This window comes from Alteromonas sp. CH_MED4-4, assembly GCF_037029575.1.
GTDB lineage: Bacteria > Pseudomonadota > Gammaproteobacteria > Enterobacterales > Alteromonadaceae > Alteromonas > Alteromonas macleodii.
In genome coordinates, this window is sequence record NZ_JAYMEU010000038.1 from 1 (window position 1) to 43659 (window position 43659).

Annotated in this window: 42 protein-coding genes; 22 read left to right on the forward strand and 20 right to left on the reverse strand. The window is 45.7% G+C overall.

Annotated features, from left to right (window positions below; translation table 11 throughout):
- Positions 1-165: 165 nt before the first annotated feature.
- Together hslU and hslV are read right to left on the reverse strand one after the other, a co-directional pair.
- The gene (hslU, locus tag WA381_RS18960) at positions 166-1494 is read right to left on the reverse strand and encodes an HslU--HslV peptidase ATPase subunit (protein WP_014950968.1); all 1329 of its coding nucleotides are present in this window, start codon (positions 1492-1494) and stop codon (positions 166-168) included.
- A gap of 82 nt (positions 1495-1576) precedes the next feature.
- Positions 1577-2101: an ATP-dependent protease subunit HslV gene (gene hslV, locus WA381_RS18965; protein ID WP_014950969.1), complete on the reverse strand. Its 525-nt coding sequence runs from the start codon at positions 2099-2101 to the stop codon at positions 1577-1579.
- Between the two features lie 302 nt (positions 2102-2403).
- Here hslV and WA381_RS18970 point away from each other — a divergent pair, with 302 nt between their 5' ends.
- On the forward strand, positions 2404-3024 hold the full coding sequence (locus WA381_RS18970) for a cold shock and DUF1294 domain-containing protein (RefSeq protein WP_231506578.1): 621 nt from the start codon (positions 2404-2406) through the stop codon (positions 3022-3024).
- Here the strand turns inward: WA381_RS18970 and WA381_RS18975 are convergent.
- From WA381_RS18975 to priA, 3 genes are all read right to left on the reverse strand, one after another.
- A complete protein-coding gene (locus WA381_RS18975) occupies positions 3021-3761 on the reverse strand; it encodes a hypothetical protein (RefSeq protein ID WP_061486678.1) in 741 nt (246 codons plus the stop codon). The genes WA381_RS18970 and WA381_RS18975 overlap by 4 nt on opposite strands.
- Before the next feature lie 85 nt (positions 3762-3846).
- A complete protein-coding gene (locus tag WA381_RS18980; RefSeq protein WP_061486679.1) occupies positions 3847-4437 on the reverse strand; it encodes a cbb3-type cytochrome oxidase assembly protein in 591 nt (196 codons plus the stop codon).
- A 131-nt stretch (positions 4438-4568) separates the two neighbouring features.
- Positions 4569-6758 carry a primosomal protein N' gene (gene priA, locus WA381_RS18985; RefSeq protein ID WP_061486680.1) on the reverse strand — a complete coding sequence of 730 codons (2190 nt, stop codon included), beginning with the start codon at positions 6756-6758 and terminating at the stop codon, positions 4569-4571.
- A 448-nt stretch (positions 6759-7206) separates the two neighbouring features.
- Here priA and rpmE point away from each other — a divergent pair, with 448 nt between their 5' ends.
- Complete coding sequence (rpmE, locus tag WA381_RS18990; RefSeq protein WP_014977577.1) at positions 7207-7419, forward strand: 50S ribosomal protein L31; 213 nt, start codon at positions 7207-7209, stop codon at positions 7417-7419.
- Positions 7420-7624: 205 nt separating this feature from the next.
- On the opposite strand, the gene WA381_RS18995 is transcribed toward rpmE, so the two are convergent.
- A complete protein-coding gene (locus WA381_RS18995) occupies positions 7625-7942 on the reverse strand; it encodes a hypothetical protein (RefSeq protein ID WP_039226843.1) in 318 nt (105 codons plus the stop codon).
- Positions 7943-8620: 678 nt separating this feature from the next.
- Between WA381_RS18995 and WA381_RS19000 the strand changes: the two genes are divergently transcribed.
- Positions 8621-9856, forward strand: coding sequence for a malic enzyme-like NAD(P)-binding protein (locus WA381_RS19000; protein ID WP_014950978.1), 1236 nt, complete (start codon positions 8621-8623; stop codon positions 9854-9856).
- 164 nt (positions 9857-10020) lie between these two features.
- On the opposite strand, the gene metJ is transcribed toward WA381_RS19000, so the two are convergent.
- Positions 10021-10353, reverse strand: a complete 333-nt coding sequence (gene metJ / locus WA381_RS19005) for a met regulon transcriptional regulator MetJ (protein ID WP_014950979.1) — start codon at positions 10351-10353, stop codon at positions 10021-10023.
- A 161-nt stretch (positions 10354-10514) separates the two neighbouring features.
- On the opposite strand from metJ, the gene metF reads away from it, so the two are divergent.
- Both metF and WA381_RS19015 read left to right on the forward strand, forming a co-directional pair.
- The gene (metF, locus tag WA381_RS19010) at positions 10515-11402 is read left to right on the forward strand and encodes a methylenetetrahydrofolate reductase (RefSeq protein WP_014950980.1); all 888 of its coding nucleotides are present in this window, start codon (positions 10515-10517) and stop codon (positions 11400-11402) included.
- Positions 11403-11626: 224 nt separating this feature from the next.
- On the forward strand, positions 11627-12511 hold the full coding sequence (locus WA381_RS19015) for a virulence factor BrkB family protein (RefSeq protein ID WP_014980485.1): 885 nt from the start codon (positions 11627-11629) through the stop codon (positions 12509-12511).
- A gap of 67 nt (positions 12512-12578) precedes the next feature.
- Here WA381_RS19015 and WA381_RS19020 read toward each other — a convergent pair whose 3' ends face one another.
- On the reverse strand, positions 12579-13217 hold the full coding sequence (locus WA381_RS19020) for a DUF2959 domain-containing protein (RefSeq protein WP_061486682.1): 639 nt from the start codon (positions 13215-13217) through the stop codon (positions 12579-12581).
- Entirely contained in the window at positions 13214-13456 is a 243-nt protein-coding gene (locus WA381_RS19025; RefSeq protein ID WP_014950983.1) for a hypothetical protein, read from the reverse strand. Before WA381_RS19025 ends, WA381_RS19020 begins: the two co-directional genes overlap by 4 nt.
- A gap of 188 nt (positions 13457-13644) precedes the next feature.
- On the opposite strand from WA381_RS19025, the gene pip reads away from it, so the two are divergent.
- From pip to WA381_RS19040, 3 genes are all read left to right on the forward strand, one after another.
- A complete protein-coding gene (gene pip, locus WA381_RS19030) occupies positions 13645-14622 on the forward strand; it encodes a prolyl aminopeptidase (RefSeq protein WP_014950984.1) in 978 nt (325 codons plus the stop codon).
- Positions 14619-15056, forward strand: coding sequence for a D-aminoacyl-tRNA deacylase (dtd, locus tag WA381_RS19035; RefSeq protein ID WP_156087014.1), 438 nt, complete (start codon positions 14619-14621; stop codon positions 15054-15056). The genes pip and dtd overlap by 4 nt, the downstream gene beginning before the upstream one ends.
- Positions 15057-15171: 115 nt before the next feature.
- Positions 15172-16086: a bifunctional GNAT family N-acetyltransferase/hotdog fold thioesterase gene (locus tag WA381_RS19040; RefSeq protein WP_014950986.1), complete on the forward strand. Its 915-nt coding sequence runs from the start codon at positions 15172-15174 to the stop codon at positions 16084-16086.
- 129 nt (positions 16087-16215) lie between these two features.
- Here the strand turns inward: WA381_RS19040 and rpoH are convergent, their stop codons facing one another.
- Positions 16216-17070 (reverse strand): RNA polymerase sigma factor RpoH, encoded by an 855-nt coding sequence (gene rpoH / locus WA381_RS19045; protein ID WP_014950987.1) that lies wholly within the window; start codon positions 17068-17070, stop codon positions 16216-16218.
- A gap of 604 nt (positions 17071-17674) precedes the next feature.
- On the opposite strand from rpoH, the gene WA381_RS19050 reads away from it, so the two are divergent.
- Both WA381_RS19050 and WA381_RS19055 read left to right on the forward strand, forming a co-directional pair.
- Positions 17675-18901 (forward strand): EAL and HDOD domain-containing protein, encoded by a 1227-nt coding sequence (locus WA381_RS19050; protein WP_061096012.1) that lies wholly within the window; start codon positions 17675-17677, stop codon positions 18899-18901.
- A gap of 196 nt (positions 18902-19097) precedes the next feature.
- Complete coding sequence (locus WA381_RS19055; protein ID WP_156087015.1) at positions 19098-20333, forward strand: EAL and HDOD domain-containing protein; 1236 nt, start codon at positions 19098-19100, stop codon at positions 20331-20333.
- Between the two features lie 97 nt (positions 20334-20430).
- Here WA381_RS19055 and ftsX read toward each other — a convergent pair whose 3' ends face one another.
- From ftsX to ftsY, 3 genes are read right to left on the reverse strand one after another with little or no spacing between them, the layout of a single operon-like run.
- Positions 20431-21411: a permease-like cell division protein FtsX gene (ftsX, locus tag WA381_RS19060; protein ID WP_156087017.1), complete on the reverse strand. Its 981-nt coding sequence runs from the start codon at positions 21409-21411 to the stop codon at positions 20431-20433.
- On the reverse strand, positions 21408-22121 hold the full coding sequence (gene ftsE, locus WA381_RS19065) for a cell division ATP-binding protein FtsE (RefSeq protein ID WP_014950991.1): 714 nt from the start codon (positions 22119-22121) through the stop codon (positions 21408-21410). Before ftsE ends, ftsX begins: the two co-directional genes overlap by 4 nt.
- A 26-nt stretch (positions 22122-22147) precedes the next feature.
- Positions 22148-23824, reverse strand: coding sequence for a signal recognition particle-docking protein FtsY (gene ftsY, locus WA381_RS19070; RefSeq protein ID WP_156087019.1), 1677 nt, complete (start codon positions 23822-23824; stop codon positions 22148-22150).
- Positions 23825-23890: 66 nt separating this feature from the next.
- Here ftsY and rsmD point away from each other — a divergent pair, with 66 nt between their 5' ends.
- Positions 23891-24574, forward strand: coding sequence for a 16S rRNA (guanine(966)-N(2))-methyltransferase RsmD (gene rsmD / locus WA381_RS19075; RefSeq protein WP_156087021.1), 684 nt, complete (start codon positions 23891-23893; stop codon positions 24572-24574).
- 133 nt (positions 24575-24707) lie between these two features.
- Here rsmD and WA381_RS19080 read toward each other — a convergent pair whose 3' ends face one another.
- Both WA381_RS19080 and WA381_RS19085 read right to left on the reverse strand, forming a co-directional pair.
- Positions 24708-25286 carry a YjaG family protein gene (locus tag WA381_RS19080; RefSeq protein WP_014977586.1) on the reverse strand — a complete coding sequence of 193 codons (579 nt, stop codon included), beginning with the start codon at positions 25284-25286 and terminating at the stop codon, positions 24708-24710.
- Entirely contained in the window at positions 25287-25889 is a 603-nt protein-coding gene (locus WA381_RS19085) for a YhgN family NAAT transporter (RefSeq protein WP_014977587.1), read from the reverse strand. It lies immediately after the preceding gene.
- A 437-nt stretch (positions 25890-26326) separates the two neighbouring features.
- Between WA381_RS19085 and WA381_RS19090 the strand changes: the two genes are divergently transcribed.
- Complete coding sequence (locus tag WA381_RS19090) at positions 26327-26509, forward strand: hypothetical protein (protein WP_014950994.1); 183 nt, start codon at positions 26327-26329, stop codon at positions 26507-26509.
- A 179-nt stretch (positions 26510-26688) separates the two neighbouring features.
- On the opposite strand, the gene pepB is transcribed toward WA381_RS19090, so the two are convergent.
- The gene (gene pepB, locus WA381_RS19095) at positions 26689-27972 is read right to left on the reverse strand and encodes an aminopeptidase PepB (protein ID WP_110289375.1); all 1284 of its coding nucleotides are present in this window, start codon (positions 27970-27972) and stop codon (positions 26689-26691) included.
- 224 nt (positions 27973-28196) lie between these two features.
- Here pepB and sfsA point away from each other — a divergent pair, with 224 nt between their 5' ends.
- The 7 genes from sfsA to panC all read left to right on the forward strand — a co-directional run bounded on the left by sfsA (position 28197) and on the right by panC (position 34224).
- Positions 28197-28913, forward strand: coding sequence for a DNA/RNA nuclease SfsA (sfsA, locus tag WA381_RS19100; RefSeq protein WP_156087023.1), 717 nt, complete (start codon positions 28197-28199; stop codon positions 28911-28913).
- A 241-nt stretch (positions 28914-29154) separates the two neighbouring features.
- A complete protein-coding gene (gene dksA / locus WA381_RS19105; protein ID WP_014950997.1) occupies positions 29155-29604 on the forward strand; it encodes an RNA polymerase-binding protein DksA in 450 nt (149 codons plus the stop codon).
- A gap of 73 nt (positions 29605-29677) precedes the next feature.
- Entirely contained in the window at positions 29678-30601 is a 924-nt protein-coding gene (gene gluQRS, locus WA381_RS19110) for a tRNA glutamyl-Q(34) synthetase GluQRS (protein WP_156087025.1), read from the forward strand.
- A 98-nt stretch (positions 30602-30699) separates the two neighbouring features.
- Positions 30700-32019 (forward strand): polynucleotide adenylyltransferase PcnB, encoded by a 1320-nt coding sequence (gene pcnB, locus WA381_RS19115; protein WP_156087027.1) that lies wholly within the window; start codon positions 30700-30702, stop codon positions 32017-32019.
- A complete protein-coding gene (folK, locus tag WA381_RS19120; protein ID WP_156087029.1) occupies positions 32012-32509 on the forward strand; it encodes a 2-amino-4-hydroxy-6-hydroxymethyldihydropteridine diphosphokinase in 498 nt (165 codons plus the stop codon). Before pcnB ends, folK begins: the two co-directional genes overlap by 8 nt.
- Before the next feature lie 57 nt (positions 32510-32566).
- Positions 32567-33361 carry a 3-methyl-2-oxobutanoate hydroxymethyltransferase gene (gene panB, locus WA381_RS19125; protein WP_014977593.1) on the forward strand — a complete coding sequence of 265 codons (795 nt, stop codon included), beginning with the start codon at positions 32567-32569 and terminating at the stop codon, positions 33359-33361.
- 11 nt (positions 33362-33372) lie between these two features.
- On the forward strand, positions 33373-34224 hold the full coding sequence (gene panC / locus WA381_RS19130; protein WP_110289378.1) for a pantoate--beta-alanine ligase: 852 nt from the start codon (positions 33373-33375) through the stop codon (positions 34222-34224).
- A gap of 112 nt (positions 34225-34336) precedes the next feature.
- Here the strand turns inward: panC and panP are convergent, their stop codons facing one another.
- On the reverse strand, positions 34337-35971 hold the full coding sequence (gene panP / locus WA381_RS19135) for a pyridoxal-dependent aspartate 1-decarboxylase PanP (RefSeq protein WP_156087030.1): 1635 nt from the start codon (positions 35969-35971) through the stop codon (positions 34337-34339).
- 563 nt (positions 35972-36534) lie between these two features.
- Here panP and WA381_RS19140 point away from each other — a divergent pair.
- Entirely contained in the window at positions 36535-37266 is a 732-nt protein-coding gene (locus WA381_RS19140; RefSeq protein WP_014951004.1) for an EAL domain-containing protein, read from the forward strand.
- Positions 37267-37362: 96 nt separating this feature from the next.
- On the opposite strand, the gene trmB is transcribed toward WA381_RS19140, so the two are convergent.
- Genes trmB through WA381_RS19155 form a run of 3 tightly spaced genes read right to left on the reverse strand, consistent with a single transcriptional unit; the run spans position 37363 to position 39805 of the window.
- Positions 37363-38031 carry a tRNA (guanine(46)-N(7))-methyltransferase TrmB gene (gene trmB / locus WA381_RS19145; RefSeq protein ID WP_156087032.1) on the reverse strand — a complete coding sequence of 223 codons (669 nt, stop codon included), beginning with the start codon at positions 38029-38031 and terminating at the stop codon, positions 37363-37365.
- Positions 38031-38846, reverse strand: a complete 816-nt coding sequence (locus WA381_RS19150; protein WP_014951006.1) for an ABC transporter permease — start codon at positions 38844-38846, stop codon at positions 38031-38033. Before WA381_RS19150 ends, trmB begins: the two co-directional genes overlap by 1 nt.
- Positions 38847-38872: 26 nt before the next feature.
- Complete coding sequence (locus tag WA381_RS19155) at positions 38873-39805, reverse strand: ABC transporter ATP-binding protein (protein ID WP_039226809.1); 933 nt, start codon at positions 39803-39805, stop codon at positions 38873-38875.
- A 742-nt stretch (positions 39806-40547) separates the two neighbouring features.
- Between WA381_RS19155 and pdsR the strand changes: the two genes are divergently transcribed.
- Positions 40548-41237 (forward strand): proteobacterial dedicated sortase system response regulator, encoded by a 690-nt coding sequence (gene pdsR, locus WA381_RS19160; RefSeq protein WP_014951008.1) that lies wholly within the window; start codon positions 40548-40550, stop codon positions 41235-41237.
- A 61-nt stretch (positions 41238-41298) separates the two neighbouring features.
- Complete coding sequence (gene pdsS / locus WA381_RS19165; RefSeq protein ID WP_156087034.1) at positions 41299-43467, forward strand: proteobacterial dedicated sortase system histidine kinase; 2169 nt, start codon at positions 41299-41301, stop codon at positions 43465-43467.
- Positions 43468-43659: the final 192 nt, after the last annotated feature.

The following is a 43659-nucleotide window of genomic DNA, read 5'->3' on the forward strand; positions in this document are numbered from 1 at the left end:
ATCCACGAGTTGTGAGGAAAAGACCGACTAAATACCCCACAAAGAAAAAAGCCAGTCAGCTTAACTGACTAGCATTAGACTTAACGTCGGCTTTTTAATTCTTGTTCATGTAGAAGGGTTAGTTGAACATATCAACTAACGGGGAAACTTCTACTTAGCGCTAAATTACAAGATAAAGCGCGACAGATCTTCGTTATCTACCAAGGTTTCTAAGTGGCTGTTAACGTAGTCTGCATCAATCACGAATGACTCACCGCTCTTTTCAGAGGCGTCAAACGAGATGTCTTCCATAAGGCGCTCTAGCACGGTGTGCAAACGGCGGGCACCAATGTTTTCAGTGCGCTCATTCACCTGCCATGCCGCTTCGGCGATACGCTGAATACCAGAATCGTCGAAACTAATATCCACGCCTTCTGTCTTCATTAGCGCAATGTACTGGTGCGTTAATGACGCATTCGGCTCGGTAAGAATGCGCTTGAAGTCACCGACTTTAAGGGCAGATAGCTCAACGCGAATTGGAAGACGACCCTGAAGCTCTGGAATAAGGTCAGACGGCTTGCTCATTTGGAATGCGCCCGAAGCGATAAACAAGATATGGTCAGTTTTAACCATGCCGTGTTTTGTCGATACCGTTGAACCTTCCACAAGTGGAAGCAAGTCACGCTGAACACCTTCGCGAGACACATCGGCCGACGAGTTGCCCTCACGCTTACAAATTTTGTCAATTTCGTCGATAAACACAATACCGTGCTGCTCTACCGACTCAATGGCTTTTTCTTTCAAATCTTCTTGATTCACAAGGCGTGCAGCCTCTTCTTCAATTAGTAGTTTGAACGCTTCCTTAATTTTCAGCTTCTTCTTTTTCTTTTGCGAACCCGACAAGTTCTGGAACATGCCTTGAAGCTGATTGGTCATTTCTTCCATACCTGGAGGCGCCATAATTTCTACGCCAACCTGCGGAAGTGCTACGTCAATTTCAATTTCTTTGTCGTCTAGGTCGCCTTGACGAAGCTTTTTGCGAAATGCTTGGCGCGTGCCGCGATCTTCAACGTTTTCCTTATTACCCCATGCATCTTCTGGTGGAGGCAGCAAAACGTCTAAAATGCGCTCTTCCGCAGCTTCTTCTGCGCGGAATTTCACCTTTTTCATTTCATTTTCTTTCGTCATCTTCACCGCAATATCAGCAAGATCACGAATGATGGTCTCAACTTCTTTACCTACGTAGCCCACTTCAGTGAACTTAGTAGCTTCAACTTTAATGAACGGCGCGTTAGCAAGTTTTGCTAAACGGCGGGCTATTTCAGTTTTACCCACACCCGTAGGGCCAATCATCAAAATATTTTTTGGCGTAACTTCTTGGCGCAGCTCAGGTTCAAGCTGCATACGACGCCAGCGATTTCGAAGTGCAATAGATACAGCGCGCTTGGCATCTTGTTGACCAATAATATGTCGGTCTAACTCGTGAACAATTTCTCTTGGTGTCATTTCAGACATGAATAAACCCTTTTCTAACAGCGCTTGCTGTACTCAAATTCATACGAGCGACAGCAAGCCGATAACAGCACTCAGCTATTACTTAGTAATCTAGTACATCAACCGTTTGGCTATGGTTAGTGAATACGCAAATATCACCCGCTATGGTCAACGCTTTTTCAGCAATTTCTTTTGCGCTTAGCTCTGTATTTTCAAGTAGTGCTGTAGCTGCGGCTTGAGCGTAGTTACCACCAGAGCCAATCGCGATAAGATCTTGTTCTGGCTGCACCACATCACCGTTACCGGTAATAATAAACGATGCGGTTTCGTCTGCTACGGCAAGCAGTGCCTCTAGTTTGCGAAGCGCCCTGTCAGTCCGCCAATCTTTGGCAAGCTCTACTGCCGCTTTGGTCAAATGGCCTTGGTGGGCTTCAAGCTTTGCTTCAAAGCGCTCAAACAGCGTAAATGCGTCGGCCGTGCCACCAGCAAAGCCCGCTAAAATCTTGTCGTGGTATAAACGGCGCACTTTGCGCGCATTACCTTTCATTACGGTATTGCCCAGTGATACCTGTCCGTCACCGGCCATTACCACTTGATTCCCACGTCGTACAGATACAATCGTTGTCACGTTAATTCCCCGTTTGGCTGGGCGCTGCTGCGTTTTTCGTCTAGCAAAGGCAGCAGCGTTCAAATTCAATAACAAATAAGTGGGGGAAGGCTTTTTAATTTCAAGGGTAAGACAAAAGAATGTGCGCTCAGAGCTGCCTACTATATGGGCTTAGCGCATACGGTGCTTATTGAATACACCATTTATTGAGTGCATACTCTCGCCAACACACTCTATGACCAAGTGAAATAATGCCTAGGTGATAGAGCACAGATAAAGTAGCAACAATGAAGACGCTACATAATGGTTTTAAAGGAGTGGTAGTGAAGTATCAGGGAAGAATTCAACAGTGGGACGATGCTAAAGGTTATGGTTTTGTAGAGCCTAACGGTGGAGGCACGCGCGCGTTTACTCATATCGAAGCGTTTAAACAACGCTCTAGGCACCCGGTTAATGGCGACATTATTGTTTATGAAGTTGAGCAGGATAGAAATGGTAATCACCGCGCCTGCAACATCAGCTTACTCAAGGATCACAAAGCAAAACGTTTACGCGCCAATAAGCCAACCTCGCGAAGAAAACGTAATGTTATCGTACTGAGTATTTTCTCCGGTGCACTTGCGTTATTTACATTGTCAGGTCGGCTACCGTTTATAGTACCTATCGTTTATGGCGCGGTAAGTTTGCTTACCATACTGTTTTACGGCATAGACAAATCGGCTGCAAAAAAGGAAAAACGGCGAGTTTCAGAAGCAAAACTGCATATATTAAGCCTATTGGGAGGTTGGCCTGGCGCATTGCTTGCCCAGCAGATGTTTAAGCACAAGCGTAGTAAATCGGCATTCATGAGGATTTATTGGGTAACGGTTTTGGTTAATCTCATTTTGCTTGGGCTAATTGCATTTGAAGTGATTAATACGCAGGCATTCATGGTTGAAATTTAGCGAAATCGATACCCTTCAATGTCAAAACCAAAACCACTTTCGTAGCCCTTAACATACACCCATCCTTTATTCGGTAGGCGTTTGTGCTCACTTTGATTTAAGCATAATCGCCCATCTGACAAGGTACCGCTCTCTTTTAACAACAGTGAGTGTCGACAGTGTTTAGAGCCGCTGCCTTTTTCATAAGCAAATTTCAGTTCCGTTTCTTGTTTTCCGGACGCCAAGTGAAGCGTGTAGGGCAATGCCCTATCAATAAAATTCCAAGTAAAAATAAGCCCCAAAAACGGCATGGTGAAAATTGTTACTTTTCCACGCCAATCTTTCATCACAAATTGCGCTTGTCGTTTATCGAGGGAAATAGACAGGTAATAAAAGGCACAATAGACAAAAGTAAATAAAACAATGGCCCATGTTGAATTATTTAGCCATGCGTTAATCACGATAAAGTTGGTGAATGCCGATACAATCAAAGCGCCAATAAGTACTAAAAAAGCGCCGTTACTGATACGTGTTATTGGATGAAGCTCAGACCACTTAGGTCGAGTAAAATGCTCATCTTGATGGGCGCTATCCGTATCATTCTCAGGTGGCAGCGTTGCCCGCTTAGCAGCGAGCTCATTTTTTGCTGCCTGATAGCGTTCTGGAAAGGCCTGCTTATCAATATTTTCCAGAACGTCCTCAAGCTCTTCTACGCTATAAGCGGCGTAATTTGGTTGTTCGGTGATGGCAATACTCATTGATACTTCCTTGTAAACGCATCCTTTCTCTACGCGCTATTTCAGCGCCATATGCACCGCATTAAGTGTTACCTACAATAAACTGCTACAAATTCCAGTACCAAATTTGGCATGTCGCAATGTTCACTTTACGCAGACTGTGCTTGGCTTTTTCTGCATCACGCTTAGACTCGTAAGGGCCCAGAATAACGCGGAACCAATCGCCGTTGCTGCCAGTGCTGTGTCTGATAAGCGCCTCTAAACCTTGGAATGCAATTTTGGCTTTCATCTCTTCAGCCTGCGCGCGGGTTCTAAACGAGGCGCACTGCATTAAATAGCGTTTGTCAGATTTTTCTTGCTCTTTGACCTCAACTTCTACTTCATATCCTGGAAGGGTCTTAATGTACTCCCATTCTTCTTCAGGAAGCTCAGGTAACGTCTCTTCTGTAGGAGCCACAGGTCGTGAAGCTTGTGTATCCACGTCGTCTTCTACATTGTCTTTTATTGACCACAAAAATGCACCAAAGCCAATCACCAATGCGAATACGCCAACAAGGCGCACAATAAGAAGTTTTCCAGAAACCGGGGCATTAGATTGCGCATTTGATTGCGCGCTTCTGGCTGGTTTTCTACCTTTACCAGCCGGCTTCTTTTTTTGAGGAGAGCGTCCACGAGAGACATAATCGCGTTGAGCCATAGTCGGCAATATTCCTACTTGTTATCGTTGTTTGTATGCGTAAGAAAACGTCATATACCAAATCTTTATGAAGCAGCAGCTTTCCTGCACTTCAATCCTGCAGAAATTTTAACGTATTGCTACCCAACAAGCTAACTGAAATCGGTAGGATCAATATCTATCGACCACCTTACCTTCATTGCCTGTGGCAACGCCTGTAAAAATGGCAGCGCCAAACGCAGCGCATTGTGAAGCGGCGCACGCTTTTCATGGCTGCATACCAGCATAAACCGAAACCTGCCTTGCCGCTTTTCAATCAAACAAGGAAACGGGCCATTTAGCTCAATGGCATGCTGCTGGAGAAATACTTGCTTACTGTCTTGTAAAAAGCGATAGGCCAAACTGCTGTCGGTCGCTTCTGCGCGAATGACAAACTGGCTAATAAATGGGGGAAGCCCTGCCGCTTTTCGCTCCATTAAAGCGTGTCTGGCGAAATGCCCATAGCCATTGTGCACTAAATCTTGTAGCAAAGGGTGATGGGGGTTGTGAGTTTGCAGCCACATCTCACCAGGTTTACTGGCGCGCCCTGCTCTTCCAGCAAGCTGAGTTACAAGCTGAGCGAGCTTTTCTGGTGCTCTAAAATCGGCACTAAAAAGTGCACCATCACAATCTAGCACCGCCACTAAGGTTACATGCGGAAAATGGTGACCTTTTGATAGTATTTGGGTACCTACCAGCAGCTGGTACTCTTGGCGGTTTATTGCTTCTAGCGTCTGATGCAGTTTGTCTTTGCCCCGCACGGTATCGCTGTCTATTCGTACCTGCTTAACACCGGGAAATAAGCTTGCAAGCCCTTGCTCGACTTGCTCGGTGCCCGTACCCGCCGTAACTAATTCATTGTGATGGCACGCTTCGCAGTTTGATGGCATTGAGCGCATGCCGCCGCAGTGATGACACTGCAAACGGTTCTGCGCTTTATGCACCGTATACGGGCGGTCACAACGCTTACACATGACGGTTTCGCCGCAGTGATGGCAAAGCAGCGCTGGCGCATAGCCTCTGCGATTCACAAACACCAATACCTGATTTCCCGCGTTGATATGCTGGCGCATTATCGTTAGCAAGCCTTGCGAAATACCGTAGTGAATGGGTTGGTCACGCGCGTCCAACACATGCTGATGCGTGCTTTTCGCCCCTCCCGCTCGCTTAGTTAACTGCAAATGGGCATAGCGACCGCTTAGCGCATTATTAAGTGTTTCGAGTGCGGGCGTGGCGCTGCCTAATAAAAGAGGAATATTGTGCTGCTTAGCCCGCATAGCTGCCAAGTCACGGGCGTGGTAGCGAAGTCCATCTTGTTGTTTAAAAGACTCGTCGTGCTCTTCATCCACAATCAGCATGCCGGGGTTGTGCAGCGGGGTGAAAATAGCCGAGCGAGTACCGATGATTATCCCGAGTTCACCTGCTTTTGCTCGCTGCCATACATGTAACCGTTCTTTATCAGAAAGCTGAGAGTGTAAAACGCCCACTGCAATACCAAAGCGCTTTTCAAAGCGTGACACCGTTTGCGGCGTCAGCCCAATTTCTGGCACAAGTATAAGCACTTGCTTCCCTTCACGCAGCAAGGGTTCGATAGCTTGAAGATACACTTCCGTTTTACCGCTACCGGTAATCCCTTCAAGCAAACTTACAGCGAAATTGCCCTGCTGACGATTAAGTGCGGCAATGGCAACCGATTGCTCAGTATCTGGAATTGGCTTTTCAGACACCGATAACGAGGCAAGCCAACTGCCTGACTTAAATTCAGGCGCAACTTCTTCAATGCTTATCAATGACTTTTCGACAAGTGCTTTGACCGCAGGTGCGCCATACTGCTTGCGCGCTTGGGACGCTAATAAGGCACCACCGGCCAGTGCAGTAAAACAGGCTTGTTGTTTAGGCGCCCGCGATAACGTGTCTGCAGTCGTTTGCTTACCTTCTTCGGTAAGCATTAGCATGTCTTGGGGTGTTGGCGCTGCTGACTCGCCTTTGCGCAATAAAACAGGCAGCATGGCGTGTAGCACTTCACCCGGCGCATGATGATAGTACTGCCACAGCCATTGGGCCATTTTCAGCAACACCTCGTCTATAATGGGGCTATCGTCCAGTACCGACTCAATGGCTTTTAGCTTGTTGGAGTTTTCAATGTCGCTTTCAGGTTTGTGTAGGGTTTCAACAACTACGCCCACAAGTTTGCGCGGACCGAAAGGCACAACCACTCTTACACCCGCACTTAGTGCGTTATCGTGGGTATACGTGAAAAGTTGGCGCAGTGGCACTGGCACGGCAACTTGGATAAAGGCCATTGCGAAGGTTCTACCTTATTTGACGATTGTTACAGCGCGTAATGCGCTTACTAAGCTTCTTATGTTGAAACTAATTATACTGAGGCTTCTTGCAGACCTATACGTTACAGCAAGTTGAGCTGCTAACAGCTAGCTACACATTTTGCCACTAGAGCATCTGGCCCAGCCTTGAAAGACAAATATTTAAACATACTTTACAGGTAAGCATAAAAGGAATGTTTTTTGTTTGGCCTTTTTATACGGCTACCTTTTTATACGGCTGCCTTGTCTAGCTCTCTTGTTTAGCATTTGGCCAAAAACCGCTTGATCAAGGCCCTGCCATCCTTTATTATGCGCCGCTCTTTTGCGATAGGCTGTTCTTTGAACGACTTATCATTTGAATTAAGTAACGTATGGTGTGCGACTTCGGGTTGTATAGCGATACGGCCTTATTATGTGAGGTAACCCAATGAAACAAGATATCCACCCAAAATACGAAGCAATCACAGCAACTTGCTCATGTGGTAACGTAATGAACATTCGCTCTACGCTTGGTAAAGACATCAACCTAGACGTATGTTCTTCGTGTCACCCATTCTACACTGGTAAGCAACGTAACGTTGACACTGGTGGTCGTGTTGATCGCTTCAAGAAGCGTTTCGGTGCATTGGGCAAAAAGTAAGCCTGATATCGAGTTCGAAAAAAGCGCCTTTATGGCGCTTTTTTATTGCTTAAAATTCACGCTTCACACAAACAAGGTGTGCCAAACAGCGCTTTACCGCCGTTATCCTACGTCAGGCCAGTACCTAGCCAGTGTAACAAGCCCTGCAACTCGCCTTTCTGAAAACGTTTTTAGCTTAATTTGCAACATTCAGCGTAACCTGAACTCAGTGAAGGTTTTTAACATTAGATAAATGCCTATCCCAATTGCCGCCACTCACTTTCTTACACTCTTCTTCGCTATCAAAATAAATACCAACGGGTGCTGACTTAATTGACGCTAAAGCAATATTCACTTGGTTTATGAAGTCTATATCCCAACCATTAGTTAACGCCCGCTGCTTCTCCTGCTCAGTATTAAACACGGCAATCACTTGCGGCGCTCTCCAATGCCCTACGTGAGTTAGCCAAACAAATCCATTATTGGTAGATTTTACGCTTTCGCACACATCGGTTAGCACGGTTATTAGTTTTCTTTCTGTCATATCCTCGCCTTCAGCGCGAATTTTGAGTGGGCTTTCACAGGATTTTATCAGAAATATTGGATGGAGAATTAACGAGGTGTCTCCCTGCGTTCTATTTTCCTGATTTGGGTTTCTGTCCAATGCATTTATGAGAACGTAGATCCCTTTGATAGCTTTATTTTCCCCCTCCACACAATAGACCTACAGAATGTTATAACAAGTCAAAATAAATAGCATGAATGGCAATTATAGCCCCATTTTACTGGTCTAATTAGTATGCCTAACCTACATTGGTATATGAGAATTCTGATCAGATATGTACACAGTGATTGGCTGTGTTAGAGTTGCGATCGGCACTTTGATAGTGAGCATTAATTCTGTGAATAATGCATGACTTTCAAGACTTGTGGCGCTTTTGGGTACATAAACCAGAGGCTTGTATCCATTAAGGTATGTGAACAGAATCAGTAAAGGTTAACGCCTAGTCTGCTTTTCCACATGCCACCTTGGGGCCTATTGATGATTGCTGTAAAACAAAGATCAACAAGCCCTAGTGCTAACAACTATTTATAATCACTTTGTCATTACTTGGTTGTAACGCGCTTACGTTTATCTACCTATAACTATAACGACAATAAAATAGCTACAGAGCGTGAACGAAAACACCGATGAACCCTACATCTAAGGATACCTTTTTACATGTCAGATTTTAGACAACGCGCACTCGACTATCACGCCAAACCCACACCTGGAAAAATCCGCGTAGAGTTATCTAAGCCAGCCGACAGCGTCGATGACCTTGCTCTTGCCTACAGCCCAGGCGTTGCCGAGCCGGTCAGAGAAATTGCTGAAGATGCAGATAACGCCTATAAGTACACGGGTAAAGGAAACCTGGTTGCCGTTATCAGTAACGGAACTGCGATTTTAGGATTGGGTAACCTAGGCCCACTGGCATCGAAACCTGTTATGGAAGGAAAAGCCCTTCTGTTTAAACGCTTTGCTGGCCTGGATGCCATTGACATTGAAGTGAAGCATCGTACAACCGAAGAGTTCATTAATACAGTAGCGAATATCGCTGACACATTTGGCGGCATAAACTTAGAGGACATTAAAGCGCCTGAATGCTTTGAGATTGAACAAGAGCTAATTAAGCGCTGTAAAATTCCGGTATTTCATGATGATCAGCACGGTACCGCTATTGTAACTGCAGCGGGCATGCTTAATGCTCTGGAAATTCAGGGTAAAAGCATAGAGAGCGCTAAAATTGTGTGTATGGGTGCCGGTGCAGCAGCGGTCGCTTGTATGGAACTGCTTATTAAGTGTGGCGCCCAGCGTGAGCGTATTTATATGCTAGACAGAAAAGGCGTTATCCATACTCGTCGCGAAGACTTAACTGAGCACAAAAAGCTATTTGCTAACAATACTGACAAGCGTACGCTTGAAGACGTAATGGAAGGTGCGGATATTTTTGTTGGTGTGTCAGGACCGGATGTTTTACCACCAGAAACACTGGCCTTGATGGCTGAAAACCCAATTGTATTTGCATGTTCTAACCCAGACCCTGAGATAAAGCCTGAACTTGCTCACGAAGTACGTAAAGATCTTATTATGGCTACCGGACGCTCGGACTACCCTAACCAGGTTAACAACGTACTGTGTTTCCCGTTTATTTTCCGTGGAGCACTAGATGTTCGTGCAACGGCCATTAACGATGAAATGAAAGTAGCGGCAGTAGAAGCCCTTCGTGCTATCACGAAGGAGCCTGTACCAGAAGAAGTACTAGCTGCCAGTAAGAGTACTAGTCTGACATTTGGTAAGGAATACATTATTCCTAAACCTATGGATCCGCGTTTATGCGAGCGTATTGCTACCGCCGTATCTAAGGCTGCGATTGAATCTGGCGTTGCACGCGTGCCTGAAAGCCCAGAAGAATAAAATTCTGGCGCATAAGGCAAAAAAAATGGAGGGGCTAGTGCTCAACCTTTATTTGCTAAAAAGTGCGCTTAGAGAATACAAGTACATAAAAAACGGCGCCGTGTTGTAGGTTATCAACTAGCAATAACTTACAACAAAGCGCCGTTTCTCTTTAATACCAAATATCAGTCGTCTTCCGACACATCGTTTTCGAAGCTTGGATCAATGCCCATTTCTTCCATAATGCGTCTTGCTTCAGCCGGTACGCGATTAGGATTGTCTTTGCGCAGGTCATCATCGTTAGGCAATGGTTGACCGGTAAACGCATGCAAAAATGCTTCGCACAACAGTTCTGAATTAGTGGCGTGACGCAGATTATTGATTTGGCGGCGAGTACGCTCATCAGTAAGCGCCTTAAGCACATTAATAGGTATAGAGACAGTGACTTTCTTTACCTGTTCGCTCTTCTTGCCATGCTCTGCGTAGGGGTGAATATATTTACCGTTCCATTCTGCCATTGTACTAACTCGGTCTACTCTTTTTTATGTTATGAAGAGAAATTCTAAACAAGTTCACGAAAAGGTCAATTGAGCAGTGTAAACCTCTTGACGTCTAGACATATATTCTTTAATTTAGACGTCTAAACGTCTATAAGAATACATTTTTGAGAGAAAAAGCCATGGTTTCTTACGCACAAGGTATCGATGCATTAAACCAGTCCCTGTCGGAACTGCGTGATATTGATGTATCTTTTGAATTCTTTCCGCCTAAAACGGAAGCCATGGAACAGACCCTGTGGAAGTCAGTTGAACGTCTAGCGCCACTAAAGCCAAGCTACATGTCGGTAACCTACGGCGCGAATAGCGGTGAGCGTGACAGAACCCACGACGTTGTAAAACGCATTCAGCAGCAAACCGGTGTCGCGGCGGTTCCTCACTTGACCTGTGTTGATGCTAGCCGTGATGAGCTTAAGCAAATTGCAAAAGACTACTGGGACTCAGGTATTCGCCGTATTGTTGCGCTTCGTGGCGATTTACCGCCAGGAGTAGAAAAGACAGAGATGTATGCCTCTGATCTTGTTGCCTTGCTAAAAGACGTTGCCGATTTTGATATTTCTGTTGCTGCCTATCCAGAGAAGCACCCTGAAGCACCAAATGCGCAGTTTGATTTACTAAACCTCAAGCGCAAAGCAGAAGCAGGTGCCACAGAAGCGATAACCCAGTTCTTTTTCGATACGAGTGTGTACCTTCGATTTAGAGACCGTGCAGCCGCAGCGGGTGTCGACTTAGATATCGTTCCGGGTATTTTGCCGGTAACCAACTACCAAACACTGGTGAAATTTGCGGGGTTCACAAATGTTCATGTGCCGGGATGGTTACACAAAATGTTCGACGGCCTTGATGCCGACGACCAAGCCACACGTAACCTAATAGGTGCTAACATCGCCATGGATCAGGTAAAGGTATTGGCTAAAGAAGGGGTAAAACACTTCCATTTCTATACGTTGAACCGCAGTGAATTAAGCTACGCCATCTGCCACATGCTCGGCGTGCGTTCAGGCGCTTAATACATACGACAATCAGGACCGTGCTTACTTTTTTAACGAAGTACTCCACAAAAGGCGCAGTCAATGCGCCTTTATTGTATAAAGCCTGCATTAAACTTTGCCACCAAGGCCGCCCGCAGTTACCATCTGATATAACATGTAATGAACTATCGATGCTTTATAACAGTCCGCATAGATAAGACCGCGCTGTTTACCATTTACACGGTATCGTCAGGAGAAATTGAGTGGATTTAGACAAGGTTAAAGCCTTATATAACAATGTTACTCCTCAGGTTAGAGATCTCTTTAGCATTTTCATAAAGCGCTGTAGAGAAGACAATATTACTATCTCTGCTGGGCACTTAGCCTATGTAACGTTGTTATCTTTAGTACCATTTATCATGGTGACCTTTACCATTATGTCGGCTTTTCCTGCCTTCGCATCTGTGAGAAGCAAGCTAGAACATTTTGTTTTTAGCAACTTTGTACCTACCGCCAGTGATGTGGTGCATAAATACATGACCGATTTTGTAGGCAATGCCTCACAAATGAGTGCTATTGGTATTTTGTCGCTGCTGGTCGTTGCGTTAATGCTTATATCAAACGTAGATAAAACCCTGAATAGAATTTGGCGTACGCAAAGTGACAGACCGATTGTGTATACCTTTGCTATTTACTGGATGGTGATCACTCTTGGTCCTATGTTAATCGGCTCCAGTGTGGTGGTCAGTTCTTATTTAACTGGATTAGCGGCATTCACCGAAGAATACACACCAGGTCTTGGCACCTTCTTACTCAGCCTTGTACCAAGCGGCGCAGCCATGCTTGCTTTCACCATTTTATACATGGTGGTTCCTAATAGAAGGGTCTTTGCTCGTCACGCACTGGTGGGCGCTATCGTGGCTACTATCGCTTTTGAAATTACCAAGTCAGGCTTTGCGCTATATGTTACGAACTTTCCTTCGTACGAACTTATTTACGGCGCGCTTGCGGTGGTACCCATTCTGTTTTTATGGGTGTATTTGTCGTGGATAATTGTGCTGTTTGGTGCTGAATTTACCTGCAGCCTGGGTGAAGCGTTTGAAAACCGAAAAGCAGAAAACGAACCCCGCAAGGTACCTCAAGAATAACCAGCCCTTCAGTTTTTAATAAAAAAGGGAGCTTCTCGCTCCCTCTCTATCTATTACTGCTTAAAAGCTAGTTTTTCATTGAAGAAATAAACGCATCAGACTCGGCGATAGCAGAATTCATTTGTCTGATAAGCTGGGCAACGTTGCTCTCGATGGTAGAAAGTTCGCCCTGCAGCGCGCCAATGGCACTAGCATTTAGGTTGTGTTTTAAATACAGCACGTTATCTTGGAGCGCACTCAAGACTGGCGGCATTTTGCTTTCCGCTTTGCGCATAGCCGTCATTAACGAAGAGTAACGACGCTTAGTTTCGCGAAGCTTGGCCGCGCTATCGCGCTTAAGCGATGCATTTTCGTACTTTTCCAACTCTTCAGCCCATTCATCAAACAAGGCCTCCGCTACGCTTTCAACCTTATCAATGCGTGAACTCACTTCTTCTGAAGCGGCAACACTATCTTCGTACTGACCGTTTAATCGATTGTAAACATCTTCAAGCTCACCGCCATCGAACGCAACGGCCGCGCTGAATGCCTCCAGCGCCGAATTAAACTGCTCTTGAGCGTCTTCTTGTGATTCTTTCGCGTTTTCAACGCGGTCTACTAAGATATCACGCTTCTCAACGCCCACCTTTTCCCATGCTGCGTAATATGCAGACTGACACCCACTAAGGGCAAGCATAGCAACAAATGCTGATGCAAGTAGCTTCATGCGGTTACTCCACCTCTAAAGCGCGCTGCGCTTATAATACTGATTAGATGCAAAATGGCACCTAATGGCCAGAATACGATAGCAAGAACGACGGTCGCAGCCAGGGCATAGCACACGCCTACGGTAATGAAATAGAACAGCGCGCCCAGTATTCTGCCTTGAACCAAATGACCTAAACCAGGAATAAAGAAGTTACAAATTGCGGCGATTACATTACCGCCCGATCCTTGACCTGCCATATAAACATCCTCGCATTTATGACTATAATATGATTAGCTAGCACGTAATGACACTTGTTCTATAGTATACACTTAAGATTTATCGCTTATTTTACAAGCATAAACAGCGTTGAAGCAGTCAGCACGCAACCGTTTGTATAACAATAAACTAAACTAAAACAGGCACTCACACAACGCGCAGAAACAAAATGAAACGACTTTACCCCGATGTTACCTACTATGAAAATGGATTTATCGAAGTGGGAAGTGGGCATTCGCTTTACTTCGAGCAAAGTGGTAATCCAAACGGCATCCCCGTGCTCTTTATTCACGGAGGTCCAGGTGCAGGCTTACCCCCTAATTACAAATGCTTTTTTGACAGCAATAAGTATCGCATTGTCGGCTATGAGCAACGTGGTTGCGGCCGCTCTACGCCTATAGCTGACACGCTTAATAACGACACGTGGTCGAATGTTGAAGATATCGAAGCATTGCGTACACACCTTTCAATTCCAAAATTTCTCTTGTTTGGCGGTTCGTGGGGTTCGACACTCGCCCTGCTCTACGCGTTAAAGTACACACCGCGAGTGACAGGACTCATTTTACGTGGCGTATTTTTAGCTCGACAGGAAGACAGGGATTGGTTTTTATCGCCAAATGGCTGTGCAGCTCAGTTATTTCCCGAATATTACCGGAAATTTACAAAAGATGTGCCTAAGCCTGTGACCTCTAATTCAGTGTGTGATTTCTATAGCGCAATGGTGCGTTCTAGCAATGATGTACTAAGACATTCAGCGCTTAAAAGATGGTACCAATGGGAAGAGAGACTTTCTCGTATAACTCTACCACCTGGTGTGGGTGATTCGACGACTAATTACCCTATGCAGCTGGTCACCTGTTTAGCCACATTGGAATGCCATTTCCTATCTAATCAATGTTTCCTAGATGAAAACTATATTCTTGAAAACATTAGCAAAATAAGTCATATTCCTGGAACAATTGTACATGGTCGTTACGACATGATCTGCAAAACAGAAGCGGCGGAGGCACTTCACAAAGCGTGGCCTCAAAGTCAGCTACAAATTATCCCCGACGCGGGGCACAGTACTTCCGAGCCTAGTATAGGTTACGCACTCTGCCGTGCTACCCGCGACATGTCTCGCTTTATTCAGGAGTCGTCAAAGTGATAGGACTAATTCAACGCGTATCGGAAGCCAATGTCACCGTTGCCGGTAATGTTATCGGCGAAATTGGTAAAGGCATGCTGGTGCTCTTGGGTGTAGAGAAAGAAGACGGTGACGCGGAGATTGAGAAACTAGCAAATAAGCTCTGTCGATATCGCATGTTCAGTGACGAAGACGGAAAAATGAATCTAAATGTTGGGCAAGTGGGAGGCGAAATACTGGTGGTCTCTCAGTTCACACTCGTAGCCGATACGCAGAAAGGTAATCGTCCTGGTTTTTCACGCGGTGCATCGCCAGAACACGGCCAAGCCATTTATGAAAAGTTCGTTCAGTCTCTAAAAAATAAAGGTATGGTAGTGGCCACCGGCGAGTTCGGCGCTGATATGCAAGTAGGCCTAATTAATGACGGCCCCGTCACCTTTCAATTTAGCGTTTAGCGGGTAAAATCGTACGCTTCGTCAGCATCCCAAACTTGCTTACATAATTAAGCTTGTACCGCATGTATTCTTACGTTTAAATACTCGTTCATTCATTTAAGAAGGCCGGTTTATTGTGTACAAGGTAGTCACACCAAAAAGCGATGCCGAGTTTGAAGCCTATTTTCATTTTCGGTGGGAACACTTACGCCAGCCATGGAATTTCCCTCCAGGCTCTGAAAAAGACGAATATGAACAAGTCGCAGAGCACCGTATTATTACTAACCGAAATGGCGAAATTGTAGCTTGCGGCCGTGTGCATTTGAACACAGCCGAAGAGGCACAAATTCGTCATATTGCGGTTCACCCAGGCCATCAACGCAAAGGCTTAGGCCAAATGATCATGGCCGCACTAGAAAACGTTGCGAAAGACTTGGGCGCCGAGCGCGCTGTAACGAACAGCCGCGAAATATCTATCGACTTTTTTAGCGCATGTGGCTTTGAAGTTGAGCGTGAAGCGCCTAACGAGCTAGGCATGCTTAAACGTCAACAAATGGTCAAGAAGTTCACTGAAAACAACACATTGGTACTTCACCCTAAGTGGTGTAAATCGCTGCAAGAGACATGGTCTGAGACCATTCCCATTACCGAGCACATGGGAATTAAGCTTTACCAGTACACAGGCCGCACGCTTGAAACCCGTGCATCATTAAACAAAAACATCAATATTCACGGCACTATGTTTGCTGGCAGTATTTTTTCTTTAGCTACACTAACTGGCTGGGGCATGATTTACCTGCAGCTTAAAGAGCGTGGATTAGACGGTGACATTGTATTGGGCGATGGTGATATTCATTACCACAAACCCATCACGATGAAACCAAGAGCAATCTGTAATATTGAAACCTTGTCTGGAAAATTCAAGCCGCTAGAGAACGACAACAAGGCAAGGTTTGAGCTGAGTGTGGCAATTTTAGATGGCGACACCCCTGTGGCGGAATTTGAAGGGGTATTCTACGTACTTCCTCCCTCTAAAAATGAAGAAGAGTAGCGTTACGGATTAGCGATCATCACTAATTCGTACGAGCCGTCACTAAGAACAAAAATCCACTCATAAAAAAAGCGCCGTTAAGGCGCTTTTTTCGTCGTTAAGCTATTTGTAAGCTATGCACTGCGTGTACTACGCGACCATAGCTGCTTGAAGCTTTTTCATCGCGTTCTTTTCAATTTGACGAACACGCTCTGCAGAAACCTGATATTTATCAGCTAAGTCTTGCAGAGTAATCTTGTTGTCTGCTAACCAACGAGTTTCGATGATATCTTGGCTACGCTCGTCTAGCGTTTTAATCGCTGAGTACAAGCGCTTGCTCGCCGCTGTATCCCAGTCGTTGTTGATTACGTCAGTTTCAACATCTGAAGATTTGTCTTCTAAATACTGAACTGGCGCAAAGTTACCTGTTTCATCTTCGTCCGCAGTTAAATCGAACGCTTGGTCTTGAGAGCTCATACGCGCTTCCATTTGAAGCACTTCTTTTGTACTCACACCCAATTCGTTCGCTACTGTTTGCACTTCGTCATGAGTAAACCAACCAAGACGCTTCTTCGCCTTACGAAGGTTAAAGAACAGTTTGCGCTGCGCTTTGGTTGTCGCAACTTTCACTATTCGCCAGTTTTTAAGTACGAACTCATGAATTTCTGCTTTGATCCAATGTACCGCGAAAGAAACCAAACGTACGCCCACTGTTGGGTCGAAACGCTTAACGGCTTTCATCAGACCGATGTTACCTTCTTGAATTAAGTCGGCTTGTGGTAAGCCATAACCTGAGTAAGATTTTGCAATGTGCACTACAAAACGAAGATGTGACATTACTAGCTTACGAGCGGCTTGTAAGTCTTCGTCTTCGCGAAGGCGCACTGCCAACTCGCGCTCTTCCTCAGCGCTAAGCATATCAATGCTGCTTACAGCTTGGATGTAGCCTTCAATGCTACCGCTGTGTGGCACTGACAGGGCCATAGATTGCAAATTGTTGCTCATTGTTCACCTCATTTATTGCCGCTTCATATTAGCAAAGTAACCGAAGCTGCGCGAGACCTAATTAAGATATGAAGTCTAACCAATATGTAGTTATAGTGACAGTTTCTACAATATCAAGACCTAAATAAAGAAAAAAAGTTCAACTCTACAGCTTGCGGTCCATTTACGAATGCATTCGCCGCAAACACTAAGCCTAGACTATCGACTTCACATCAAATGACACGCTGCACTTTCTGGCGTCGTGCCTTTGGGTCGGTCATTTAACCACTACATCATTATACTTTAATTACACATACCAAAGTGAAGGCTAATCTCACTGGTATGAAATCCAACGCTTATTTATTACACGCTAGTTACCCGAAACATAAGATTTCCATTATCTCTAAGATAAGTCAGCAAGGTGCCTACGCGTCAATACAGTATGTAAACCTTGTATATGTCATCTTATACCTTGCTTTTCTGGCTGGAAACTGAAAATAATAGATTGAATTAATCGATTTTGCACTACAACCGCTGTACAGCATTTTCCAGACAACAATTATAAGAGACTGGAAGGGAAATACTTAAGGAAAGGAGTAAGGCAAGTGAAGCAAAGAGGATCTTGATGTTTGCTTACGTCGCTAGACAGCCAATATTTAATGTAAACAGAGAAGTTTACGCCTACGAACTACTTTTTCGTGTTGGAGAAGATAACTGCTTTCCCGATATACCTCCTGACGAGGCTACCTCGAAAATTCTTACCTCTACCCATTTAAGCTTAGGTATTGAAGAGATAACCGGAGATAAGAAAGCCTTCATTAACTTTCACCGCGACACACTTATGTTTCGTTTTCCGACCTCTCTGGATGCAAGCAAAGTGGTCATTGAGATTGTAGAAACCGTTGACGTTGATGATGCGCTGGTAGCCGCTTGCAAACATATTCGAGGTCTTGGCTATCCTATTGCTCTTGACGACTACGACATGAAAGGGAAGTGGGAAGCATTCATTCCATTTACCAGCATAGTCAAAATTGACATTACAGAGATCCCCCACGACAAAATTCCCGCCCTTGTCGAACGCTTCAAATCGAACAAAATACAGTTGGTTGCAGAAAAAATTGAGACCTATGAAGAATTCAATAAATTCAAAGATATGGGTTTCGACTATTTCCAAGGATACTTTCTAGCTAAACCCGAAATCGTAAGGCACAGAAAGTTAGGGCCCAGCAGCCTAACCATGATGGAGTTACTTACGCTAAGTAGCCAGGCAAAGCTTAATTTCGATGAAGTAAACAAAATCATTGAACGAGATCCCTCGCTTACCTACTTGCTGCTGCGGTTTATCAACAATCCTCTGGTCAACAAGCGATATAAAATAACGTCACTTAAACACGCGTTAACCTTTATGGGCGAAGTAGAAGTGAAGAAGTTCATATCATTGCTGGCTCTTGCAAACCTAAGCGATGGTCAACCTACTGAGCTAATGCAAATGGCGCTTGTTCGCGCTAAGTTCTGTGAACTGGTCTACACCCAGCTTAAAGATGCCGATGACCCGTTAAAAGGTTTTCTTACTGGCCTGCTTTCTTTGCTTGATGCCATGATGGAACAGCGAATTGACGATTTGGTCAGCAAGGTTCCAATTAGTGACGACGTTAAAGATGCCCTGTGCGGTAGCCCTGGTATGCTTCGCAACTGTCTGACACTGTCACAATTCTTTGAAAGAGCTAAATGGACGGGCATTCAGCAATTCGCAACAAAGTATGGTGTTAAACAGAGTCTTCTGCATAGTTATTACAACGAAGCGATAAAGTGGGCTAAATACATTCATAAGGCCGCTTTGAACGACAACTAAGCCTACGATTACGCCAGTTGATGTGAAATTAATCGTTGAATAGTTGTTAGATTGCGCTTACATATCATAGACTAGGGTCAGTTCTTTTGGATGACACATTAAAGAACACCTAACCTTAGCGTGTGACGTAGCGCTAGCTAAGCCTCTAAATATAACAATAAAAATAACCTTAACCGTGTTGTATCAGGAATAGATTATGTTCGCGTTTATAGCTCGCCAGCCTATTTTAGATAAAAGCAAAAGTGTTTTCGCCTATGAGCTTCTGTTCAGAGATGGCAAGTCTGGTGCTTATCCGGAACATAACGAAGAGAAAGCTAAGTATATTTCTGAGCACTTCCATCCACTTGGGCTTGATGATATCAGCGGCGAAAAAACGTCTTTTATCACGTTCTCGTCAGATACAATTATTTCCCGCTTTCCTACATCGCTGAACCCTGAGTCGGTAGTGGTTGAACTGGCTGAACCAACCGACAACACCAGCGGCCTATTCGAAGCATGCCAGCACATAAAGCAACTTGGCTTTAAGCTAGCTATCGATGACCCTATGATGGTGGGTTCAAAACACGACATATTTCCTCTTATCGATATTGTGAAAGTCGATGTGACAAAAACCCGCTTTGAAACCATTGAAAAGCACATTCCGCGCTATCACGATGCGAACGTGCAATTAGTGGCGGAACAGGTTGATACACAAGATAATTTTTCAACGTGCGTAGATTTGGGTTTCGACTTCTTCCAGGGTTATTTTTTCTCGCAACCGGAAGCACGTATTCTACGACAGCTTCCTGCGTCTAAAATGAACATTGTTGATTTGATGGGCGAAAGCTCTAGCAGCGACTTTGACATAGACCGTATCAGCCAAATTATAGAGCGAGACGCCACCTTAAGCTTCTTATTGCTGAAGTTTATCAATAACCCCACTATTAATAAGCGTTACAAAATTACATCACTAAAGCACGCGCTTAATTACATGGGTGAAGTAGAGATTAAGAAATTCATCGCTTTGTTAAGTTTAACGAACTTAGGCGATACAAAGCCTCTTGAAATCATTCATATGTCGTTAGTTCGCGCTAAGTTTTTCGACTTACTTGCTGAGCGTAGAGGTCTTAGAAATAATCCGCCCATCTCCTTTTTGGTTGGTTTATTTTCGCTTCTTGAAGGGTTACTTGATCAGTCTATGACAGACATTGTAAAGCAGCTGCCGCTTTCCGATGAGGTTAACGATGCACTACTTGGCAAGAACTTAGAAATGAACAGCTATATGACTTTGGTTCGCGCCTTTGAAAGCGCCCTTTGGATGAATGTCATAAAACAAGCTAAAGTGCTTAATATTGACCAGAAGCAGCTGCATATGCTGTATAACCAAGCCATCATTTGGGGCAATGGAGTGCGCAGCGCTATCTCCTCACACTATCCCCGTGCGATAGCTTAAGTACAAAACTAAGAACACGCCTACTTACCGCCAATAACGTCATACAGTGACTTATATATTTCGCACTGTAGGCGTGTAAGTATACTCACGTCTACGACTACTTGGGCTCTATTTCCCTTACATGACGCTGCACAGAGATAAGTGAGCCCAGTAAACCGAGCAGCACCGATAGTCCCAGCATAGTCAGCAATGCAGAACCGGTTAATCCGGTAATGTTGAAATCCTTCTGATACATAGCGGCAAACGTAGTGATGCTGCTGTCCATCCACCATAGTATGATAATAACGGCAAACCACGCCATTAGTCCGCCCAATAGGCCATACCAGAAGCCTGTATATAAAAACGGGCGATGGATAAACGCATCGGTTGCGCCAACCAGCTTCATCACCACGATTTCGTCATACTTGTTCAAAATATTCAGACGAATGGTGTTACCAATAATTAGTACAACGGCGATGAAAAGTAGTAATCCTATTAGCGTAACCAAGTCTCTAGCAATATCGATAACGGCATATAGTCGCTCTAACCATTCGATATCCAGTTTGCCAATATCAACTTCACGCTGCTGTCGCAGCTTATCTAGCAGTGCTTTGGCTGCCGTCGGTGACGCGTGTTTTTCGTTTGGCGTTACTAGTACTACATCAGGCAGTGGGTTTTTCTCTAGATAGGCGATGGCATCGCCCAATCCTGACAAGTGCTGAAATTCTTTAAGCGCATCATCCGCTGGAATATAAACAACGCTGTCTATTTCAGACCAGCTGTTTAATCGTGCCACCAGCTGTTGCGAACTTGCCGCGTTGATATTTGGCTTTAAAAACAGAGATATTTCTGAAGCCTGATCCCAGCCTGCTGTAATTTTCTCAGTATTTTTCACCATGATATAAAGCGTACTAGGTAGCGTAATACTCAGGCCTAGTACCCCAATAGTCATTAAAGATGCCAGCGGCTGACGCCACAGCTCTCCAAGACTCGCCAGCGCTTGGCGCACATGGCTGACAAAGAACATCACAATAGATTGAATAAAGCCCACTTTGGCAGAAGACGCCCCTTTTGCACGCCCTTTAAACAAAATACTCATGACCAGGCTCCTTCACTGCTGGCTGAACTTGTGCCATCAAGATCATCAGTAAGGCCATCGGTGATCATTTGACCATTTTTGAGGGTCAGCGTGCGATAACGCATGCGAGCAATCAGCCCTAAATCATGGGTTGCAATAAGTACTGACACGCCCGCTTGATTGAAGTCTTCGAAAAGACGAATAATTTCCATAGAAAGCTTGGGGTCGAGGTTACCGGTCGGTTCGTCTGCCAGCAGTAACGGGGGTTTATTTACTACTGCTCGCGCGATCCCCACTCGCTGCTGCTCACCACCAGACAACGTAATAGGCAGGCAACGCGCTTTATCTCTTAGCCCTACCATTTCAAGCGCAGCTTCTACGCGCTTGCGAATTTCTTTGTGGGTGTAACCCTCAATGACTAGCGGTAACGCCACGTTGTCAAAAACCGACTTGTCCATTAGCAGCTGGTGACTTTGGAAGATCATGCCGATATCGCGGCGTATATAGGCAATATCTCGACGGGTAATGGCGTTAAGGTCGTGGCCATTAATAAGAACGCGCCCTACTGTTGGGCGCTCCATTAGGCTGATAAGTTTAAGTAGCGTGCTTTTTCCTGCGCCAGAATGCCCTGTTAAAAAGGCCATTTCACCCGGCGCAATATGAAAATTCACCTTGCTTAGCGCACGTTGTCCGCCCGGATAAGTTTTGCTTACCTGCTCAAACTTTATCATTATTTTTCCCTACCGCTTTGCTGGTTTTAGCTTTCAGGTGTGTCCATTTCGCTAAACAACGCATCAATAAATTCTTGTCCATCAAACTGGCGTAAATCATCAATACTTTCGCCAACACCTATATACCTTATAGGAATTTTAAACTTATCGGCAATAGAGAATATAACGCCGCCTTTCGCTGTACCGTCTAACTTGGTTAGTGTGATGCCTGTTAAGCCCACGGCTTCGTTAAACAACTTGGCTTGGCTAATGGCGTTTTGCCCTGTACCTGCATCCAATGTAAGCATAACTTCGTGAGGCGCATTCGGATTAATTTTCTTCATTACGCGAACCACTTTCTTAAGCTCTTCCATCAAGTTGTTCTTATTCTGCAGGCGCCCTGCCGTGTCGGCAATAAGGATATCTGTGCCGCGCGATTTTGCTGCTTCTAGTGCATCGTAAAGTACCGATGCACTGTCAGCGCCAGTGTGCTGTGCGATAACCGGAATATCGTTGCGCTCGCCCCATACTTGAAGCTGTTCAACCGCCGCCGCTCTAAAGGTATCACCCGCAGCAAGCATCACTTTCTTACCTTCTTGCTGGAACTGCTTAGCCAGCTTACCAATAGTCGTGGTTTTACCTACGCCATTTACGCCAACCATTAAGATAACGAACGGACCTTCACTGGAATCATGGGCCTGCATCACTTCTGACAGAGGCTGATTCACTTGAGACAACATTCCCGACATTTGCTGCTTCATGATCTCCAGCAAGGCTTCGGCATCTTTTAAATCTTTTCGAGAAGCACTATCGGTTAGGTGATCGATGATTTTTTGCGTAGTATCCATGCCCACGTCAGCGACTAACAGCTGAGTTTCAAGGTCTTCATAGAGCTCATCATCAATGGTTTTGCCTTTAAACAGGCTTACTATGCCGCTACCTAAATTCTCTTTTGTACGAGATAGGCTTTCTTTTAAACGTGCGAATAACGACTTTTTCTCTTTCGGCTTTTCTTCGGCTTTGGCTTTAGCTTGCGCTTCAGCCTCTGCCTTTGCGCGAGCCTCTTCTTCCGCTTGCGCCTTCGCCTGTGCTTCAGCCTCTGCCTTTGCGCGGGCTTCTTCTTCCGCTTGGGCTTTCGCCTGTGCTTCAGCCTCTGCCTTTGCGCGCGCTTCTTCTTCGGCTTTAGCCTTCGCCTGTGCTTCAGCTTCTGCCTTTGCGCGAGCTTCTTCTTCCGCTTGCGCCTTCGCCTGTGCTTCAGCTTCTGTCTTAGCGCGGGCCTCTTCTTCCGCTTGTGCCTTCGCCTTTGCTTCAGCTTCTGCCTTTGCGCGGGCTTCTTCTTCCGCTTGGGCTTTCGCCTGTGCTTCAGCTTCTGCCTTTGCACGCGCTTCTTCTTCAGCTTTAGCCCTCGCCTGCGCTTCAGCTTCTGCCTTTGCGCGAGCTTCTTCTTCCGCTTGGGCTTTCGCCTGTGCTTCAGCTTCTGCCTTTGCACGAGCTTCTTCTTCCGCTTGTGCCTTCGCCTTTGCTTCAGCCTCTGCCTTAGCGCGGGCCTCTTCTTCCGCTTGAGCCTTCGCCTGTGCTTCAGCTTCTGCCTTAGCGCGGGCCTCTTCTTCCGCTTGCGCCTTCGCCTTTGCTTCAGCTTCTGCCTGTAAGCGAGCTTCTTCCGCTTGGGCTTTTTGTTTATCTGCTTTTTTGTTCTTACTGAACCAGCCAAAAAGTTTCGACATCGTTAGGACAAATCCTTATAAATTCTTAGCAATTTCGGCTACACTTGCCGCCTAATGTATGAACGCATGATACCATTGTCAGCCACTATGAAGCGAGTTTCTCGCCCTACTCGGGCACCATCTTCTGCAAAAAAACCTTATTCATCCCAAAAAGGGAAAAAATCAGGGAAAACCCAAAGCACAAATAGTCCTGGGCAAATACGCATTATCGGTGGCCAATGGCGTGGTAGAAAGTTACCCGTACTCAATGCAGAAGGGTTAAGGCCAACTACAGACAGAAACAAAGAAACCTTGTTTAACTGGTTAATGCCGTACATAAACGATGCACGCTGCTTGGATGTATTTGCGGGTTCTGGTGGACTAGGTTTAGAAGCTCTGTCTCGCTATGCAGCACATTGTGATTTTATAGAGCTGGATAAACAGGCAGCAAGCCAGCTTAAAAGTAATCTTACCTTATTAAAAGCAAATGAACTGGCGTCAGCAACCGTTCATCAAGGGGACGCACTAGGTATTTTAAAAGGCATCAGCCAAGCGCCTTACGATATTATTTTTGTCGATCCGCCTTTTGCGAAATCATTGGTAGCACCTACGCTGGCTGCGCTAGAAGATAACAAACTTGTTCATAGTGGTAGCGTGGTGTATTTAGAGCACGAAAGTGCGCTAACAACGCCCGCTCTCCCCGCCCATTGGCAAATTATTAAAGACAAACAAACTAGCGCGCTGCGCTATATGCTAATTGAGATATGTTGATTGATAACGATTGAAGTGCCTCAATTGAGGAGAGATAAGCCGTGACCTTTAACTAAGTACACGGCTTTTATTGAGCATAAGAGCTAAGGATCTGTTGCTCGTTTTACCTAAGCAAGATCAAGTTGCGTTGTCATTAAAGCTCAAGACCAATATTGGAGATTCCAGCTTCCAAGGCAAGTGCTTTCATTTCATCTGCCGCTTTCGCTGGGTATTTGGCTTGCTCTACATAATCAAGCAATTCGTTTTGTACCTCAACTTCAAACTCCATCAGCGGATGCCCTTTTACAGTCTCGTCATCGGCTTCTTCGCTTTCTAGCAAATAGGCTTCTACGCTGCCTTGCGATAACTTGCTGATGACCACTGCGCCTTGCGGATCGTCGCCTGCCATCAAATTTAGCAAACCAGCTAGACCAATAGCTGCATCAATTGCTGGATAAACGCCATAGTTGTCATGCTCACTGGTATCAGGTGTAGCCACTTCAACTTTCTCAAGCTGTACCGCAATGTTGAATTTGCTCTTGGGTGATTTCAACGTTTCCCACACCAAATTCAAACAGTTGCGCAATGCGCTTGCATCACCACTTTCCGTTAATTCACAGAAAAGCGTGTAGTTGGGTAGCATACGCTCAAGTAATGCAGCACCGAATGCAACGGCTTTCCAGCCTTCCAAGGCGCGAACGCGCCCAAAGGTATTAAGTTTTTGCTTTGCCATTTAAAGGGCTCCAGTGGCATGCATGAAATATTGGGTAACGCCATCCAGCAACATTTGGATAGCAATCATAACTAGGATCATACCCATTAATCGCTCCATCGCAACTAGACCGCGCTCCCCCAGAATTTTATGGAACACATTTGAAAATAGTAAGATCACTGCGCTTATCGACCATGAAGCCGCAAGCGCAATCGACCAGTCAGCCATTCTGTCTGGCGCTTGGTTGGCAAGAAGAATAAGCGCAGCCAGCGTTGAAGGGCCCGCTATCATAGGAATAGCTAGAGGTACTAGAAAAGGTTCTTCACCTACAGCTAATCCACTGGGGTTGCCCGATGATGGAAAAATCATTTTAAGCGCAATAAGGAACAGAATAATTCCCCCAGCGATACTTACTGTCTCTTGTTCCACGTTCAGAAAATTGAGAACCGATTGGCCACTGAACAAAAAGAGAAACAGGATGCCAAGAGCAAATAATAATTCTCGAATTAGGATGACTTGACGACGCTTTGGTTCTATCGATTTGAGTACCGACATGAACACAGGGAGGTTACCTAAGGGATCCATGATCAAAAAGAGCATGATGGCAGCAGACCAAGTATCCATTTTTTTACTGTCTCCGGTTGTGAGGCTAAGCCCGTTTGCGCGTAAACCATTGAGTATAACTCAAAGTTCTTACAGATGGTCGTTTTAGGCGCGCAATGGTAAACCAAGCTGACTTAGTTAAAAACACCTTTTAAGGCATGATTGTTTTTCATTTATCTAGAGCCTGCAAAAAATACTCGAAAAATAACGAAAGTGCGCTTTACTAAAGCGTAGGGAGAAGTGTTTGTCATTTCTAAGCGGTGTTTTCGCCTTATTCACGGTCAGAATTCAAACAGCCCAATTGGCTTTTTCTACACCTTTTGGATAATGTCTTATCTCCAGAGCTTTTGATGTAATAGTGAGTAACATCATTTTGTTTAACGTTTTGTTCTGCGCATTGTTCGGCGTTGGAACCTGTTAATCCTCAATAAGAACAACCAAAAATAGGAAATATTGCAATGAGTTTGATGACTGTTAAAGAAGTGGCTGCTTTTCTTGGCGTACAAGAAGTGCGCGTAGAGCGCCTTGAGCGTGAAAGCCTTTTGGTTTCGAAAGATAAAGACACCGACGGTAACCCACTTTTCGACAGTGGCGACGTTGAACGCTATAAAACGCTAGCTGAGCGTTTAGGCGGGATCTAATTTACAGAAAAAGGGCGTGATTTTTTGCAAAGTCACGCCCTTTTTATTTTTTTGCGCGAAGCGACGTTAGTTCAAGTAACGTTATTCGCTTTGCCTCTACACATCCACGTGGCACAACGTGCGACGTTTAAAAATAGAGCAGCGTTCGACAGCCGTTAGGGCGTCGAACGCTATTTTATTTATGCACTGAAGTCTTTCAGCATTCTCGCAATTGAGCGAATACCTTTCGCTGTTGCCCCTACCGGCATTTCAGATGTTGCCCCGCCATGGTAAGCAGCGGCTAAATCCAAATGTACCCAGCCTTCTGGCTTAACAAAGCGTGATAAGAAGCCCGCAGCGTTTGATGCACCGCCACCACCGCCACCTTTCATCGGGCGACTGTTTGCTGTATCTGCGAACGCCGATGGACAGCGCTCTGCGTGGAAATCTTCAAGTGGTAGCGGCCAAAAACGTTCGTTTTCTGCCTTTGCTGCTTTAAGCATTTGTTCGCGGGCATTATCATCTAACGAGAATACGCCATGGTAGTCAGAACCCAGTGCAACCACTGCAGCACCGGTTAGCGTTGCTGCATCAATAATCAACGGTGCGCCCGTTTCCGTTGCCGCCATAAGGCCATCAGCCAACACTAAACGTCCTTCAGCATCGGTATTAACCACTTCAACGGTTACCCCATTTTTGTAGGTAAGCACATCACCCAACTTATAAGCGTGACCGCTAATAAGGTTTTCTGCACAGCACAAAATAAGCTGAATACGCTTTTCACTGCCTTGAGAAATAGATAGCCCTAATGCCCCTGTTACCGTCGCAGCGCCGCCCATGTCACATTTCATATCTAACATGCCTTCGCTTGATTTAATGCTGTAGCCACCGCTGTCGAAGGTGATGCCTTTTCCAACTAGCACGGCATCAACTGGCGCATCCGTATTACCTGTTGGGTTGTAATCAAGTACCAGCATTGCAGGCGGACGTTCACTACCGCGGCCCACATTATAAATGCCAATCCAGCCCTGCTCTTTAAGATCTTCACCTACCGTCATTGAGTAGGTTACCTTGTCACCACCCAGTGACTTAAGCCACTGTGCTGCTCGGGTTGCTAAGGTTTCAGGGCTTAGATCTTCAGGTGTTTCGTTTACCAGCTGACGGGTAAATAGTAACGCCGCATATTCTTGCTCTAGCGCTTCTTTGTCAGCCGTTTCGGCCCATTTTATTGACGCTGGTTTGCGGGCACGCGTGAAGCTAAGTGCAAAAGCCCACTGCTGCTCTTTGTGCCAATCGCCGCTTAGCGTAACTGCTGGCAGGCTTAAGCCATCTAGCTTTCTTGCCGCTTGCTGAATTAAACGCTCATTAAGCTTGTCGTCAGGCAGGTGAATAACTGCACCTGATTCAGTGAAAGAAAGCTTAGCACTCTCGCCCCACACTGCTTCAGCACTGTTTCTAGAAAGGCTAACGGTAAATTCTGCCATCGCGTTTTATTCCTTATTACATCGTTATATTATTGCAAAGCGCTTTTTGCGCTTGCACAAATGTTTGTTACTCTTTGGCGCCTTGTTTACTGCGCTTGTTGTTCGCTAACCACATACGCTTTGTTCGCTAAGCGCATACGCTATACGTGCTCGTTCAAAAGCACACATATCAATTAGCGAAACACACTAACGTGTTTTCACCTACATTCTAAAAAAGGCGACACATGAAGTTTTCACCTTCCTTATTACGCGGCACCCTTATAAAAAGGTACAAGCGATTTCTTGCCGATGTTGAGTTAGACGACGGCACTATTGTAACTGCACATTGCCCAAATACTGGCGCTATGACTGGCTGTGCTGTTCCTGGATACACTGTCTTTTTAAGTGAATCCACCAACCCAAATCGAAAACTCAAGTATACATGGGAGCTAGCCCAAACATTTGATGGTCACTTCATCGGCATCAATACGCACAATGCTAATAAACTGGTGGCGGAAGCGCTAGATAACAAGGTGCTAAGCGAATTTTCAGACATCACAGATTGGAAAGCAGAAGTAACACCGCCAACCGCCAATAGCCGGTTCGACTTTGCATTAACCCGAAAAAATGTTGAACATCAGAGTGTTACTGAGTATATGGAAGTTAAATCCGTCACCTTAGCGGATGAAAACAAAGGGTTCTTCCCCGACGCAGTCACTCAACGCGGCGCGAAGCACTGTTTAGAACTTGCTCGTTTATCTGACAGTGGTATAAAAACCAATCTGTTATTCTGCGTACAACACACCGCCATCGAAAGTGTACAAGTGGCCGAGCATATTGATCCAACTTATGCAGAAAGCGTAAAGATTGCCGCAAACGCTGGCGTAACGGTTTTGGCGGCAAGCTGTAGAATAGACGAACAAAAAATCCTATTAAATCAAACACTCCCTTTGATTTTATAAAAAATAGGTTGATTTTTTTCATTTCGCCTTCATATTTGCGCCTTGTTTTAGTGGGAGAACGCACTAATGCGTTTGCTGGTAGCCAGCGGGCTAAATGAAAAAACACCTGGCTAATTTATGAAAGCAATACACCAGCATAATAATTACATAGACACGATTGATTGCCTGAAGTTGTCGAGTCTGATATAGATATCGGTCCAATCAGGACAAGATGGATGTCGTAGTGTAGGAGATGTGGCAGATGCCAACAGGAAAAGAAACAAAATCCCTAGGACTATTAGCGCTGGCAGGTTTACAGCCGTACGAGCCAAAAGCTGACGAAGAGTACATGGGCGAGCCCCAAATGGAGCACTTCCGTCTATTGCTTAAAGCATGGCGCAACCAACTTCGTGAAGAAGTTGACCGTACAGTAACGCACATGAAGGATGAAGCAGCAAACTTCCCTGATCCTGTAGACCGTGCAGCTCAAGAAGAAGAGTTCAGCCTTGAGTTACGTACACGTGACCGTGAGCGTAAGCTAATAAAGAAAATTGAAAAAACGCTTAAGCGAATTGAAGAAGACGATTTCGGCTTCTGTGACCAGTGTGGTATCGAAATTGGTATTCGTCGCTTAGAAGCTCGTCCTACAGCAGATTTATGTATCGACTGTAAGACCATGGCTGAAATTAAAGAAAAACAACTTCAAGGTTAAGTTACTAGCCTCGATTACGTTGATATAGAAAGCCTCATCCCGAAAAGATGGGGCTTTTTGTTAAGCCTTTATTATGCATAACCACTATGTAGGGCGCTTTGCTCCCTCTCCATCCGGCCAACTTCACTTCGGTTCGATAGTTACCGCTGTTGCCAGCTACCTAGATGCCAAAAGCCATAACGGAAAATGGCTGCTACGTATGGAAGATATAGACGAGCCGCGCTGTATTAAAGGTGTAGATAAAGACATACTCACTACCCTAGAAGCCCACGGCCTGTATTGGGACGGCGACGTCATCTATCAAAGCCAACAACATGCCCGTTATCAAGCGGTTCTCGATGACTTACTTACACAACAAAAAGCCTATTTTTGTACCTGCACACGTAAGCAAATTAAAGCCATGGGCGGTGTTTATAACGGCCACTGTCGAACTGAGCCAGTGCACTCCAACACACAGGATTGTGCAGTTCGTTTAAAAGTAGATACTCAACTTGAAGCCTTTGATGACGTGCTTATGGGCAAAGTTATGCCCTCTAATTCAAGCTCCGATTTAATAGCCGAAGACGTAGTACTGAAACGTCGAGACGGCTTATTTTCGTATAACCTTGTCGTGATTTTAGATGACGTATTTCAGCAAGTTAACCATGTCATTAGAGGGTGTGATTTAATTGATGTCACGCCTTTACAGCGCGCCGTATATCACACGCTGGGCTATTCTACTCCTGAATACGGTCACGTGCCGGTCGCTGCCGTGGCACCAGGCAGAAAACTAAGTAAACAAAACCGTGCAGCGCCAGTTAAAAACGAAACAGCTTTAGATAATCTCGTGCGTGTGATGCACTTTTTAGGCTTTTCCTTTCCAAATGCCTCAGAATTTGGTGATATTGATTCGGCGCTTAAGACGGCTATTTCAATGTGGAATAGGAAAAAAGTAGTGAAAACACCCGAAATTATTGTTCCACAGCATGAATCCACTTATTATAGCGAACCTTTATAGTCTGCGGAGATACCATCATCATTCATCGTGTTTTTAAATCTGTTAAGCGCGCTTTTTCAAAAGAGAGTTCGTCTCCTAACGCTTTAAAGCCAAGGACTATGACCCGTGGAGAACACGGTATATCTCGCGAAGACGTAAGCGCAAATGCATTAAAAGTAATGTATCGCCTTAATGGAGCTGGCTTCGAATCCTATTTGGTAGGAGGCTGTGTACGCGACATTTTGATGGGTCACGAACCAAAAGATTTCGACGTGGTGACGAACGCCACACCTGAACAAATTAAAGGCTTGTTCAGAAATTGCCGCCTTATCGGCAGGCGCTTTCGTTTGGCCCACATTGTGTTTGGCCGTGAAATCATTGAAGTAGCCACGTTCCGCGGGCATCACCAAGAGACGGACGAAGACGAAAACCTTCCCAAAGGCAAGGCTGTCGCAAAGCGCGACGCTCACGGTCAATTAGTACGCGATAACGTATTCGGCACCATTGAAGAAGATGCTGAACGCCGTGACTTTACCTTTAACGCCATGTATTACAGCGTGGCAGACTTTACGGTAAAAGACTTCGCTAATGGCTTAGCCGCCATAGAAAAAAGAGAAGTTGAGCTTATTGGCGACCCGGAAACACGCTACCGTGAAGATCCGGTACGCATGTTACGTGCGGTGCGCTTTGCCGTTAAGCTTGGCATGCGCATTGAAGCAAAAACCGCTGCACCGATTAAATCTCTGGCCAACCTTTTACAGAACATTCCACCTGCGCGCTTGTTTGAAGAAACCCTTAAACTGTTTTTATCGGGTAAGGGAGAAGAAACTTTCTTAATGCTGCACGAATACGGCTTAATCGAGCCTTTGTTCCCTCAGCTAACGCCGTTTTTGAAAGATGAAAACAGCCGTGAAATGCAGTTTGTACGTCGCGTACTTGCCAATACCGACCAGCGCATTAATAGCGACCAGCGTGTTACGCCAGCGTTCCTTTATGCCGCACTACTCTGGTATCCGGTTGAAGAAGAGTCACAACGCTTACAAAGCGAGTCTGGCTTAAATGCTCACGATGCATTTAATATTGCGTCAGGCGAGGTCATCGCACGTCAAACACAACGTATTATGATCCCTAAACGCTTCTCTACCGTGGTTCGGGACATCTGGATTTTACAGCAACGTCTACCTAAGCGCTTTGGCCGTCGCGCTTTCCAATTGCTTACGCACCCTAAATTTAGAGCAGGCTATGACTTTTTGCTTGCCCGAGGCCAAATTGAAGGTGGCGATCTATTAGAGCTAGCTCAGTGGTGGACGCACTTCCAGCACGCTGACAACGGTAAGCAGAAAGGCATGCTTAACGCCCTTCGCAAAAGCGAAGGCGGCGCAAAAGGTGCCCCGCGTAAGCGCAAGCGTAAACCAGCGAAGCGAGGTCCTGATGCATAAAGAGCACGTGTACATTGGTGTAGGTAGCAACCTCGGCGATAGCCAAGGAAAAGCCCAGCGCGCGTTTGATGCGATAGGTCAAATAGAAGACACCCGCGTACTTAAAACCTCTTCACTTTATTCCAGTAAACCGATGGGGCCGCAAGACCAACCTGACTATATTAACGCGGTGTGCTTAATTGAGACCTCGTTAAAGCCCCACGGCTTATTGAAGCAGTTGCAACGCATAGAGCTGGAAGAAGGCCGTGAGCGCAAAGGTGAGCGCTGGGGACCACGCACGTTGGATTTGGATATTTTGTTGTACGGCAGCGAAACTATCGACACCGCAGACTTAATCATTCCCCATTACGGCATGGCAGAACGCGAGTTCGTTATGGTGCCGCTGTTTGAAATTGCGCCCAATATGGTTATGCAAGATGGCAAACCCATCTCGGCATGGGTCGCTAACTGCTCGCTGGATGGACTTCGTCGCCTGCGCTCTTCCAATTAGCGGCAAAATCCGTATAGTTCGCCACACGATACCAACAATATCAATCTGAGACATGTCATGAAGAAAGTAACTGTATCGGGCTTGCTTAAGAAAAAGCAGGCCGGGGAAAAGATCACCTCTTTAACCGCTTACGACGCCAGCTTCGCCAAAATGTTCGACGAACAAGGCGTTGACGCCCTTCTTATTGGCGACTCTTTAGGCATGGTCCTTCAAGGTGAAGACGACACCCTACCGGTAACCATCGATGACATTGCCTACCACACGAAAAGTGTGCGTCGCGGCACTGAACGCGCCTTCGTATTAGCCGATATGCCGTTTATGTCTTACGCCACTCCTGAGCAAACCTACGCCAATGCAGCAAAGCTTATGGCTGCAGGTGCAAGTATGGTTAAGATGGAAGGTGGAAGCTGGTTGTGCGACACCATCAAAGGCTTAAACCTGCGTGGCGTACCTGTGTGTGGCCATTTAGGCTTAACGCCTCAGTCAGTGCACGTTTTCGGTGGTTTTAAAGTTCAAGGCCGCGAAGCGAGCCAAGCTGAAAAACTGCTTAGCGAAGCGAAAGCGTTGGAAGAAGCCGGTATTCAGTTATTAGTGCTTGAGTGCGTGCCTTCATCGCTAGGCAAAGCGGTTAGCGAAGCCCTAACCATACCGGTAATCGGTATAGGCGCAGGCAAAGATACCGACGGTCAAATTCTGGTGATGCACGACATGTTTGGCATCAGCGCAAACTATATGCCGAAGTTCTCAAAGAACTACCTTGTAGAAACCGGCGATATGCGCAAAGCCGTATCAAAATATATTGAAGATGTGCAAAGCGGTGCGTTCCCATCGGCTGAACACAGCTTCGAGTAACGAGGTAAATTATGAAGGTGGTTGATAGTATTTCAGCATTACGCAGCACGGTGAACGCATGGCGACGTAATGGTGAAACCGTAGGTTTTGTACCCACTATGGGCAACCTGCACGATGGTCATCTCAAACTAGTTAAAAAAGCGAAAGCGCACAACGACAAAGTGGTGGTTAGCATTTTTGTTAATCCCATGCAATTTGGTGCGAACGAAGATTTAGACGCCTATCCACGCACTATCGAAGAAGATAAAGCTAAGCTTATTTCTGTGGGTGCTGACGCGGTGTTTTTACCTAGCGTAGCGGAAATGTATCCGGCAGGTCTGGATGCGCAGACGTTCGTTGAAGTGCCCGGTATTTCAGACTCGCACTGTGGCGCCAGTCGCCCTGGCCATTTTCGCGGCGTCGCTACCGTGGTGACCAAGCTTTTCAACATGGTACAGCCCGACGATGCGTTTTTTGGTGAAAAAGACTTCCAGCAGCTACAAGTTATTCGCGCGTTAGCTCGCGATTTATCAATGGCAGTGAAGGTTCACGGGGTTTCTACTGAACGCGAGACGTCAGGCCTAGCAATGAGCTCTAGAAATGGCTACCTGACAGACACTGAAAAAGCGACGGCGAGTGCTATTTTTGCAGAAATGCAGCGCTTAAAAGCGGGCATAGAAAGTGGTAACACCGACTTTGTTCAGCTTGAAAATGCCATGGTCAGTAACCTTGAAGCAAAAGGCTTTAAGAAAGACTACTGTCAGGTAGTTAACGCCGCCACCTTTGAACCAGCTAACGATAGCGACAAAGAATTAGTTCTGCTTGTTGCTATGTTTATGGGTAAGACACGCTTAATTGATAATATGCAAATTACGCGAGATTAAGCGTAATACCAATCCTCGCGGATAGTCTCGAACTACAAGAGAAAAAGTCCGATGCATGACTCCTAAACAGAGCCTGTATCGGGCGTTTTTTTATTTGTTGCTGCTGAAGTCTTTAAGACGCAACGGTTTCTGTTTCGCGAACGAAATCCATTAGCTCTTTCCAAACCTGTGTCTCTTTCGCAATTAAGTGTTGCTCAGCCAAAATTGCGGCCAAGTCGTTATGGCTAGTAAGCGGATTCGCTAACACTACGCGAAACACGGTAATACACTGGGAAGGGTAATCCGGCGCTTCCAGGCGAGTACGAGACACAAAAGACTTACCTGCTTCACGCTGCTGCTTTTGTACCGCAACAACAAGGGCATCAACCTTCTCATTAATAGCGTTGCGGGTTTTAGCATTCACATGCTTCAGCTTTTCCTGCACTTCAGCGGGACAAACCCGATAGGTCAACAGTGATAGAATAGGTGTGGTCGTCAATTCAAAGTCTTGGGCTTTATCAATCATCTGCGCAAAGTCTTTGGCTTTATCAATGCTGCGATCAATTAGTAGCTCGTACCCTTTGCGACCGAATATATGCAGCGCCGAGTACACCATCATGGCCATACCGTTTCGGGAGCCTTCCAGCGTTGTAGCACCTAAGTCTTTAGAGCCTGCACGCAAAATATATTGCGCGTGATGTCTTACCGCATTGGCATTTTGTGGGTCTTTGAAAAGCGCCATTCCTGCGCCCATTGGCACGTACATCTGCTTATGTGCATCAATAGTCACTGAGTCTGCGCGCTCAATACCTTTTAGTCTGTCGCGGTAGCGCGCCGAGAACAGCGTAGCGCCGCCCCAGGCTGCGTCTACATGGAACCAGCAGCCTAACTCTTTGGCTACGTCAGCAAGCTCGTCTAGTGGGTCTACGTGCCCTGTTTCGGTGGTGCCGCCTACCCCAACGATAGCAAGAAGCTTATTGCCTTCCTCTTGATAACGTTTGCCAATGCGAAGGGCTTTTGCTGGATCTAGGGTTTGCTTTGGCGCGGGCACAGTTAATAATTGTTCGCGGCCTAACCCCAATACATCCACTGCCTTTGACAGCGAGTAATGCCCACGTTTACTGCACATCACGCCTAAATTGTTAATGTCGTAGTGACGATAGGCAGCGGCAAGACCTGCTTTTGCCACGCCAGAAAACCCTTTTTGTGGGCCTAGTAGTTTGTTGCGAGCCACCCATAAGGCAGTGATGTTGGCAATGGTTCCGCCAGAACAAAATGCCCCCAAAGAATGGGCCGCACTGTGTAGATGGTTGTCGTAAAAGCTTTGAGGCTGATCGTACACAAGGTTGTGCATCATACCCAATACTTGACGTTCTAGCGGCGTGAAAGCTTTAGACGTTTCTATTTTAACCAAGTTCTGGTTAAGCCCGACCATTAACTTAGAAAGCGGCAGGTGAAAATAGGGCAACGCTGAGGTCATGTGACCAATAAAGGTAGGCGAGTAAGTATTAACTGAATGCGCAACAAGCTTATCTAACAAGCTTTCAGCATGAGTAGACACAAACTCGGGTGACTCAGGCACCTTGGAGTCTGAAAAGTCTTTTTCAATTTCTTCTAACGACGTCTTTTTTGTCACTACGTGCTGCGACAAAAAATCTAAGATATTGTCAGATAAATGCTGCTCTATTTGAGCCAGCTTTGAGTCTTTGTGTTCAGGCTTGGTAAAGACCCTAAACAGGTGCTCTAAACTAACTTGCGCTTCACCCACTCAACACACCTCATACTTAAAACAATCACACATTTCGCTTACATTTATTGGGCGAAATCAACAGGCGGTTTTGTAGGACACCGGCCTGACACTTACTTTTCCTTTTAGCCAAATAGCATTCAACACAATTACTTTGCGACTGGTGCAGCTATTTATCCAACATATCCCTTAACGGTACATCGGCTGGGCTAATGCGCGTTGACGCGGTCCATTCGTTGCCAAACCTGAAAACTTATCACAATACTTTCAGGGTGTCGCACTTTACATCAGATTGCAATGCTCGCCAAGGGTTAGCGCACGGCATTTAAGCGACTATTAACGTTTTATTACATGCAAAAAACTTATGAAGCGGTTAACTCTGCACACGTATTTAAACGAATTCCCCCGAATTTTGTACCGCAAATTCTATCAGTCTCTACTATATTTAATTTATGAATAGTACCAACACGGGTCTCTCGTATTGGTTTTCCATCTTCTAATTGCGAGCCTAAGTAGCCATTGAACTCACATTCAAGCATTCATCGCTGCGATAAAGTACTGCTTCAAAGCAAGGGGGTCTGTTTATGCCCATTCGTGAAATTTCCGAGGATTTCTCTATCGATGATATCGTGCCTTATTTTCAACCCATCGTTGACTTACAAAGCCAAGGAGTATGGCGCTACGAGTGCCTGGCACGCTTGATAACCCGAGGTGATAAGACTTTTTTACCTAGCGAGTTTCTCTACCTTATAGAGCGCGAACAACACGTAAATACACTTGCAGCGAGCATGTTTGTGCAATGTGCCAGCTATTTTCACGACGTTAATATCCCTTGGAACATCAATATAACTGCCAATGACCTTCACAATGTAGAGCTTACTAATACCCTCATCACCCATTTAGCAAGCTATCCCACGCCGGAGCGTGTAAGTATAGAAGTGAGTGCTTCTACTGCCCTATCCAATCCGAAAAGCCTTACCGCATTTATCGAAAAAAGCATGCATGTGGGGCTGGGCGTTTTCATCGACAACGTTGGATCATGCCCAGGTAACATACGAGCGCTTATGAACTTGCCAGTTCGGGGGATTAAGCTCGCTGGCGGGCTAATTAAACACTATGACGAACAAGAGGCAGTGAGGGAATATGTAGACTATCTGCTGTCGCTATGTGAACGCCATGGAGTAAGCACTATTGCCGAGCACGTAGAAGATGAGGCGCATCTAGAACGCGTAAAACGCCTGCCCATTCGTTATGCACAGGGATATGTGTTTAGTCCGCCCATGGCGAATGTGCGAAGTGCCACTGCGCGCCATTAACAAGCGAATTATACGAATTTGAATAACAAACGGGGCGAGATTTTCATCTCACCCCACTTTTATCAGCTTTCAGTATTTCTTGCTGCTATAGCAGACTCAGCTTTCTTCGCTACGGCAGTTAAGCTGCCAGCACGATTGACCGCTCCCTCGGTACTTTCGCTCAAACGGCGTCATGTGATCATCGCCAGTAACTTCAGATAAATCAGATACCATGCCGTAATGTTTAGCCGCTTGCGCAAATTCCATTAGATAAATAAGCCAGTTGCTACGCACCTCAATATTAGGTGTGATCGCCATCAGGTCCACCATGGCCGCACTACCGTGCCAGCGCTTTTGAACCTGCGTCTTTTTAGGATAGGGGTTGGGATACAGCAGAAAGTGCTGAGTCACGTTCCAACTAGACTGCTTTACTAAGCGCCAAAAGTCGTTCACATCGGCACGAATGACCCGATAGTTATCTTGCTGTGCACTGTAATACTCGTGTTTATCCACCCGCAGCGCCGACTTATCGATACCGATAACACGCGCATCGGGGTTTGCTCTTGCAATATTCGCCGTACTTTCGCCAACGCCGCAGCATGAATCTAAAATGATCTCGCCGCTAAAGCCATCAAGCCACGCGCTGACATCATCAAACGCGGCTTGTGTATGGTCGCTAATCGGTCGCTTATTTTCACTCGCTTGGTACTTTTTCACTAAGTCGTCTAACTTATCGTGAATACCTACCTGCGATGTTGTGATTTCTCTAGAATTACCGCTGGCCATTAGCTACGAATACCTTTACCCGTTTTAAGTAGGTAGTACGCCACACCAAATAGCAGTGCATTAAAGCCCACTAACAAGGCAAGCGACAAGGTTACATTTACGTCAGAGACCCCCAAGAAGCCATAACGAAACCCGTTGACCATATAGACAACAGGGTTCGCCTTACTCACCCACTGCCAGAATTCAGGCAATAGGGTAAGTGAATAAAACACACCACCTAAGTAAGTTAACGGTGTTAATACAAACGTTGGAACCACGCTAATATCATCAAAGGTCTTCGCAAATACCGCATTAATTAAACCCGCAGTCGCAAACAAGGTAGAAGTGAGTAACAACGTGAGCGCAATAATGCCCAAATTGTGTATTTGAACATCAACGAAAAACAGCGACACTAAGGTAACGATAATACCTATCAGTATGGCGCGGGCCACGCCGCCGCCCACATACCCGAGAATGATGACCGAAGTGGGTACTGGTGACACCAACAGCTCTTCAATATTGCGCTGAAATTTAGCACTAAAAAATGAAGAGGACACGTTGGCGTAGGAGTTTGTGATCACCGACATCATAATAAGGCCGGGCACAATAAACTCCATGTAAGTAAAGCCGCCCATTTCGCCAATACGGTTGCCGATGAGGCTACCGAATATCACGAAGTACAAACTCATTGTAATAGCTGGCGGCACAAGGGTTTGTACCCATATGCGCAAAAAGCGCGTGCATTCTTTTATCCAAATAGTGGTTAGCGCCACATAGTTTTGCTTAAACCAACCCACGTTTTCTTCTGTGTTCATTTGTGTACTTTCAGTTTTCATGTTTTTCACCTTTACCTGCTGTGGGTTTAGCCAGCTTGCTTCGCTGATTCAACTAAACGCACAAATAGCTCTTCAAGGCGGTTTGATTTATTGCGCATGCTCATTACTTGAATACCCTTTTCACTTAGCTGGGTGAAAACCGGGTTCAATCCTTCCGTTTTCTCAACATCAACTTCAAGGGTATGGTCGTCAATCAAACGGTGTTCAAAGCCCGTTAGTAGGTCATCTGTCGTCGTCATGCCCTCTGGAATTTTGATATCCAACACAAAGGTTTCTAGGCTTAATTTAGACAATAAAGCTTTCATGCTGGTGTTCTCGACAATGGTGCCCTTGTTAATAATGGCGATATTGCGACACAGCATTTCTGCTTCTTCAAGATAGTGGGTAGTGAGGATAATCGTGATCCCCTGACGATTAATCTCTTCTAAGAAGCCCCACATTGAGCGGCGAATTTCAATATCTACGCCCGCGGTTGGCTCATCTAAAATAAGCAATTTCGGCTCATGCATGAGTGCTCGAGCAATCATCAGTCTTCGCTTCATACCACCCGATAGCTCACGCGCGCGGGCATCGCGTTTTTCCCACAGGTCAAGCTGGGCAAGGTATTTTTTAGCGCGCTCTTTCGCAATACTGCGCGGCACACCGTAGTAACCTGCCTGATTCAATACAATTTGCAGTACAGTTTCAAACTGGTTGAAATTGAACTCTTGTGGCACCAGCCCAATGCAGGCTTTGGCTTGCTCTTTTTGCGTTGTGAGGTCATAACCAAACACCGACACACTGCCATTGGTTTGGTTTACAAGTGAACTGATAATACCAATAGTGGTAGATTTACCCGCCCCATTTGGGCCAAGTAATGCAAAGAAGTCTCCTTCTTGTACTGTAAGGTCGACGCCTTTTAGTGCCTGTACGCCACCTTTGTAGGTTTTGGTTAACCCTTTAATGTCCAACGCTTTCATGATTTGCCCGTAGTGAGAGTGTGATCACTAAGACGTATTGACCTTTGATGCAAACCAAAGGTCAGCACGCCCTAATTAACTTTAGTGAGATGCAGTTATCTGTCGCTAACAACTTACAACCAACGAAGTGTAACCTAGTTCATGCTATTAAATGAATACACTCGCGTTTAGTGGTTGCTTTAAACAGTTTAAGCTTTCGTCTTCTAAATGAGAGCGAAAACGCCTTTTTTCAACCCCAATAAAAAAGCGCCGCGTACCGTTGGGGTAGTACGCAGCGCAAAGGGTAGCTTAATACCAGTCTGAATAGATAATTAAGACTTTTACGTAGAAGTTCAGCCTTACCGCTTCCACGGCACTGTTTCCCCTCTCCTAGTCTTTGAAGAGGCTTCTACAGTGCAATCCGCCTATCTTGCTTGGCACTTAAAAAAAAGCAGTGCGCTAAACTCGACGGACAAATACTATTAAACCCGTTATTCATGGCAAAAAAAGCGCGTAATTGTGGAAATGTGGTGGTGATTTAGCTTTCCTATAGATTTAGCACGTGAAACTGCACGCCAAGCGTTTTGTTAATCCACGCTTCGGGACGTTGTGTGGGGCTGCCGCCAAAGATAAAGTTCACGATAAGCCCCTCAAATATGGCGTAAATGAGGCAGGCTTGAGGATTTTATGCCGAACTTAGGCAATAGCTGTCATTCATAGGTATAGTGTGCGCTCTATCAGAATTATATTTGCGGGTTAATGTATGCCAAAGACAATTGCATTAGTGGAAGATGACGCGGCCATTCGCGAAAATTACATTATGGCGCTTAAAGCGCAGGGCTATAGCGTGAATGCCTATGAGGACAGGCCTTCTGCTGCTGAAGCGTTTAACCACACCTTACCCGACTTAGCCATTATCGATATTGGTTTGAAAGATGAAATTGAGGGGGGCTTTATGCTGTGTCAGCAACTGCGAGGCCTATCACAAACCCTACCTATCATCTTTTTTACTGCACGAGATAACGACGTAGATACTATCAGCGGCCTTAGGATGGGCGCAGACGACTATCTGACTAAAGATATTAGCATGGCTCACCTGCTAGCACGCATTGCAGCCTTGTTTAGGCGTACAGATTTACTTGCTGCCCCCACAGAGCAAAAGGATGAACTAAAAGTGGGCGACTTAAAAGTAGACGTGTCGAGAATGACGGTAAGCTGGCAAAACCAGCCCGTTTTGTTAACGGTAACAGAGTTTTGGATGCTGCATGCGCTTATTAAGCGCCCTGGCCATGTGAAAAGCCGCCAACAGCTAATGGATGAATCCAGAATGGTGGTAGACGACACCACCATTACTTCGCATATCAAACGTATGCGTAAAAAGTTTGTGCAGCTTGACCCAAACTTCGATCATATCGACACTGTTTACGGCATGGGATATCGCTGGCAGCTGTAGTGGGCTTTCGACTAAGACCGCGTTTCGTCTGATTAAAAGATAAGGGCAACCGACTAAAAACATGGGATTTCGCTTTTCTATCCGTCTGCAGCTTATGGTGCTGTCGCTGTTCTTATTCACCATTCCCTACTTAGGTTATAACTATGTGTGGGAGCTTGAGCAGTATCTGCGAAACGGTCAAGAACAGACCATGATTGGCACGGCGCGAGCCGTTGCTACCGCACTTCATGAGCGTCCCGCTTTATTTGATAGCCAGTCTGCGTATCTTCAAGACGTACGTCCTGGCACAGATCTTTACGCGCCTCCTATCCCATCCCCCATTCGACTGGATGGCGAACTTAACGACTGGCAGCAAGTCAGCGAGTTAATGAGTGAGTATGGCAGTGGCGAAGTTATTGAGTATTACAATGGCTATGCGGGTGAACCTACCAGCTTATCGTTCAAGCATATGGTGGGGCGCTACGGTCAATTCCTGTATGCCATGTTTGAAGTCAGTGATGACGTACTGCTGTGGCGGCAACCCAATAGTTTAAGCGTGGAGACCGGCGACCACCTGCTTGTGGGCATGGAAACTCCACAGGGAGAATTAGCAAGGTATGTTGTCGCCCCTTATGAAAGTGGCTGGGTAAATGCGTACAAGCTCGCAGATAACACAACGACCACACGGGCGGTAGAGAACGCGCTCTCTATTCAAGGCCGATGGCAAGAGACTGCCACGGGCTACAACATTGAACTGCGCTTTCCGCTATCAATGACCACAGGCGGCTTAGCATTTTCAATTGTCGATGTGGACGACAGGGCAAGCCGACTTAAGCAGTACGCGTTAGGTACGGCTAATACAAAAGAGCTCGCTGAATTAGGTACTGTTATTACCCCTTCCCCTGAAATTGAGCGCATACTGTCCGGGTTAAAATATGCTGATTCCCGGGTTTGGGTTGTAGATAAGCACAAGCGGGTACTCGCCCGCGCTGGTGACATTCAATCGGCCTCTGGCATTGAAGTAGATGAAAAAGAAACCTCTTCAAATGCAATTTGGCACTGGATTGAAAGTGAGTGGTTACTTCCACTTTATTATCAAATTCTTACGCGGCCACCGGCCGACTTTATTGACGAACTAGACGATGCTTATGCATTGGTAGGGCAGGATTTAGGCACGGCGCTGAATGGCCAACCCGATTCACTATGGCGTTTGTCACCCGATAACAAAGCCATAGTACTCTCCGCTGCCTACCCAATTTTTATTGAAGGCAACGTAATGGGTGCGGTTATTGTAGAGCAAACCACTAACGGTATTCGTACGTTGCGGAACCGGGCGTTAGAACAGCTCTTTCACGTGATTTTAGCAGTGATGACCATAGGTACATTAGGGTTACTGCTGTTCGCTACGCGAATTTCAAACCGCATTCGCTCCCTTCGCGATAACACCGAAGCGGTGATAGATGATAATGGCAAAATCATTGGAACCCTGCCGGTATCAAATCAGCGTGATGAAATTGGTGATTTATCCCGTTCATTTGCGGATGTGCTTTCACGGTTACAGCAGTACAACTCCTATTTAGAAAACATGGCATCTCGCTTGTCTCACGAACTTAGAACGCCCATTGCCGTGGTAAAATCGTCGCTGGATATGCTGACTCAGGTGAATGACGCCGACCAACAAGCCGTTTTTGTTGAGAGGGCGCAATCAGGGGTGAACCGCTTAAGTACAATATTAAACAGTATGAGTGAAGCCACCCGATTAGAGCAGGCCATTCAACAAGAAGATTTAGAACCATTCGACTTAGTTAAGGTGATATCTGGGTGTATTGCTGGTTACGAACATGCCTATAGCCATCGATGCTTTAGTTTTACCCACAATGCTGATACTGCGCGCATACTTGGCTCCCCTGAACTTACGGCTCAAATGTTCGATAAAGTTATCGCTAACGCCGTAGATTTCAGTGAAAAAGAAAGTGAAATCCAAGTCAGTATTACGGTTAAGGACAAGCAAGCTGAGTTAACCATTAGTAATACCGGGCCGCTTCTTCCTGAAGGAATGAGGTCTCAGTTGCTTCAGTCTATGGTGTCGGTGAGAAAAGAAAACGATGTGCAAAATGCCTCTTCACCGCACTTGGGGCTGGGACTTTATATTGCCAATATCATAATGACCTTCCACAAAGGTCAGTTGTCGTTATCCAATCGGAAGGATAGTACAGGTGTAGTCGTCAGCGCACGCTTTCCTTTGATGTAAATGAATGAAAAAAACGTCCAACTCGGTCTATAGTTAGAGTCTAATAAACTTTGCTAGATAGATAGCGAAAGCCGAGCACATACCTTATACCAGTTCACATAGGTTATTATCTATACGGATTAATGGTATGGACCCTCTCCTCCCATAAAGGCTTCAAATGAGCCAAGATAGGGTTGTTCAAATCACTATCAA

Excerpts from the sequence above, each read along its gene's own strand:
- rsmD (WP_156087021.1), top strand. The coding sequence starts at position 23,891 with ATGATACCATTGTCAGCCACTATGAAGCGAGTTTCTCGCCCTACTCGG.
- pdsR (WP_014951008.1), top strand. The coding sequence starts at position 40,548 with ATGCCAAAGACAATTGCATTAGTGGAAGATGACGCGGCCATTCGCGAA.
- ftsX (WP_156087017.1), bottom strand. The coding sequence starts at position 21,411 with ATGAGTATTTTGTTTAAAGGGCGTGCAAAAGGGGCGTCTTCTGCCAAA.
- WA381_RS19085 (WP_014977587.1), bottom strand. The coding sequence starts at position 25,889 with ATGGATACTTGGTCTGCTGCCATCATGCTCTTTTTGATCATGGATCCC.
- ftsY (WP_156087019.1), bottom strand. The coding sequence starts at position 23,824 with ATGTCGAAACTTTTTGGCTGGTTCAGTAAGAACAAAAAAGCAGATAAA.
- WA381_RS19140 (WP_014951004.1), top strand. The coding sequence starts at position 36,535 with ATGCCCATTCGTGAAATTTCCGAGGATTTCTCTATCGATGATATCGTG.
- WA381_RS19000 (WP_014950978.1), top strand. The coding sequence starts at position 8,621 with ATGTCAGATTTTAGACAACGCGCACTCGACTATCACGCCAAACCCACA.
- WA381_RS19055 (WP_156087015.1), top strand. The coding sequence starts at position 19,098 with ATGTTCGCGTTTATAGCTCGCCAGCCTATTTTAGATAAAAGCAAAAGT.
- panB (WP_014977593.1), top strand. The coding sequence starts at position 32,567 with ATGAAGAAAGTAACTGTATCGGGCTTGCTTAAGAAAAAGCAGGCCGGG.
- pip (WP_014950984.1), top strand. The coding sequence starts at position 13,645 with ATGAAACGACTTTACCCCGATGTTACCTACTATGAAAATGGATTTATC.
- metF (WP_014950980.1), top strand. The coding sequence starts at position 10,515 with ATGGTTTCTTACGCACAAGGTATCGATGCATTAAACCAGTCCCTGTCG.
- priA (WP_061486680.1), bottom strand. The coding sequence starts at position 6,758 with ATGGCCTTTATCCAAGTTGCCGTGCCAGTGCCACTGCGCCAACTTTTC.
- metJ (WP_014950979.1), bottom strand. The coding sequence starts at position 10,353 with ATGGCAGAATGGAACGGTAAATATATTCACCCCTACGCAGAGCATGGC.
- trmB (WP_156087032.1), bottom strand. The coding sequence starts at position 38,031 with ATGGCCAGCGGTAATTCTAGAGAAATCACAACATCGCAGGTAGGTATT.
- sfsA (WP_156087023.1), top strand. The coding sequence starts at position 28,197 with ATGAAGTTTTCACCTTCCTTATTACGCGGCACCCTTATAAAAAGGTAC.
- WA381_RS19155 (WP_039226809.1), bottom strand. The coding sequence starts at position 39,805 with ATGAAAGCGTTGGACATTAAAGGGTTAACCAAAACCTACAAAGGTGGC.
- folK (WP_156087029.1), top strand. The coding sequence starts at position 32,012 with ATGCATAAAGAGCACGTGTACATTGGTGTAGGTAGCAACCTCGGCGAT.
- WA381_RS19025 (WP_014950983.1), bottom strand. The coding sequence starts at position 13,456 with ATGGCAGGTCAAGGATCGGGCGGTAATGTAATCGCCGCAATTTGTAAC.
- rpmE (WP_014977577.1), top strand. The coding sequence starts at position 7,207 with ATGAAACAAGATATCCACCCAAAATACGAAGCAATCACAGCAACTTGC.
- hslU (WP_014950968.1), bottom strand. The coding sequence starts at position 1,494 with ATGTCTGAAATGACACCAAGAGAAATTGTTCACGAGTTAGACCGACAT.
- WA381_RS19080 (WP_014977586.1), bottom strand. The coding sequence starts at position 25,286 with ATGGCAAAGCAAAAACTTAATACCTTTGGGCGCGTTCGCGCCTTGGAA.
- pcnB (WP_156087027.1), top strand. The coding sequence starts at position 30,700 with ATGACCCGTGGAGAACACGGTATATCTCGCGAAGACGTAAGCGCAAAT.
- pdsS (WP_156087034.1), top strand. The coding sequence starts at position 41,299 with ATGGGATTTCGCTTTTCTATCCGTCTGCAGCTTATGGTGCTGTCGCTG.
- dksA (WP_014950997.1), top strand. The coding sequence starts at position 29,155 with ATGCCAACAGGAAAAGAAACAAAATCCCTAGGACTATTAGCGCTGGCA.
- WA381_RS19150 (WP_014951006.1), bottom strand. The coding sequence starts at position 38,846 with ATGAAAACTGAAAGTACACAAATGAACACAGAAGAAAACGTGGGTTGG.
- rpoH (WP_014950987.1), bottom strand. The coding sequence starts at position 17,070 with ATGAGCAACAATTTGCAATCTATGGCCCTGTCAGTGCCACACAGCGGT.
- WA381_RS18995 (WP_039226843.1), bottom strand. The coding sequence starts at position 7,942 with ATGACAGAAAGAAAACTAATAACCGTGCTAACCGATGTGTGCGAAAGC.
- WA381_RS19090 (WP_014950994.1), top strand. The coding sequence starts at position 26,327 with ATGAGTTTGATGACTGTTAAAGAAGTGGCTGCTTTTCTTGGCGTACAA.
- WA381_RS18975 (WP_061486678.1), bottom strand. The coding sequence starts at position 3,761 with ATGAGTATTGCCATCACCGAACAACCAAATTACGCCGCTTATAGCGTA.
- ftsE (WP_014950991.1), bottom strand. The coding sequence starts at position 22,121 with ATGATAAAGTTTGAGCAGGTAAGCAAAACTTATCCGGGCGGACAACGT.
- gluQRS (WP_156087025.1), top strand. The coding sequence starts at position 29,678 with ATGCATAACCACTATGTAGGGCGCTTTGCTCCCTCTCCATCCGGCCAA.
- WA381_RS19020 (WP_061486682.1), bottom strand. The coding sequence starts at position 13,217 with ATGAAGCTACTTGCATCAGCATTTGTTGCTATGCTTGCCCTTAGTGGG.
- panC (WP_110289378.1), top strand. The coding sequence starts at position 33,373 with ATGAAGGTGGTTGATAGTATTTCAGCATTACGCAGCACGGTGAACGCA.
- pepB (WP_110289375.1), bottom strand. The coding sequence starts at position 27,972 with ATGGCAGAATTTACCGTTAGCCTTTCTAGAAACAGTGCTGAAGCAGTG.
- WA381_RS19050 (WP_061096012.1), top strand. The coding sequence starts at position 17,675 with ATGTTTGCTTACGTCGCTAGACAGCCAATATTTAATGTAAACAGAGAA.
- WA381_RS18980 (WP_061486679.1), bottom strand. The coding sequence starts at position 4,437 with ATGGCTCAACGCGATTATGTCTCTCGTGGACGCTCTCCTCAAAAAAAG.